The organism is Kitasatospora sp. NPDC058162 (assembly GCF_042884005.1).
Classification (GTDB): Bacteria; Actinomycetota; Actinomycetes; order Streptomycetales; family Streptomycetaceae; genus Kitasatospora.
Genome location: NZ_JBHVUS010000010.1, coordinates 109681 through 165943 on the forward strand (window position 1 = coordinate 109681; position 56263 = coordinate 165943).

55 protein-coding genes and 1 riboswitch (2 of these 56 running past the window's edge) are annotated in these 56263 nt (G+C 72.5%); of the genes, 10 read left to right on the forward strand and 45 right to left on the reverse strand.

The features are described from left to right. The 5 genes in view from carA to pyrR are tightly spaced (at most 4 nt apart) and all read right to left on the reverse strand, a layout consistent with a single transcriptional unit that may run on beyond the window. Positions 1-964 carry the 5' portion of a glutamine-hydrolyzing carbamoyl-phosphate synthase small subunit gene (gene carA, locus ACFVXG_RS21225; protein ID WP_375889935.1) on the reverse strand. 194 nt of this gene lie to the left of the window's left edge, so only the first 964 of its 1158 coding nucleotides appear in the window; the start codon lies at positions 962-964; its stop codon lies off the left edge, out of view. Beyond that, a complete protein-coding gene (locus ACFVXG_RS21230) occupies positions 961-1533 on the reverse strand; it encodes a hypothetical protein (RefSeq protein WP_350508641.1) in 573 nt (190 codons plus the stop codon). The genes carA and ACFVXG_RS21230 overlap by 4 nt, the downstream gene beginning before the upstream one ends. Continuing rightward, the gene (locus ACFVXG_RS21235; protein ID WP_387929640.1) at positions 1530-2834 is read right to left on the reverse strand and encodes a dihydroorotase; all 1305 of its coding nucleotides are present in this window, start codon (positions 2832-2834) and stop codon (positions 1530-1532) included. The genes ACFVXG_RS21230 and ACFVXG_RS21235 overlap by 4 nt, the downstream gene beginning before the upstream one ends. Further along, on the reverse strand, positions 2831-3817 hold the full coding sequence (locus tag ACFVXG_RS21240; RefSeq protein WP_350508642.1) for an aspartate carbamoyltransferase catalytic subunit: 987 nt from the start codon (positions 3815-3817) through the stop codon (positions 2831-2833). The genes ACFVXG_RS21235 and ACFVXG_RS21240 overlap by 4 nt, the downstream gene beginning before the upstream one ends. 4 nt (positions 3818-3821) lie before the next feature. Next, the gene (gene pyrR / locus ACFVXG_RS21245) at positions 3822-4445 is read right to left on the reverse strand and encodes a bifunctional pyr operon transcriptional regulator/uracil phosphoribosyltransferase PyrR (protein WP_387929642.1); all 624 of its coding nucleotides are present in this window, start codon (positions 4443-4445) and stop codon (positions 3822-3824) included. A 330-nt stretch (positions 4446-4775) separates the two neighbouring features. On the opposite strand from pyrR, the gene ACFVXG_RS21250 reads away from it, so the two are divergent. Further along, positions 4776-5279: a transcriptional regulator gene (locus ACFVXG_RS21250; RefSeq protein ID WP_030056198.1), complete on the forward strand. Its 504-nt coding sequence runs from the start codon at positions 4776-4778 to the stop codon at positions 5277-5279. 115 nt (positions 5280-5394) lie between these two features. Here the strand turns inward: ACFVXG_RS21250 and ACFVXG_RS21255 are convergent, their stop codons facing one another. The 9 genes from ACFVXG_RS21255 to rpmB form a co-directional block, all read right to left on the reverse strand. Continuing rightward, complete coding sequence (locus tag ACFVXG_RS21255; RefSeq protein ID WP_387929644.1) at positions 5395-6315, reverse strand: hypothetical protein; 921 nt, start codon at positions 6313-6315, stop codon at positions 5395-5397. A 163-nt stretch (positions 6316-6478) separates the two neighbouring features. After that, complete coding sequence (locus ACFVXG_RS21260; RefSeq protein ID WP_387929646.1) at positions 6479-7300, reverse strand: thioesterase family protein; 822 nt, start codon at positions 7298-7300, stop codon at positions 6479-6481. 147 nt (positions 7301-7447) lie between these two features. Then, positions 7448-7885, reverse strand: coding sequence for a transcription antitermination factor NusB (gene nusB / locus ACFVXG_RS21265; RefSeq protein WP_350508646.1), 438 nt, complete (start codon positions 7883-7885; stop codon positions 7448-7450). Between the two features lie 4 nt (positions 7886-7889). Beyond that, complete coding sequence (efp, locus tag ACFVXG_RS21270; RefSeq protein WP_387929648.1) at positions 7890-8453, reverse strand: elongation factor P; 564 nt, start codon at positions 8451-8453, stop codon at positions 7890-7892. A gap of 79 nt (positions 8454-8532) precedes the next feature. Then, a complete protein-coding gene (locus tag ACFVXG_RS21275; RefSeq protein ID WP_387929650.1) occupies positions 8533-9639 on the reverse strand; it encodes a M24 family metallopeptidase in 1107 nt (368 codons plus the stop codon). Positions 9640-9832: 193 nt separating this feature from the next. Beyond that, complete coding sequence (rpmF, locus tag ACFVXG_RS21280) at positions 9833-10006, reverse strand: 50S ribosomal protein L32 (RefSeq protein ID WP_387929652.1); 174 nt, start codon at positions 10004-10006, stop codon at positions 9833-9835. Between the two features lie 93 nt (positions 10007-10099). After that, complete coding sequence (locus ACFVXG_RS21285) at positions 10100-11266, reverse strand: CobW family GTP-binding protein (RefSeq protein WP_387929653.1); 1167 nt, start codon at positions 11264-11266, stop codon at positions 10100-10102. Positions 11267-11271: 5 nt separating this feature from the next. After that, positions 11272-11577: a 30S ribosomal protein S14 gene (gene rpsN, locus ACFVXG_RS21290; RefSeq protein ID WP_387929655.1), complete on the reverse strand. Its 306-nt coding sequence runs from the start codon at positions 11575-11577 to the stop codon at positions 11272-11274. Next, positions 11577-11813 (reverse strand): 50S ribosomal protein L28, encoded by a 237-nt coding sequence (gene rpmB, locus ACFVXG_RS21295; RefSeq protein ID WP_387929657.1) that lies wholly within the window; start codon positions 11811-11813, stop codon positions 11577-11579. The genes rpsN and rpmB overlap by 1 nt, the downstream gene beginning before the upstream one ends. Positions 11814-11946: 133 nt before the next feature. Between rpmB and rpmG the strand changes: the two genes are divergently transcribed. Next, complete coding sequence (gene rpmG, locus ACFVXG_RS21300) at positions 11947-12111, forward strand: 50S ribosomal protein L33 (protein ID WP_387929659.1); 165 nt, start codon at positions 11947-11949, stop codon at positions 12109-12111. Positions 12112-12136: 25 nt separating this feature from the next. Beyond that, complete coding sequence (locus ACFVXG_RS21305) at positions 12137-12385, forward strand: type B 50S ribosomal protein L31 (RefSeq protein ID WP_350508654.1); 249 nt, start codon at positions 12137-12139, stop codon at positions 12383-12385. Positions 12386-12453: 68 nt separating this feature from the next. Here the strand turns inward: ACFVXG_RS21305 and ACFVXG_RS21310 are convergent, their stop codons facing one another. Next, positions 12454-13026, reverse strand: coding sequence for a helix-turn-helix domain-containing protein (locus ACFVXG_RS21310; protein ID WP_387929662.1), 573 nt, complete (start codon positions 13024-13026; stop codon positions 12454-12456). 167 nt (positions 13027-13193) lie between these two features. On the opposite strand from ACFVXG_RS21310, the gene ACFVXG_RS21315 reads away from it, so the two are divergent. Next, positions 13194-14045, forward strand: coding sequence for an EamA family transporter (locus ACFVXG_RS21315; protein WP_387929664.1), 852 nt, complete (start codon positions 13194-13196; stop codon positions 14043-14045). A gap of 9 nt (positions 14046-14054) precedes the next feature. On the opposite strand, the gene ACFVXG_RS21320 is transcribed toward ACFVXG_RS21315, so the two are convergent. Continuing rightward, positions 14055-15173 (reverse strand): HoxN/HupN/NixA family nickel/cobalt transporter, encoded by a 1119-nt coding sequence (locus tag ACFVXG_RS21320; protein WP_387929666.1) that lies wholly within the window; start codon positions 15171-15173, stop codon positions 14055-14057. A gap of 31 nt (positions 15174-15204) precedes the next feature. Next, a riboswitch (cobalamin riboswitch) is annotated at positions 15205-15399 on the reverse strand. Between the two features lie 81 nt (positions 15400-15480). Between ACFVXG_RS21320 and ACFVXG_RS21325 the strand changes: the two genes are divergently transcribed. Both ACFVXG_RS21325 and ACFVXG_RS21330 read left to right on the forward strand, forming a co-directional pair. Next, positions 15481-15876 carry an ArsR/SmtB family transcription factor gene (locus ACFVXG_RS21325; RefSeq protein WP_387929667.1) on the forward strand — a complete coding sequence of 132 codons (396 nt, stop codon included), beginning with the start codon at positions 15481-15483 and terminating at the stop codon, positions 15874-15876. Between the two features lie 179 nt (positions 15877-16055). Continuing rightward, positions 16056-17618: a hypothetical protein gene (locus ACFVXG_RS21330; protein ID WP_387929844.1), complete on the forward strand. Its 1563-nt coding sequence runs from the start codon at positions 16056-16058 to the stop codon at positions 17616-17618. Here the strand turns inward: ACFVXG_RS21330 and ACFVXG_RS21335 are convergent. The 14 genes from ACFVXG_RS21335 to ACFVXG_RS21400 all read right to left on the reverse strand — a co-directional run bounded on the left by ACFVXG_RS21335 (position 17615) and on the right by ACFVXG_RS21400 (position 33631). Further along, the gene (locus tag ACFVXG_RS21335; protein WP_387929669.1) at positions 17615-19612 is read right to left on the reverse strand and encodes a regulator; all 1998 of its coding nucleotides are present in this window, start codon (positions 19610-19612) and stop codon (positions 17615-17617) included. The genes ACFVXG_RS21330 and ACFVXG_RS21335 overlap by 4 nt on opposite strands. Before the next feature lie 71 nt (positions 19613-19683). Next, positions 19684-20493: an Fpg/Nei family DNA glycosylase gene (locus ACFVXG_RS21340; protein WP_387929671.1), complete on the reverse strand. Its 810-nt coding sequence runs from the start codon at positions 20491-20493 to the stop codon at positions 19684-19686. A gap of 97 nt (positions 20494-20590) precedes the next feature. Next, positions 20591-21445 (reverse strand): AAA family ATPase, encoded by an 855-nt coding sequence (locus tag ACFVXG_RS21345; RefSeq protein WP_387929673.1) that lies wholly within the window; start codon positions 21443-21445, stop codon positions 20591-20593. Between the two features lie 413 nt (positions 21446-21858). Then, complete coding sequence (gene aroQ / locus ACFVXG_RS21350) at positions 21859-22287, reverse strand: type II 3-dehydroquinate dehydratase (RefSeq protein ID WP_387929846.1); 429 nt, start codon at positions 22285-22287, stop codon at positions 21859-21861. A gap of 8 nt (positions 22288-22295) precedes the next feature. Then, positions 22296-23387: a 3-dehydroquinate synthase gene (gene aroB, locus ACFVXG_RS21355; RefSeq protein ID WP_387929675.1), complete on the reverse strand. Its 1092-nt coding sequence runs from the start codon at positions 23385-23387 to the stop codon at positions 22296-22298. Continuing rightward, positions 23380-23901: a shikimate kinase gene (locus ACFVXG_RS21360; RefSeq protein ID WP_387929677.1), complete on the reverse strand. Its 522-nt coding sequence runs from the start codon at positions 23899-23901 to the stop codon at positions 23380-23382. The genes aroB and ACFVXG_RS21360 overlap by 8 nt, the downstream gene beginning before the upstream one ends. After that, positions 23898-25082: a chorismate synthase gene (gene aroC, locus ACFVXG_RS21365; RefSeq protein ID WP_375889974.1), complete on the reverse strand. Its 1185-nt coding sequence runs from the start codon at positions 25080-25082 to the stop codon at positions 23898-23900. Before aroC ends, ACFVXG_RS21360 begins: the two co-directional genes overlap by 4 nt. Before the next feature lie 187 nt (positions 25083-25269). Beyond that, positions 25270-26100, reverse strand: coding sequence for a shikimate dehydrogenase (locus tag ACFVXG_RS21370; protein ID WP_387929679.1), 831 nt, complete (start codon positions 26098-26100; stop codon positions 25270-25272). Between the two features lie 34 nt (positions 26101-26134). Then, complete coding sequence (gene mltG, locus ACFVXG_RS21375; RefSeq protein WP_387929681.1) at positions 26135-27979, reverse strand: endolytic transglycosylase MltG; 1845 nt, start codon at positions 27977-27979, stop codon at positions 26135-26137. 188 nt (positions 27980-28167) lie between these two features. Further along, a complete protein-coding gene (gene mltG / locus ACFVXG_RS21380) occupies positions 28168-29400 on the reverse strand; it encodes an endolytic transglycosylase MltG (protein ID WP_387929683.1) in 1233 nt (410 codons plus the stop codon). Between the two features lie 167 nt (positions 29401-29567). Continuing rightward, positions 29568-30047, reverse strand: coding sequence for a Holliday junction resolvase RuvX (gene ruvX, locus ACFVXG_RS21385; protein WP_387929685.1), 480 nt, complete (start codon positions 30045-30047; stop codon positions 29568-29570). Continuing rightward, on the reverse strand, positions 30047-32716 hold the full coding sequence (alaS, locus tag ACFVXG_RS21390) for an alanine--tRNA ligase (RefSeq protein WP_387929687.1): 2670 nt from the start codon (positions 32714-32716) through the stop codon (positions 30047-30049). Before alaS ends, ruvX begins: the two co-directional genes overlap by 1 nt. After that, the gene (locus ACFVXG_RS21395; RefSeq protein ID WP_387929689.1) at positions 32716-33147 is read right to left on the reverse strand and encodes a DUF6167 family protein; all 432 of its coding nucleotides are present in this window, start codon (positions 33145-33147) and stop codon (positions 32716-32718) included. The genes alaS and ACFVXG_RS21395 overlap by 1 nt, the downstream gene beginning before the upstream one ends. A gap of 4 nt (positions 33148-33151) precedes the next feature. Next, a complete protein-coding gene (locus ACFVXG_RS21400; protein ID WP_387929691.1) occupies positions 33152-33631 on the reverse strand; it encodes a DUF948 domain-containing protein in 480 nt (159 codons plus the stop codon). Between the two features lie 217 nt (positions 33632-33848). On the opposite strand from ACFVXG_RS21400, the gene ACFVXG_RS21405 reads away from it, so the two are divergent. Further along, positions 33849-36068 (forward strand): ATP-binding protein, encoded by a 2220-nt coding sequence (locus ACFVXG_RS21405; protein WP_387929693.1) that lies wholly within the window; start codon positions 33849-33851, stop codon positions 36066-36068. A 48-nt stretch (positions 36069-36116) separates the two neighbouring features. Further along, complete coding sequence (locus tag ACFVXG_RS21410) at positions 36117-36434, forward strand: tetratricopeptide repeat protein (RefSeq protein ID WP_387929695.1); 318 nt, start codon at positions 36117-36119, stop codon at positions 36432-36434. A gap of 115 nt (positions 36435-36549) precedes the next feature. On the opposite strand, the gene rpsD is transcribed toward ACFVXG_RS21410, so the two are convergent. The 8 genes from rpsD to ACFVXG_RS21450 all read right to left on the reverse strand — a co-directional run bounded on the left by rpsD (position 36550) and on the right by ACFVXG_RS21450 (position 44925). Next, positions 36550-37164 (reverse strand): 30S ribosomal protein S4, encoded by a 615-nt coding sequence (gene rpsD, locus ACFVXG_RS21415; RefSeq protein WP_030240707.1) that lies wholly within the window; start codon positions 37162-37164, stop codon positions 36550-36552. Positions 37165-37476: 312 nt separating this feature from the next. Next, complete coding sequence (locus ACFVXG_RS21420; protein WP_387929697.1) at positions 37477-38886, reverse strand: replication-associated recombination protein A; 1410 nt, start codon at positions 38884-38886, stop codon at positions 37477-37479. 38 nt (positions 38887-38924) lie between these two features. Then, positions 38925-39542, reverse strand: coding sequence for a hypothetical protein (locus ACFVXG_RS21425; RefSeq protein WP_387929699.1), 618 nt, complete (start codon positions 39540-39542; stop codon positions 38925-38927). Positions 39543-39611: 69 nt separating this feature from the next. After that, complete coding sequence (gene ppk2 / locus ACFVXG_RS21430; RefSeq protein WP_387929701.1) at positions 39612-40433, reverse strand: polyphosphate kinase 2; 822 nt, start codon at positions 40431-40433, stop codon at positions 39612-39614. 101 nt (positions 40434-40534) lie between these two features. Next, positions 40535-41059, reverse strand: coding sequence for a GNAT family N-acetyltransferase (locus tag ACFVXG_RS21435; protein ID WP_387929703.1), 525 nt, complete (start codon positions 41057-41059; stop codon positions 40535-40537). A 97-nt stretch (positions 41060-41156) separates the two neighbouring features. After that, a complete protein-coding gene (aspS, locus tag ACFVXG_RS21440) occupies positions 41157-42947 on the reverse strand; it encodes an aspartate--tRNA ligase (protein ID WP_387929705.1) in 1791 nt (596 codons plus the stop codon). Continuing rightward, a complete protein-coding gene (hisS, locus tag ACFVXG_RS21445; protein WP_387929707.1) occupies positions 42944-44206 on the reverse strand; it encodes a histidine--tRNA ligase in 1263 nt (420 codons plus the stop codon). Before hisS ends, aspS begins: the two co-directional genes overlap by 4 nt. An 11-nt stretch (positions 44207-44217) precedes the next feature. Further along, positions 44218-44925: an MBL fold metallo-hydrolase gene (locus ACFVXG_RS21450; RefSeq protein ID WP_387929709.1), complete on the reverse strand. Its 708-nt coding sequence runs from the start codon at positions 44923-44925 to the stop codon at positions 44218-44220. A 238-nt stretch (positions 44926-45163) separates the two neighbouring features. Between ACFVXG_RS21450 and ACFVXG_RS21455 the strand changes: the two genes are divergently transcribed. Beyond that, positions 45164-46009, forward strand: coding sequence for a peptidylprolyl isomerase (locus tag ACFVXG_RS21455; RefSeq protein WP_387929711.1), 846 nt, complete (start codon positions 45164-45166; stop codon positions 46007-46009). A gap of 263 nt (positions 46010-46272) precedes the next feature. Next, positions 46273-47502: a DUF349 domain-containing protein gene (locus ACFVXG_RS21460; RefSeq protein WP_387929712.1), complete on the forward strand. Its 1230-nt coding sequence runs from the start codon at positions 46273-46275 to the stop codon at positions 47500-47502. Positions 47503-47584: 82 nt separating this feature from the next. On the opposite strand, the gene ACFVXG_RS21465 is transcribed toward ACFVXG_RS21460, so the two are convergent. From ACFVXG_RS21465 to ruvA, 7 genes are all read right to left on the reverse strand, one after another. Continuing rightward, positions 47585-50020, reverse strand: coding sequence for a RelA/SpoT family protein (locus tag ACFVXG_RS21465; protein WP_387929713.1), 2436 nt, complete (start codon positions 50018-50020; stop codon positions 47585-47587). A 178-nt stretch (positions 50021-50198) separates the two neighbouring features. Then, complete coding sequence (locus ACFVXG_RS21470; protein WP_387929715.1) at positions 50199-50750, reverse strand: adenine phosphoribosyltransferase; 552 nt, start codon at positions 50748-50750, stop codon at positions 50199-50201. Positions 50751-50776: 26 nt separating this feature from the next. Next, the gene (gene secF / locus ACFVXG_RS21475; RefSeq protein ID WP_387929717.1) at positions 50777-51877 is read right to left on the reverse strand and encodes a protein translocase subunit SecF; all 1101 of its coding nucleotides are present in this window, start codon (positions 51875-51877) and stop codon (positions 50777-50779) included. 4 nt (positions 51878-51881) lie between these two features. Next, entirely contained in the window at positions 51882-53750 is a 1869-nt protein-coding gene (gene secD / locus ACFVXG_RS21480; protein WP_387929718.1) for a protein translocase subunit SecD, read from the reverse strand. A gap of 147 nt (positions 53751-53897) precedes the next feature. Further along, positions 53898-54317 carry a preprotein translocase subunit YajC gene (gene yajC / locus ACFVXG_RS21485; RefSeq protein WP_375890010.1) on the reverse strand — a complete coding sequence of 140 codons (420 nt, stop codon included), beginning with the start codon at positions 54315-54317 and terminating at the stop codon, positions 53898-53900. A 262-nt stretch (positions 54318-54579) separates the two neighbouring features. After that, positions 54580-55650, reverse strand: coding sequence for a Holliday junction branch migration DNA helicase RuvB (ruvB, locus tag ACFVXG_RS21490; RefSeq protein WP_387929720.1), 1071 nt, complete (start codon positions 55648-55650; stop codon positions 54580-54582). A gap of 64 nt (positions 55651-55714) precedes the next feature. Next, positions 55715-56263 carry the 3' portion of a Holliday junction branch migration protein RuvA gene (gene ruvA / locus ACFVXG_RS21495; RefSeq protein ID WP_350509816.1) on the reverse strand. It continues 63 nt past the right edge of the window, so 549 of the gene's 612 nt are visible here — the last part of the coding sequence; its start codon lies off the right edge, out of view; its stop codon occupies positions 55715-55717.

Here is a 56263-nt window from a genome sequence, read left to right on the forward strand (position 1 = left end):
TGTCCAGCGGCGCGTTCACGGCGAAGCCGTGGTTGTGGGCGGTCACCTCGACCTTGCCGGTGGTGCGGTCCTGCACCGGCTGGTTGATGCCGCGGTGGCCGTACTTGAGCTTGTAGGTGCCGAAGCCGAGGGCGCGGCCGAGGATCTGGTTGCCGAAGCAGATCCCGAAGAACGGGGTCGCCCGCTCCAGCACGCCCTGCGCGACGGCGACCTGGTGGTCGGCGGTGGCCGGGTCGCCCGGGCCGTTGGAGAAGAACACGCCGTCGGGGTTGACCGCGTAGACGTCCTCCAGCGTGGAGTTGGCCGGCAGCACGTGCACCTCGATGCCGCGCTCGGCCATCCGCTGCGGGGTCATCGCCTTGATGCCGAGGTCCAGCGCGGCGACGGTGAACTTCTTCTCACCGACGGCGGGCACGATGTACGGCTCGGTGGTGGCGACCTCGGCGCAGAGGTCGGCGCCCTTCATCTCGGGCGACTGCTGCACCCGGGCGAGCAGGGCGGCCGGGTCGGCCAGCGCCTCGCCGGAGAAGATGCCGCAGCGCATCGCGCCGCGCTCGCGCAGGTGGCGGGTCAGCGCGCGGGTGTCGATGCCGCTGATGCCGACGACGCCCTGGCGGGTCAGCTCCTCGTCCAGCGAGCGGCGGGAGCGCCAGTTGGACGCCACCCGGGCGGGGTCGCGGACGACGTAGCCGGCCACCCAGATCTGCTTGGACTCGTCGTCCTCGTCGTTCCAGCCGGTGTTGCCGATCTGCGGCGCGGTCATCACGACCACCTGGCGGTGGTACGACGGGTCGGTGAGGGTCTCCTGGTAACCGGACATGCCGGTGTTGAAGACCGCCTCGCCGAAGGTCTCGCCGGTGGCGCCGTAGGCCTGGCCGCGGAAGGTCCGGCCGTCCTCCAGGACGAGCACGGCGGGGATGCGCTCCCGCCGTTGGCGCTGCGTGGTGGGGGCAGGTGCGGTCATTGCGCGGCCTCTTCCGTCTTCTTCGTCTTCGTAGTACGTGTTGCGAGCTCGTTGATCGCCTCGACCCAGGCGGCGTGCTCATCGGGGTGGTCGGCCCGGAAGCCGGAGTCCAGCTCGGCGCCCTCGTGGGCCCAGGTGACGACGAGCAGTCCGGAGGGGACGACCTTTCCGGCGATCCCGGAGTCCGTCCGGGCACCGGTGAGGTGCTCGGCCGGGATCCAGAAGTCGACGTCGCCGGGGCGCTGCACCAGCAGGCCGTCCGCGCCGAGCGTGAGGTCGGCCCGGCTGCGGGTGCCCAGGCCGTGCGCGACGACCCGGTCGAGCCAGTTCCCGGCGGTGGTGGTGCCGTGGTACCGGCCGCTGGTCTCCAGGATGGTGCGTCCGGCGCGGGCCGGCACGGCGGGCAGCGGCGGGATCCCGGACTGCAGGGTGCGCCGCCAGTTCCAGCCCTGGCGCATCAGCCAGTAGACCAGGCCGATGATGATCAGCAGCCCGATCGACCAGCCGATGTAGCCCGGCCAGTCGGTGACCTTCGCCTGCTCCCTGGCGAGCGTGGCGTAGCCGGTCACACCAGCCCGCCCTGCTCGGCCAGCTCGCCGGCCAGCACGGTGGCGCGGCCGCGCAGGAAGGTGGCGTGCACCCGTCCGGGCAGGTCCATGCCCTTGTAAGGGGTGTTGCGGCTGCGGGTGGCGAAGGTCTCGGGGTTCACGGCACCACGGTACGCGGGATCGAACAGCACCAGGTTCGCGGGCTCACCCACCGAGATCGGCCGACCGTGGCCGGTGAGACGGCCGATCCGGGCCGGGCGGTGCGACATCCGGTCCGCGACGCCCTCCCAGTTCAGCAGGCCGGTGTCGACCATGGTCTGCTGGACGACCGACAGCGCGGTCTCCAGGCCGACCATGCCCATCGCGGCCACGGCCCACTCGCAGTCCTTGTCCTCGGCCGGGTGCGGCGCGTGGTCGGTGGCGACGGCGTCGATGGTGCCGTCGGCCAGCGCCTTGCGCAGCGCCTGGACGTCCTCGGCGGTGCGCAGCGGCGGGTTCACCTTGTACACCGGGTCGTAGGAGCGGACCAGCTCGTCGGTGAGCAGCAGGTGGTGCGGGGTGACCTCGGCGGTGACGTCCCAGCCCTTGGACTTGGCCCAGCGGACGATCTCGACCGAGCCGGCCGTGGAGAGGTGGCAGACGTGCAGCCGGGAGCCGACGTGCGCGGCGAGCAGCACGTCGCGGGCGATGATCGACTCCTCGGCGACGGCCGGCCAGCCGCCCAGCCCGAGCTCGCCGGAGACCTGGCCCTCGTTCATCTGGGCGCCCTCGGTCAGCCGCGGCTCCTGGGCGTGCTGGGCGACGACGCCGTCGAAGGCCTTGACGTACTCCAGGGCGCGGCGCATCAGCACCGCGTCGTCCACGCACTTGCCGTCGTCGGAGAAGACCCGGACGCCGGCCGCGGACTCGTGCATCGCGCCGAGCTCGGCGAGCTTCTTGCCCTCCAGGCCGACAGTGACGGCGCCGACCGGCTGCACGTCGCAGTAGCCGGCCTCCTGGCCGAGCCGCCAGACCTGCTCGACCACACCGGCGGTGTCGGCCACCGGGGTGGTGTTGGCCATCGCGTGCACGGCGGTGAAGCCGCCCATCGCGGCGGCCTGGGTGCCGGTGAGCACGGTCTCGGCGTCCTCGCGGCCGGGCTCGCGCAGGTGGGTGTGGAGGTCGACCAGGCCGGGCAGGGCGATCATGCCGGTGGCGTCGATCTCGATGTCCGCCTCGACCGCCAGGCCGGTGCCGATCGCCTGGACGACACCGTCGGCGAGGTGGAGGTCCTGCGGGGCGCCGCCCAGGATCTTGGCGTTGCGGATCAGGTAGCTGGTCACTGAGCGGTCTCCACGGAGTCGGTGCGGGGGGCGGCGGGGGCGTCTGCGAGGGTGGCGCCGCCGAGCAGCAGGTACAGGACGGCCATCCGGACGGAGACGCCGTTGGCGACCTGCTCGACCACGGTGCAGCGCGGCGAGTCGGCGACCTCGGCGGTGATCTCCATGCCGCGGACCATCGGGCCGGGGTGCATCACGATGGCGTGCCCGGGCAGCTGGGCCATCCGGATGCCGTTCATGCCGTAGCGGCGGCTGTACTCGCGCTCGGTCGGGAAGAACGCGGCGTTCATCCGCTCGCGCTGCACCCGCAGCATCATCAGCGCGTCGGTCTTGGGCAGCACGCTGTCGAGGTCGTAGCTGACCTCGCAGGGCCAGTTCTCGATGCCGATCGGCAGCAGGGTCGGCGGGGCGACGAAGGTCACCTGGGCGCCGAGGGTGGTCAGCAGGTGCACGTTGGAGCGGGCGACCCGGCTGTGCAGGATGTCGCCGACGATGGTGACCCGGCGGCCGGCCAGGTCGTTACCGAGGCCGGCGTTGAGGTGGCGGCGCATGGTGAAGGCGTCGAGCAGCGCCTGGGTGGGGTGCTCGTGGGTGCCGTCACCGGCGTTGATCACGCTGCCGTGCAGCCAGTCGGACTGGGCCAGCCGGGCCGGCGCGCCCGAGGCGTGGTGGCGGATGACGACCGCGTCGGCGCCCATCGCCTGGAGGGTCAGCGCGGTGTCCTTGAGGCTCTCGCCCTTGGAGACGGACGAGCCCTTGGCGGAGAAGTTGATGACGTCCGCGGACAGTCGCTTCTCCGCGGCCTCGAAGGAGGTCTTGGTGCGGGTGGAGTCCTCGAAGAAGAGGTTGACGACGGTGCGGCCGCGCAGCGTGGGGAGCTTCTTGACGGCCCGGCCGGAGAGCTGGGCGAGCTCCTCGGCGGTGTCCAGGATCAGCAGCGCGTCGTCGCGGCTGAGATCTGCGGCGGAGACGAGGTGGCGCTTCACGCGGCTACTCCGGGAGGTGCGGTTCGGTGGGCTGGGAGGCCAGGGCCTGCGAGCTGCGGGAGGCGTGGTCGCGGTCGCCGACCAGGACGGCGTCCACGCCGTCGGTGTCGGCCAGGCGGACCTGCACGGCCTCGCGCAGCGAGGTGGGGAGGTTCTTGCCCACGTAGTCGGCCCGGATCGGCAGCTCGCGGTGGCCGCGGTCGACCAGGACGGCGAGCTGGACGGCGCGCGGGCGGCCGATGTCGCTCAGCGCGTCGAGCGCGGCGCGGATGGTGCGGCCGGAGAACAGCACGTCGTCGACGAGGATGACGAGCTTGCCGTCGATGCCGCCGGGCGGGATCTCGGTGTGCTCCAGGGCGCGGGCGGGCTTCAGCCGCAGGTCGTCCCGGTACATGGTGATGTCCAGGGTGCCCAGCGGGATGTCGCGTCCGGTGATCTGGGCCAGCCGGTCGTGCAGGCGGCGGGCGAGGTGGACGCCCCTGGTGTGGATGCCGAGCAGCACGACGTCCTCCGCGCCCTTGGCGCGCTCGACGATCTCGTGCGCTATCCGGGTGACGACCCGGGCGATGTCCGTGCCGTCCAGCACCTGGTGCGGCGGTCGCGGCGTCTGTTCCTGGTGTGTGGTCATGCCGAAGCGGACCTCCTTCCCCGCCTCACTGGACGGGCCTTAAAGGATGTCTGGGATTCGCCCCCGCCGACCGGGCGCGGGCTTCGGGTCATCCTATCAGCGCGCCGGGAGGCAAACGGACCTCCATCATTCCGCTTCACCGGGTTCACGCAGCGGACGCGCCGAGGATGCGGGCCATTCGCACGACTGCCCCATTCGGCTTGACGCAACTACCTTACTCTACGTAACCTCACAGTGAGTTACGAGACAGGCGTCGAACCCACCGGTAACGACGCCGGCAACGCCCGTGACCCACCACTGAACGCGAAGCAATCTCGTCCGGGGAGATCAATGTCCAGCGACTACGCGAAGCAGCTCGGAGGCAAGCTCCGAGCGATCCGCACCCAGCAGGGGCTCTCCCTGCACGGTGTCGAGGAGAAGTCCCAGGGGCGCTGGAAGGCAGTCGTCGTCGGCTCGTACGAGCGCGGCGACCGTGCGGTCACCGTGCAGCGGCTGGCCGAACTCGCCGAGTTCTACGGCGTGCCGGTGCAGGAGCTCCTGCCCGGCGGCACCCCCGGCGGCGCGGCCGAGCCGCCGCCGCGCCTGGTCCTCGACCTGGAGAGACTGACCCAGGTCCCGTCGGAGAAGGCCGGACCGCTGCAGCGCTACGCTGCGACGATCCAGAGCCAGCGCGGCGACTACAACGGCAAGGTCCTCTCGATCCGCCAGGACGACCTGCGCACGCTGGCCGTGATCTACGACCAGTCGCCGTCGATCCTCACCGAGCAGCTGATCTCCTGGGGCGTGCTCAACCCCGACGCGCGCCGCGCGGTGCGCGAGGAGGACGCGAGCTGACGCTCGCCCGCACCCGGTTCCCCCCGCGGGGACCGAGCATTGGCAAGCAGAAACGTCACGGCGCGGTGCCCCGGACCCGGGGTGCCGCGCCTTGGCGTTCCCTACCGCCACCGGCTCAGCAGACCGTCCCCAGGCTGTAGCCCGGCTGCGCCGCGACCCCGTCCAGCCGGACCGGGCGGGCGGCCGGCGCCCAGTCCGGCCCGCCGCTCGACCAGGCCCAGGCGGCCGGCAGGTACTCCCCGCAGGAGGCCGCCGAGCCCTGCGAGCCGTGCAGCACCGCGACGGCCGGCAGCTCCAGCGCCAGCCCGGCGCACAGCACCGCGCAGACCAGCTCCAGGTCCTCGTCGTTGATCCGCACCACGCCGTCCTCCCACTGCAGGACCCGGGCCGCCGCGGCCAGCCGCCCGCCCGGCGCGTCCACCCGCAGGCGCAGCTCGTACACCCCGGCGCCCGCGCCGACCAGCATCCGGCGGAACACCTCGGCACCGCGCTGGTAGGCGGCCCGCACCCAGCGCGCGTGCTCCTCGTCGACCTCCTCGGCGCCCCCGTACAGCCCGCCGTCGAGCAGCAGGTCGGCATGGCAGAGCGTCAGCCCGTTCTCCCGGGCGCGGACCAGCCGCGGCACGAAGTCCCCCGCCAGTTCCTCGCCCTGATAGGGCAGCAGCTGGGTCTGCAGCGGCGGGTTGACCAGGTATCGGTCGCGGGCGGCGGGCTCGGCCGGGTCCAGGCCGTGCAGCAGGCAGAACTCCTCGAAGTCCTGCGGGTGGAACATCCGGGCCCGGACGGTCTCGAACCGCTCCAGCGCGTCGGCCAGCAGCTCGGCGGTGTCGGCCAGGTAGTGCTCGTAGTCGGGGGCGTCACAGACCCCCTGGGCGCGGGCCCGCGCGAAGTCCGCGGCGTTGGTGAGCACCCCGAGGACGAACGCCTGCTCGGCCCCCTCGACCCGCTGCGGCCGGTGCGGCGCCCGTAGCGCGGGGCGCAGGCCGCCGGCCGTGCAGTCGGAGTTGCGGCGGGCGCGGCCCTTGCGGCTGGTCATCGGTGGCTCCTTGCGTCGGCGGGCGGCTGTCGGGTGGTCACGGTCAGCGGCTGGGCTCGCCGCTGACCGTGTTACTCCCCAGTTCCGCGCGCCACACACGTACGGCGTGTCACAGGAATGTAACCACCGGTAATAGGCCGCACGGCGACCCCGCGCGAGGACCTCAGCGCGGCACCCGGGCCAGCTGGCGGGACTGGGCGACCAGGCGGCCGGCCTCGTCCCAGACCTCGGCGTCCTCCTCGAAGTAGCCGCCGGCCACGTTGCGGGTGGAGTGGACGACCCGCAGCCAGCCCGGGGCGGGCTTGGCCCGCAGGTGGACGGTCAGTTCGACGGTCGGCGCCCAGCCGGGCAGGCCGAGGTCGAAGGTGACCGGCGGCAGCGCGTCGGCGACCAGCAGGAGCAGCAGCGGGTCGGGGTCGCGGCCGTCGGCGAGCCGGAACCAGCCCTGGATCCGGCCGTTGCCGGAGGGCTGGCCGAGCGCCCAGCCGACGGTGGCCGGGTCGAGCCGCAGGTCGAAGCGCTCCAGCAGGGCGGCCTGCTCGATCAGCTGCCTGGGCGCGTGCTCGATGCCGATGCACTGGTCCGGCGGCGGCAGCTGCGGCGGGGTCGCGGTGGTGCGCACCTCGCCGTCGGCGGTGGCGAGGTCGCCGTGGCTGGCCACCACGCGCAGGCGTTCGACGCCGTCCTGGCTGAGCGAGGCGGTGCCGGTGGACAGCCCGCGGCCGGTGCGCAGCACCTCGGTGCGGACGGTGGCCGGGCCGGGGGTGGAGGCGGACAGGTAGTAACCACTGATCGACACCGGGTCGGGGTGCTGTCCGTGCTCCAGCGACAGCGCGTGTCCGGCCACGGCGAGCAGCAGCCCGCCGTTGACCCCGCCGCCGATCTGCCAGCCGGCGCCGAGCTCGGCCTCGTAGCGGCCGGCTTCCTCGGGGTGTCTGGTGAGGGCGATGCCCCGGTCGAACTCGCTGCGGGTCGCGGTGGTCATGGGTGTGGCCTGCCCTTCGGGTCGCCGGCGGGTTCACCAGCGAAGTTACTGACGAGTAGGTCCCACATTACGCCCCCCGGGTGAAACGCGAAACGGCCGTCGGACCCGAAATTCTCGGGTCCGACGGCCGTCGGCGGGCATCACCGGTTACCGGCGGATGCTCGGCTTCAGCTCCAGGAAGCGGGCGAGCATGCCGTTGACGAAGGCCGGGGAGTCGTCCGTGGAGAACTCCTTGGCGATCTCGACGGACTCGTCCAGGACGACCGCGTCCGGAACGCCGTCCTCCCAGATCAGCTCGTACGCGCCGAGCCGCAGGACGTTGCGGTCCACGATCGGCATCCGGTCGAGGGTCCAGCCCACCGCGTACTGCTCGATCAGGTCGTCGATGCGACGCGCGTGCTGGACGTACCCCTCGATGAGCTCCATGGTGTACTCGCCCACCTGCGGGGTGCCCTCGTCGGGCTTGGGCTCGCGGGCGCGGGCCACCCAGTCGGCGAGGACCTGCTGCGGGTCGACCCCGCGGTGGTCGGCCTCGAAGAGGATCTGGAAGGCCCGAGTGCGGGCCTTGCTACGTGCGGCCGACACGGACTTACTTCACCCGGCCGAGGTAGCTGCCGTCGCGGGTGTCGACCTTGACCTTCTCGCCGGTGACGACGAAGAGCGGGACCTGGATCTCGGCACCGGTCTCCAGGGTGGCCGGCTTGGTGCCACCGGTGGAGCGGTCGCCCTGGACGCCCGGCTCGGTGTGGGCGATGGTCAGCTCGACGGAGGTCGGGAGCTCGATGTAGAGCACCGCGCCGTCGTTCTGCGCGACCAGGGCCTCGAAGCCCTCCAGCAGGTAGTTGGCGGCGTCACCGACGACGGCCGGCTCGATGGTGAGCTGGTCGTAGGTGTCCATGTCCATGAACACGAAGTTCTCGCCGTCCTTGTACGAGAACTGCATGCCGCGCTTGTCGACGTTGGCGGTCTCGACCTTGGTGCCGGCGTTGAAGGTCTTGTCGACGACCTTGCCCGTCAGGACCTCCTTGAGCTTCGTACGCACGAAGGCCGGGCCCTTGCCGGGCTTGACGTGCTGGAACTCGACGACGGACCAGAGCTTGCCGCCCTCCAGCTTGAGGACCATGCCGTTCTTGAGATCGTTCGTGGAAGCCACGGGCGCACTAACTCCTGGATATAGCTGTCAAGGAACCAAGGGTTCGCGTCCTGTCGCCGACGGCCTTCCGGGGCCGCCGTCACAGGGCGAGGAGCTCCTTGGTGGTAATGGTGAGCAGCTCGGGCCCGCCCTCTTCGATGGGGCGAACGACGAGCGTGTCCTCGATCCGGACCCCGCCCTTGCCCGGGAGGTGGACCCCTGGGCCGACGGTGACCGGCACGCGGCTGTCCAGTTTACCCATGTCCGACGGACCGAGGCGCGGCGCCTCCCTGATCTCCAGCCCGATGCCGTGGCCCACCGGGTGCGGAGAGGCCTCGGTGTGGCCCGCCGCCTCCAGGACCTGCCGGGCGACCCGGTCGGGTACGCACTGCTCCACGCCCGGGCCGAGCGCCTCCCGGCCGGCCCGCTGGGCCCGGAAGACCAACCGGTGCAGCTCGACCTGCCAGGGCGCCGGGGCGGCGCCGATCACGAAGGTCCGGGCGGTCGAGACGCCGTAGCCGCGGTACTGGGCGCCCATCACCACGGTGAGGAAGTCGCCCTCCTCCACCCGGCGGTCGGTCGGCTGGTGGGCGGCCTGGCCGGAGTGGCTGCCGGTGCCGACCGACACCGGGAAGGCCGCCCGGTCGGCGCCGTGGTCGATCATCCGGCGCTCCAGCTCCATCGCCAGGTGCCGCTCGGTCCGGCCGACCAGGATCGACTCCAGCAGCTCGCCCAGCGCCTGGTCGGCGATCTCGGCGGCGATCCGCAGGTCGGCGATCTCGTGCTCGTCCTTGACCACCCGCAGCCGCTCCACCACCTGGCCGAGGTCCGCCAGCCGGGCCCCCTCCACCAGTCCCGCGACCGCGCGGTGCCGGGTGACGGTCAGGTCGTGCTCCTCCACCGCCAGGTCCCGCACCCCCAGCCGACCCGCGGCGGCCGCGGCCGCCAGCGCGGTGTCCGCCCCGGCCGACACCGGCACCTGGGTGACGTCCGGGGCGATCAGGTGCTCCCCCGCGTCGTCCGGCGGCAGGTCGTCGGGCAGCGACAGCAGCGCCCGTTCCCCGGTCAGCAGCAAGGTCGCCCCGCAGGGCGCGCAGCCCGTCAGATACCGCACGTTCGCCGCCCGGGTGATCAGCGCCGCATCGGCCCCGGCCGCACTGCAGTGCTCCCTCACCCGCTCCCGCCGACCCGCGTACGCATCCGCCATGCGTCGAGCCTACGAACCCCCGGCCCGAACCGCCCGCCGAGCACCCCCGACGGACGCGCCGACACCCCACTGCGCCCCCCGCGCTCCTCCCCCAGCAACACCGGGCACCGCCCCGGACCACCCCTCACCGGGCGGGGCCCACACCCCGCCCGGCGGCAACCGACCGACACCCGGGCCCCACGCCCGCTCCCTGCTAGGGGGTTTCCGGTTCGAGCAGGCCCCGGCGGTAGGCCGGGACGAGGTTCTTCGGGACGAGCAGCTCCCGCCCGTTCAGGGTGATCGGTACGAGCTTCGGGGCGGTCGCCTTCCACTGGGCGCGGCGGTGCCGGGTGTTGCTGCGGGAGGTCTTGCGCTTGGGGACTGCCATCGGGGGCTCCTAACGGGTGGTGCCGGAGGCGTACGGGAGGAGGGCCGTCTCGCGGGCGTTCTCGATCGCCCGGGCCCATCGCACGGGGTCCGGTCAGTGGACGGGGTCGAGGAGGTCCTGGAAGGCGTCCGGGAGGGCCTTCCAGCCGGGTTCACCGGCGGCCAGTTCGGCGTCGGTGAGCAGGCAGGAGTCGAGCAGTCCGGTGAGGCCGTCGACGTCCAGGCCCTCCGCGGTGAAGCTGAGCTGCTGCACCCGGTCGCCGTGCAGCGGGTGCCAGTCGAGGGCGGCGGCGGCGCGTCGGGCTGGCGGGTAGAGCTCCCAGGCCGCGTCGGGCAGGGAGGTGAGCCACGGCCCGCACTCCTCGACCGCGAGGTTGGCCCCGGCCGCGTCCCAGGCGAGCATCAGGTCGGGCCGGTTGGCGAGCCAGAACCGGCCGCGGCTGCGCTGGGCGGCCGGGACGAGCAGTTCGAGGGCCCGGTGCAGCCGTTCCGGGTGCAGGGGGCGGCGGCGTTCCCAGACCAGGGTGGTCACCCCGGCCTCGTCGCTCTCCTGGGGGAGCAGCGCGATCGCCGGGTTGACGCGGTCGCGGGCGGCGGCCACGTCGAAGCCGCCGAGGGCGGCCCGGGTGAGCGCGCCGGTGCCGAGCCGCACCACCCGGGCCGTCGGGTGGAGCTGGCGCAGCAGGGCGAGCCCCGGCGCGTGCGCCGTGGCGCGCGGCACGGCGAGGGTGGTGGCGTACTCGACCTGGTGGGCGAGCGCCTCGGCGCGGGTGCGCTCGTCCCGGTCGGCGGTGTGCTCGCCGTGCTCCACCAGCTCGTCGGGGACGGAGAGTTCGCCGATCAGCCGGTCCGGGTCGACGGCGGTGACCACGCCCGCGAGCTCGATCGCGCTCGCCATGGGCCGGCCGTCCACCTCGGCCCCGGCGAGCACCTCGACGGCGGGGTGCGGGTCGCTGCCGCCCCAGAGTTCCACCACCGCGAGCCCGTACCGGCCCTCGTCGGCGAGGGCCAGCAGCCGGGGCAGCAGATCCTCGCGCAGGGCGCAGCAGGCGCAGTCGTTCACCAGCGGGACCGAGTCAGTGTCGAACGCTCCGCCCGCGTCGCGCAGTTCGCGGTGGACGAGGCCCTGCGAGGCGTCCCGCAGGTCGTGCCGCAGCACCACGGCGTCCACCGCGCCCGCCGTCAACTCTTCGACGGCGGAGCGCCGTTCGTCCTGGTGCAGCCCGGCGACCACGACCACCGGGAGCCTGGTCCCGTCCATGCCGCTCACCAGCTCGCCTTGCGGACGCCCGGCAGGTGTCCGGCGTGGGCGTGGACGCGCAGGTTGACCCGGGAGAGGCCGAAGGCGCGCAGGTAGCCGCGGGGCCGGCCGTCGACGGCGTCGCGGTTGCGGACCCTGGTGGCGCTCGCGTCGCGGGGCTGGCGGGCGAGTTCGGCCTGGGCGGCGGCGCGCTCGGCGGGGGCGGTGCCGGGGTGGGCGACGATCCGCTTGAGTTCGGCCCGGCGCCCGGCGTAGCGGGCGACGACGACGCGGCGCTGCTCGTTCTTGGCGATCTTGCTCTGCTTGGCCATCAGACCTTCCCCCCTCGGGCGCGGATGCGGGCGACGGCGGCCTCGACGCCGATGGTGTCGACGGTCTTGATTCCCTTGGCGCTCAGCACGAGCCGGACGTAGCGGCCCTCGCTGGGCAGCCAGTAGCGCTTGCGCTGGATGTTGGGGTCGAAGCGGCGCGGGGTGCGGCGGTGCGAGTGCGAGATCGCGTTGCCGAAGCCGGGCCGGCGGCCGGTGAGCTGGCAGTGGGCGGACATGGGTGCTCCCTGGCGTCCGGGAATGGGCAGGACGGAGGTCACGTTACACCAGATGAAAATGACATCCATTTCGGTGTACGGTTTCGACCCAGCCCCGCGAACCCCGCACCCCGAGGCCCCAGGAGGACGCCCGATGGCCCGCAGCGAACTGCGCCCCGTGATCAAACTCCGCTCCACCGCCGGCACCGGCTACACCTACGTGACCCGCAAGAACCGCCGGAACGACCCGGACCGGATGGTCCTGCGCAAGTACGACCCGGCCATGGGCCGGCACGTCGACTTCCGCGAAGAGCGCTGACACCCGACCCAGGAGGAGCCCCGCCATGAAGCCCGGAATCCACCCCGCCTACCGCCCGGTCGTCTTCCGCGACAAGGTCGGCGACCTCGCCTTCCTGACCCGGTCGACCGCCACCAGCGACCGCACGGTCGAGTGGGAGGACGGCAACACCTACCCGGTGATCGACGTCGAGATCTCCTCGGCGAGCCACCCCTTCTACACCGGCCAGTCCCGGGTGCTCGACACCGCCGGCCGGGTCGAGCAGTTCCGCCGCCGGTACGGCGACCGGCACTGACCACATGCCGAGAGCGGCGCCCCCCTTCTCCAGGGGGCGCCGCTCTCGGCATGTGTGCGCAGGGGGCCTCAGCGCGGCGGCGGCACCGACACCACCATGGTCAGCCGCAGCTCCCGCTCCCCCGCGTTGCGGTAGGCGTGGGCGAAGGAGGCGTCGAAGGAGACCGTGCTGCCGGCCGGCACCGCGTGCTCGCGCTCGCCGTGCACCAGGGTCAGCTCGCCCTCGACGACCCGGAGGATCTCCACCGTCCCGGCCGGGTGCGGCTCGGAGGCGTACTCCTCACCGGGCGCCATCCGCCAGTCCCACAGCTCCAGCGGCCCGGGCGCCTCGATCCCGTGCAGCAGGGTGCCGGTCCCGCCGTCCGGCCCGTTCCAGAGCGGGACGGCCTGGTCGCCGGGCACGATCCGGACGTCCGGGCCCTCCTCGTAGTCGAGCAGGGTGGCGATCGAGACGCCGAGGGCGTCGCCCAGCCGGACCACGGTGGCCACGCTGGGGTTGGTGCGGCCCTGCTCGATCTGGACGATCATGCCGCGGCTCACCCCGGAGCGGGCGGCGAGGGCGTCCAGGGTGTGGCCGCGCCCGGCGCGCAGCCGCTTGAGGTTCCGGGCGAGGGCCCGGGAGACCAGGTCGGGGTCCGGCACGCGGGCAGTCCTCCGGTGTCTCACCGTACGAGAAGTACAGAATATTGTTCGGCCGAGTTCAGTTCAGTGCACTACGCTGCCGTTCCGGCAACAAGTCCATCCGACTGTACTTCGGAGTGCATTGTGCTGTCCTCACCCCCACCGTCCCCGCTCCCCGGGTCGCTCCGGTGACCGCCCTGCTCGCCCTCGCCGCCAGCCTGCTGACCGGCCTCGCCGACTTCGGCGGCGGCCTCCTCACCCGCCGACTGCCCGCACTCGCCGTCGTGGTCGTCTCCCAGGCCGCGGCCGCCGCCGTGCTGCTGCTCGCGGTCCTGGCCACCGGCGGCTGGACCGACGCCTCCCCCGCGCTCTGGTACGCCGTCGCCGCCGGGGTGATCGGCCCGTTCGCGATGCTCGCCTTCTACCGGGCGCTCGCCCTCGGCCCGATGGGCGTGGTGTCCCCGCTGGCCACCGTCGGCGTCGCGGTGCCGGTCGGCGTCGGGCTCGCGCTCGGCGAGCGGCCCGGCCCGGCGCAGTTGGCCGGGATCGCGGTGGCGGTGGCCGGCGTGGTGCTGGCCGGCGGCCCCGAGCGCGGCGGACCGGCCGCCGCCCGCACCGCCCTGCTGCTCACCCTGGCCGCCGCCTTCGGCTTCGGCGCCAACATGTCCCTGCTCGCCCAGGCCTCGGCCGGCGGCGGGCTGCTGCTGGTGCTCTGCGTCCAGCGGCTCGTCAACATCGTGGTTGGCGGCGCCGCGCTGCTGTGGTCGCTGCGCGGCGCCGACACCACCGGACTGCTGCCCGGGCTGCGCTCCCGACTGCCGCTGCTCACCGGCATCGGACTGCTCGACGTGGCCGGCAACGCCGCGTACGCGATGGCCTCGCACGGCGGCTCGGCGGCGGTGGCCGCCGTGCTCGCCTCGCTCTACCCGGTGGTCACCGCGCTGCTGGCGCGCGGGGTGCTGAAGGAGCGGCTGCGCCCGGTCCAGGTGGTCGGCGCCGGGCTCGCCGTGGCGGGCACGCTGCTGCTCGCGGCAGCGTGACCCCCTTCGCTACTGCTTCGCGGGCGTCCAGCGCTTCTCGACGCCCGCCAGCTTCCAGTACGCGATGGCGATCGCCCACACCACCACGAACAGCCCGGCGATCGCGTAGCCCACGTTGTCCAGCGAGATGTCCGCGATGAACCCGGTCACCGGGTCGGTCAGGTCGAGCTTCTCGTGCAGCACGCCGACCAGCTCGATGGTGCCGATGATGAAGGCCACCGCGATCGACAGCCCGGTGATGGTCAGGTTGTAGTACACCTTGCGCACCGGGTTGGAGAAGGCCCACTGGTACGCGAAGTTCATGAACGTCCCGTCCAGGGTGTCGAACAGGCTCATCCCGGCCGCGAACAGCAGCGGCAGGCAGATGATCGCGTACCAGGGCAGCCCGGCCGCCGCGCCCGAACCGGCCATCACCATCAGGGTGACCTCGGTCGCGGTGTCAAAGCCCAGGCCCAGCACCATGCCGACCGGGAACATCTGCCCGGGCCGGGTGATCGAGCGGGTCGCCCGGTTGAGGATCCGGGCCATGAAGCCGCGGGAGTTGAGGTGCTCCTCCAGCTCCGCCTCGTCGAACCGCCCGGCCCGCATCGAGCGGAACACCTTGAGGATGCCGAGCAGCGCCGCCAGGTTGAGCGCGCCGATCAGGTAGAGGAAGGCGCCGGAAGCCGTGGTGCCGACCACCCCGAGCCACTTGTGGGTGGCCGAGTCGTCGTCCATCAGCGTGTTCGCCAGTTGGGCGCCGCCCGCCACCAGGGCGGCCATGATGACCACCATCGAGGAGTGGCCGAGGGCGAACCAGAAGCCGACCGAGACCGGCCGCTTGCCGTCCGCCATCAGCTTGCGGGTGGTGTTGTCGATCACCGCGATGTGGTCGGCGTCAAAGGCGTGCCGCATGCCGAGGGTGTAGGCGGTGATGCCCAGGCCCACCCCGAAGACCTGGGTGCCGACGGCGTAGTTGTGGGGCGCCACCAGGAAGAAGAGGGTCCCGAAGGCCACCACGTGCATGGCCAGGATCACCCCCATCAGCCCGGCGGTACGGACGGTGTCCTCGCGCTTCCACCGGAAGGTGGGCAGTACGGAGGGGGCGGCGCCGGCCTCGGCGGGCGCGGCGGTTTCGGGCAGGGTCATCTTCGGATCACGCTCCAGCACCTCGTGGAATGACTTCGTGAGATGCCGTGGCCGGTCTCCTGGCTTACGGGGCTTCCGGACCCGCCTTCCCAAGCGCACGAAGCGCCCAGTGGCACGTGGGTCCGGACTTCTCTCCCCCGATCACAGTGGCGAGGGCCGCTCCGGAACAGGACCCGTTGAGGGTCCGTCACCGGTATTCCCGAGCACCACGGCGGGGAACACCGTAGGGGCAGGACACCACCCTCGCAAGGTTGCGCACCTGTGCAGGTGTCCAGGATCACAGGTCGTGAGCTGCCAGAATGTCCGCATGCATCTCGTACCGGCCGACCGCGCGGGCCACCGCACCATCGACGGACACCGGGTCTGCGAGGCCATCGCCGCCATCGGGGACACCGCCCACGTCCGCTCCTGGGCCGAGCGGTTCTCCCTGCTCTCCGACCCCGGACGGCTCGCCCTGCTGCTCGCCCTGCACCGGGCCGGCCCGCTCGCCGTCAGCGACCTGGCCGTCGCCACCGGCATGCGCGACCCCGCCGTCTCCCAGGCCCTGCGACTGCTCCGCACGGCCGGCACGGTCACCGGGGACAAGGACGGACGCGTGGTGCGCTACCGGCTCGTGGACGACGCCATGCGCCCCCTCCTCGACGAGTGCGCCGCCGCCGAACACGAAGAGCCCCACGAGGAGCCGACCGCGGCGGCGGGCTGACCGACACTCGGCAAACCACGCCGCGGGCGCAGCCGGATGAGTACGATCTTCGTGTGCTGATCCGCCTCCGGCCCCGGCCTTGGCCCGACGACTCACGCTGGGATTCCCGTCCGGTCACGGCGCGCGTCCTCGCTGTCACTCGCACGCTCACCTCGGCCACCCGGGTCCTCGACGTGCTCATGCTGTTGCGCGGTCAGGACGGCATCCGGTTCTACATCACCGTCAACCCCGGCTCGCAGTTCGCCTCCGGGCTCGACGACTACCTCCGCACCCTGCCCGGCAACATCACCGTGCTGCCGTGGGAGGAAGCCGTCCGGCGCGAGTTCAACCTCGCCGTCGCCTGCGCGGTCCACGCCTCCATGCACCGCCTGCACGCACCGCTCGTCGTCCTCCCCCACGGCGCCGGCTACAACCGCCTGGTCACCGAGTCCACCGGTGACAAAGCGAGCGCCGCCGGTCTGTCCCGGCGGGAACTCACCCACCGGCGGCGGGTGTTCCCCAGTGTCATCGGAGTCAGCCACTCCGAGCAGTTCGACCGGCTCGCGCAATGGTGTCCCGAGGCCCTCCCCCGCGCTCGCGAGGTCGGCGATCTCTGTCACGACCGGATGCGGCACAGCGAGGACTCCCGGGACCGCTACCGCGAGATGCTCGGCGCCGTCGACGGGCGGCGTCTGGTCGTGGTCAACTCCACCTGGAGCGAACATTCGTTATTCGCCCAGGCCTTCGACCTCCCGCTCCAGCTCGTCGCCCAGCTCCCGGCCGACGAGTACACCGTGGCGGTGATCCTGCACCCCAACATCTGGGAAAAGCACGACCCGGAGGCGATCCTCGCCCCCGCCACCCGCTCCGGGCTGCGGCTCATCCCCCCGCACCAGGGCTGGCAGGCCACCGTCGTCGCCGCCGACTGCCTGATCGGCGACCACGGCTCGGTCTCCTTCTACGGTGCGGCCCTGCGCCACCCGACCGTGCTGGTCACCACCGGCGCTGCCGAACTCGACCCGCAGTCCCCCACCTACACCTTCGGTCAGGCCGCGCCCGTGCTCGATCCCCACGGCGACCTGCTGGCCCAGATCGAACGGGCCATGGCGAAACACGATCCGACCGCACTGCAGTCGATCACCGACCGCTCGCTCGGCCAACGCGGCCTGTCCAGCGAGGTCCTGACCAGCCTGCTGTACGACTTCCTGCCGACCGTCGTCCGGCCGGCCAAGGCCCCGGCCCTGCGGCCCTACCCGGATCCCGTCTCCCTGCCCACCGAAGTGCCGACGGCCTACGACGTCGAGGGCGAATGCCGGGGCACCGAAGTCAGCCTCCGCCGATTCCCGATCATCGACCCTGAGCACCACCTCTCCCGCGGCTTCCATGTCGCGAGCATCGAGGAACCCGTCCGAGAGCTGAAGTTCACGGCGGAAGTCCTGGCCCGCACCACGATCCGCGCCGAACGACCCGCCGAACGCTGGCTCGCCGAAACCTCCATGGACTGGCCGGGCGCCGGCGTGCTCGTGGCCGCTCTCGGCCAGGCCCGCCACCTGCTCCGGTTGCCCGACGGCCTGCTCCTGGAGGCGCACGCCGAGGAATCCTGGGGCACCACCAAGCCGCTCCTGGACCCGCTCCTCCTGGGCTCCGCACTCGTCCTGTGGCTCTCCGACGGCGGCGAACCGGCCCGATTGCCGGACTCCGGCCTCACCATCCGCACCGGCACCCACCTGACCCGGGTCGCCTTCACGGCACGGCCGGCCTAGGACTCCGGCTCTCCGAGCCAAGCCCGGCTGCGTGCCGCGAGCGTCGCGTCTCCGAGTTCCCCCGCAAGCGAGACCAGCAGTCGGTGCGCCTCCCGCTCCTTGGCGAGGTGGCCAAGTTCCGCCGCACGTCGCACGCACTCCTCCGCGCAACGGACGGCCGCCTCCGTGTCGCCCAGGTCGCGGTACGCACGAGCCCGCACCAACGGCAGCCGCATCAGCATCGGCTCGTCGTCGGTGCGCTCCGCGATCACCACCGCCTCGTCCAGCACACCGATCGCCTCGGCCGCACGCCCGGCCGCGATCAGCGCCTGGGCGATGTTGTAGCTCTGCACGACCACACCGTGCGGGTCACCCTCGTTCGCCGCCCTGGCCAGGGTGAACAGCTCCACCGCACGCTCCGGACGCCCGTCGGCCAGGCAGAGCAGACCGTCGGTCTCGTACAGCACTCCGCTCAGCCGCGGCTCGTCGACCAGCGGCAGCAGCTCCGACGCCATCGCCACCTGCTCGGCGGCGAGCGGGAACTCCTTCAACTCGTAATGGGCCCTGGCGAGTTGGTTGCGCATTCGAATCACCGCGTCCGGGCGGTTGTCCCACTGCGCCGACTCCACTCCGAGCCGGTGCGTCCCGATCCAGTCGCCGTAGTTCTTGTCACTGTGGTAGAGGGCCCAGAGCGACTCGCACAGCCGCCACACCTCGCCGTGCCAGCCCTGCTCCGCCGCCGCCCGGACCGTCTCGCGCAGGTTGGCCCGCTCGGCCCGGAGCCAGCCGAGCGCGCTCTTCTTGTCAGCGAACCCCGGCAGCCCCGCACCGGACTGCTCCTGCAGCCGGAACCGCTCCCCGAGCACCAGGGCGTCCGCCAGCGCGGCGCGGCCACGGAAGTATCCGACGATCCGGGCCAACAGCTCGAGGCGTTCGGGCAGCTCACGGGCGCACCCGTGCGCGTGCAACCGGACCAGGTCATGAGCGCGGTAGCGCCGTCCCGGGCCGTCGTCGACGACGTCGTCCAGAAGGTGCGCGGAGCGCAGCTCACGCAGCCCGTCCGGTGCCCGATCGATCCCGCTCGCCTCGGCCAACTCGGCTGATACGAACGGCCCCGGGTTGACACCCACCAGGTGGTAGAGCGCCTCGGCGTGCGGGGACAGTCGCCGGACGACTGGGTCGAGCATCCTGTCGATCCCGCCCTCCTCGTTGTCCAGCGACACCAACCGGCGTGCCGGATCCGAGAGTTCGGCCAGAGCCTGATCGATCTCCAGCTCGCCGTCCAGCAGTTGGTAGCCCACCGCGTTCAGGGCCAGCGGCAGGCCGTCACAGAACCCGACCAGCTCGGCCACCTCTTGGTCGGTCCCCCGGCCCGGACCCAGCCAGCAGCGCACCAACTTCACGCCGGCCGCTGAACTGAGCGGATCGAGCTGGAGCACCTCGGCACCGTCCAGGCTCAGTCCCGGCAGCCGTCGGCGGCCCGCGACGACCACCAGACCGCCGGCCGGCAGCAGCCCTCTGACCTCGGCCGCGTGCTCGACGTTGTCCAGGAACACGAGCACCCGCCGCACAGCCGTGATCGTCCGGAACCGCGCCACCCGCTCCGACATGCTGCCGGGGACGTCCGCCACCCCGAACTCCCGGAGGAAACCGGCCAGGACCTCGCTGAGGTCGACTCCGCCGAGATGACGGTACGCCGCGAGATCGGCGTAGAGGTCCCCACCGGGGAAGAGGTCGCCGTACTGCGACACGAAATGGGCGATCAGCTCCGTCTTCCCGACCCCACCGAGCCCGGTGAACGCCACGATCCGGGGCTTGCGCTCCTCGACCCGGCCGATCGCCGCCACAAGGGCAGCGAGCTCGCGCTCCCGGTTGACGAAGGTCGGGCGGGCAGGACGCACCTGATGCGGAATCCGATCCTTGGGCCCCACGTTCACCGTGACGTTCCCGCCCTGGATCACATCGCCGTGCACCGTCGTACCCGACAAGCTGTTGGACACCTCGTAGCCGTCCACCCGTCCGCTCCCTCCGACCGGCCCGGGCCCCAGCCTACGGCGTCGGGCGGTCCGTGGTGCCTGAATCCGCCTCAGGCCGCCTGGCAGGTCGGGCACCAGAACAGGTTGCGGGCCGCGTGCTCCTCCGTCCGCACGTCCGTGCCGCAGACCAGGCAGGGCATCGCGGCGCGGCGGTAGACGTACACCTCGCCGCCGTGGTCGTCCACCCGGGGCGGACGGCCCATCGCCTCGGGGGTGTGCTCGGGGCGGACGGTGTCGATCCGGCCGGCGGCGACGCCCTCGTGCATCAGGGCGACCAGGTCGGCCCAGATCGCGTCCCACTCGCGGCGGGTGAGGTCGCGGCCGGCCCGGTGCGGGTCGATGTGGTGGCGGAACAGCACCTCGGCGCGGTACACGTTGCCGACCCCGGCCAGCACCTTCTGGTCCATCAGCAGCGCGGCGACGGTCGTGCGGCTGCCCGATATCCGGCGCCAGGCGGCCTCCGGGTCGGCGTCGGCGCGCAGCGGGTCGGGGCCGAGGCGGGCGGCGACGGCGGCCTTCTCGGCCTCGGTGACCAGCGCGCAGGTGTTGGGACCGCGCAGGTCGGCGTAGCCGTCGTCGTTGGCCAGCCGCAGCCGGACCAGCCCGACGGGCTCGGGCGCGGGGCCGGTGCCGAAGGTGAAGCCGCCGTAGAGGCCGAGGTGGATGTGCACCCAGCCGCCCTCCTCGAAGCCGAGGAAGAGGTGCTTGCCGGTGGCCTCCGCGCCGGTGAGCAGCTGCCCGTCGAGCGCCTTGGCCTCGTCGGCGAAGCGGCCCTGCGGGCTGGAGACCTGCACCGGGCGGCCGCCGAAGGCCGTCCGGTTCTGGCCGGCGAGGCGGTGGATGATGTGGCCTTCCGGCACGGGCGTCAGCTCCCCGGGTGGTTCTGGCGGGACCGGTCCATCATCGCAGCCGCCCCCGACAGGGTCGCGGCGCCCCTGGCCAGTGGGGTTGGCCTGGTCAGCGGACCGGCATGCCCATCAGCCGGGCCAGGATGACGCGGTCCAGCTCGGCGGCCGTACCGGCGACGTCCAGGTAGGAGTTGTCGATGATCGGCAGCCCGGAGTTGTACCAGCCCGCCATCCGCCCGTGGATGCGCGCGACCTCCTCGTCGCCGAGCCGCCTGGTCCCGCCGCGGCGGGCGTTGCGGCGCAGCACCGAGTCCAGGCTGGGCAGCAGCACCACCGGGATCATGCCCGGGCCGATGTGCCGCTTCCAGCCGCCGAGGCCGATCGCCGGGCGGTCGGGGAAGACGGCGTCGTCGATGATGCAGGAGATGCCGTTGGCCAGGTAGTTGCGGCAGGCGAAGCCGCAGGTGCGGCGGGCCAGCCGGTACTGGGCCTCGGAGGCGTTGTTCCAGCCGGCCTGCGGGTTGGCGAAGCCGGCCTGGACCCACTCGCGGACGTCGTCCAGGCTGATGTGCGCGGTCGGGGTGCCCCGGCGCTCGGCCCAGTACCGGGCGACGGTGGTCTTGCCCGCTCCGGCCGGGCCGATCAGCAGGACGGCGATGGGACCGGCGGGCGCGTGCCGCTGCGACGGGTGGGCGGGGAGCTGGACGGGCGTGCCGGCGGGCAGCACGAAGTGCCCGGTCCCCCCGGCCGGGACGGGGGCGCTGGGCGCGGGCGGCGGCGCGGCCTGCACGGGTGCGGGGGCCGGGGCCGGGGCGGGTGCCGCAGCAGGAGCCGGAGCCGGGGCGACGACGGTGCCCGGAGCCGGCCGGGGCGCGACCGGCGGCGCGGCGACCGGAACCGGCGCCGCGACAGGAACCGCAACGGGAACAGGAACAGGAACAGCCGCCGGAGCCGGAGCCGGCATCGGAGCGGCCGGAACAGCCGCCGGAGCCGGAGCGACCGGCGGCGGCGGAACCGGCGCCCCCGCCTGGGACACTCCCGCGCCGCCCCCCGGCGGCACCGGCGGAGCAGCGGGACGCGGCGGGACCTGCCCGCCTCCGGCGTACTGCGTCACGGCACCCTCCCGACACCTCTCAGCGGGGACATTACACGGCGGCCCGGCAGCGGGCACAGTCCGCCGCCGGGGCCTCGACCGCCCCCGGCTCCCCCGGTCACGGCCGGTTTCAGCTCAGGTCGACCCGCGGTCGACTCGCGTCAACTCAGGTCAACCGTCGGCCAACCCCCGCCCATCCCACGGTCAACTCACGCCGACTCAGGTCGGTTCCCGTCACAGGTGATCAGCCACCGCCGCCGAAGCCTGCGCGCGCCCGTCCCGGCTCAGCGCGCCGCGAGCTGCTCCGCCAGCGCCCGCAGCGCCAGCTCGTACGACCCGATCCCGAAGCCCGCGATGGTGCCGGAGGCCACCGCCGCGATCACCGAGGTGTGCCGGAAGGTCTCCCGCGCGTACGGGTTCGAGATGTGCACCTCGATCAGCGGCGCGGTGCGCTGCGCCGCGGCGTCCCGCATCGCGTACGAGTAGTGGGTGAAGGCGCCCGGGTTGATCACCACGGGCACCTGCCCCTCGGCCGCCTCGTGCAGCCACTCGACCATCTGCTGCTCGGAGTTGGTCTCGTGCACCTCGACCTCGAAGCCGAACTCCTTGCCCAGCGCCGTGCAGCGCTCGACCAGTCCGGCGTACGAGGTGGCGCCGTAGACGTCCGGCTCCCGGCTGCCCAGCCGGCCGAGGTTGGGGCCGTTGAGCACCATCACCCGGGTCACGCCGAGACCTCCGCGTAGGCGGCGACCAGCAGGGACGGGTCGGGGCCCTCCAGGACGGAGGTCTTGCCGAGGCCGTCCAGGACGATGAAGCGGATCAGGTCGCCGCGCGACTTCTTGTCGATCTTCATCGCGTCCAGCAGCTTCGGCCAGGCGTCCGCCCGGTAGCTCAGCGGCAGGCCGACCGAGGCCAGTACGGTGCGGTGGCGGTCCGCCGTCGCGTCGTCCAACCGGCCCGCCAGGCGGCCGAGTTCGGCGGCGAAGATCATGCCGATGGAGATCGCCGCGCCGTGCCGCCACTTGTAGCGCTCGTTGCGCTCGATGGCGTGGCCGAGGGTGTGGCCGTAGTTGAGGATCTCGCGCCGGCCGGACTCCTTGAGGTCCCCGGAGACCACGTCGGCCTTGACCTGGATGGCCCGGCGGATCAGCTCGACGGTGTGCGGGCCGGCCGGCGTCCTGGCGCCCTCCGGGTCCGCCTCGATCAGGTCGAGGATGGCCGGGTCGGCGATGAAGCCGCACTTGATGACCTCGGCGAGGCCGGAGACGTAGTCGTGCTTGGGCACGGTCTCCAGGGTCCCGAGGTCGGCCAGCACGCCCACCGGCGGGTGGAAGGCGCCGACCATGTTCTTGCCCTCGGCGATGTTGATGCCGGTCTTGCCGCCGACGGCCGCGTCGACCATGCCGAGCAGCGTGGTGGGCATGGAGATCCAGCGCACGCCGCGCAGCCAGGTGGCCGCGACGAAGCCGGCCAGGTCGGTGGTGGCACCGCCGCCGAGCCCGACGACGACGTCGCTGCGGGTGAAGCCGGTCTGCCCGAGCACCGACCAGCAGTACGCGGCGACCTCGGCGCTCTTCGCCTCCTCGGCGTTCGGCACCTGCAGCCCGATCGCCTCGTACCCTTCGCCGGCCAGGTCCTCGCGGATGGCGTCGGCGGTGGCGGCCAGCGCCTCCGGGTGGATGATCGCGACCCGCTTGGCCCGCGTCCCGATCAGCGGCGCGAGCTCGCCGAGCAGCTGGTGCCCGATCAGCACGTCGTACGGGTCGTGGCCGGCGCTGCCGCCGACGTGAATCCTGACGGTGGTGTCAGTCATGGGGGGTCTTCAGCTCCAGTGCTTCCAGTACGGCGTCCGCGACCTGCTCGGGGGTGCGGTCGGCGGTGTCGACGACGGCGGTGGCCACCTCGAGGTAGAGGGGGCGGCGAGCGTCCATCAGCTCGCGCCAGCGGGCCCGCGGGTTGACGGCCAGCAGCGGGCGCGGGGCGTCCAGGCCGACCCGCTTGACCGCGTCGCCCAGCGGGACTTCCAGGAAGACCACCGGCAGCTCGCGCAGCAGCGCGCGGGTGGCCTCGGCCATCACCGCTCCGCCGCCGAGCGCCAGCACCCCGTCGTGTCCCTCGGCGGCCGCGCGCACGGCGCGGACCTCCAGCTCGCGGAAGTGCGGCTCGCCCTCGTCGATGAAGATCTCCGGGATGGGCTTGCCGGCCAGCGCCTCGATGTCGGCGTCGGTGTCCCGGAAGCCGACGCCCAGGCGCTCGGCCAGGGCCCGCCCGACGGTGGACTTGCCACTGCCGGGCGGGCCGACCAGCACGATGACGGGAGAAGTCATCGGATGATCAGGTTGTCGAGGTAGCCCTGCACATTGCGCCGGGTCTCGGACACGTTGTCGCCGCCGAACTTCTCGTTCACGGCGTCCGCCAGCACCAGCGCGACCATCGCCTCGGCGACGATGCCGGCGGCTGGCACCGCGCAGACGTCCGAGCGCTGGTGGTGCGCCTTGGCCGGCTCACCGGTACGCACGTCCAGGGTCTGCAGCGCCCGCGGCACGGTGGCGATCGGCTTCATCGCGGCGCGCACCCGCAGCACCTCGCCGGTGGACAGGCCGCCCTCGGTGCCGCCGGAGCGGCCGGAGGTGCGCTTGACGCCCTCGGGGGTCGGGACGATCTCGTCGTGCGCCTGCGACCCCGGGACCCGGGCCAGGTCGAAGCCGTCGCCGACCTCGACGCCCTTGATCGCCTGGATGCCCATCAGCGCAGCGGCCAGCCGGGCGTCCAGGCGGCGGTCCCAGTGCACGTGCGAGCCGAGGCCCACCGGCACGCCGTACGCGAGCACCTCGACCACGCCGCCGAGGGTGTCACCGTCCTTGTGGGCCTGGTCGATCTCGGCGACCATCGCCTTCGAGGCGTCCGCGTCCAGGCAGCGCACCGGGTCGGCGTCCAGCCGGGCCTCGTCCGAGGGCAGCGGCAGCACGCCGGCCGGCGCCTTGGCGGCGGCCAGCTCGACCACGTGGCTGACGATCTCGATCCCGGCCACCTCGCGCAGGTACGCGCGGGCGACGGCGCCCAGCGCGACCCGGGCGGCCGTCTCCCGGGCGCTGGCGCGCTCCAGGATCGGCCGGGCCTCCTCGATCGAGTACTTCTGCATGCCGGCCAGGTCGGCGTGGCCGGGCCGGGGGCGGGTCAGCGCCTCGTTGCGGGCCAGGCCCGCCAGCACCTCGGGGTCGACCGGGTCGGCCGACATGACCTGCTCCCACTTCGGCCACTCGGTGTTGCCGACCATGATCGCGACCGGGCTGCCCATGGTCAGACCGTGCCGGACCCCGCCGAGGAAGGTCACCTCGTCCTGTTCGAACTTCATCCGCGCCCCGCGGCCGTAACCGAGCCGGCGGCGCGCCAGCGCGTCGGCCACCACGTCGGTGGTGACCGGTACACCGGCGGGCAGGCCTTCCAGCGTCGCGACGAGTGCGGGACCGTGCGACTCCCCCGCCGTGAGCCAGCGCAACGTACCCAACGGAGCTCCTTCATCAGCGGGCCGGCCCACGGCACCGCCGCGGCCCGCCCGAGCGTGCCTTCTCTCCGAATCCTTTCATGACCCAGCGGCACCCGGCGGCACCGTCCGGGTGACGGACGGCAACCGGTCACTCCACGAAACGCTCCGGAGCCGGGCTCCGGGCTCAGCTCCGCGCTCAGCTCCGCGCTCAGCGCCCGGCCAGCGCCTTCTCCCCAGCCTCGCGCATCGCCGCCAGCGGCCCGGGCGTGTGCCCGGTGAAGGCCTCGCTCTGCAGCACCGCCTGGTGGACCAGCAGGTCCAGCCCACCGAGGACGGTCGCCCCGCGCGCGGCGCAGGCGGCGGCCAGCGCCGTCGGCCACGGGTGGTACAGCACGTCGAACAGCGCGCCCGGGGCCGCGGGCAGCCCCTCGGCGAAACCGTCGGTCGCCCCGACCGGGGTGGTGGAGACGGTCAGCGGCCGCTCCAGCGCCTCGGCGCCGCGCTCCCAGTCGGCCGTCCGCACCGCGACACCGAGCCGCTCGCCCAGCTCGGCCATCTCCCGGGCCCGCTCGGCGCTGCGCACGTAGACCGTCACCTCGCCGGTGCAGACCTGGGCCAGCGCCGCCAGCGCCGAGGAGGCGGTCGCCCCGGCGCCCAGCACCGCGGCGGCGGACACCTCGGCGATGCCGCGCTCGCGCAGCGCGTTGACCAGCCCGGGGACGTCGGTGTTGTCCCCGGTGCGTCGCCCGTCGGCGGTGAACACCACGGTGTTCACCGCGTCCACCACGCGGGCCGTCGCGCTGACCTCGTCCAGCAGCGGGATGACGGCCCGCTTCAACGGCATGGTCAGCGACAGCCCGGCCCACTCGGCCTCGTCCAGCCCGGCGAGGAAGCCGGGCAGGCCGTCCTCGTCGACCTCGAAGCGGTCGTAGCGCCAGCCGTCCAGCCCGAGCGCCGCGAAGGCGGCCCGGTGCAGGTCGGGCGAGAGCGAGTGGGCGATCGGCGAGCCGAGGACGGCCGCCCGGTGCTTGCTGGTCAACGCTGCATCTCCGTGAACTGCGGTGCGGTGGCGGCTACTTGGTGGTGCAGTGCAGGCCGACCTTGTCGAAGCCCTGACCCGCCGCCTTGCAGTACGCCTCGACGTTGGCCGCGTGCTCCTTGTCCGTCTCGGCGAACAGGGTGTTGGTCGGGGACATCGCGATGAAGTACAGCCACTTGCCGTCCGCCGGGTTGAGCACCGCGTTGATCGCCTCGTCGCCGGGGTTGGAGATCGGCGTCGGCGGCAGGCCCGGGTTGATGTAGGTGTTGTACTTGTTGGACCCGTCGTTGATGTCCTTCGACGAGAGTTCCTTGCGGCCCAGCGAGTACTGCAGCGTGGTGTCCATGCCGAGCGTGTGGCGCACGGCGTCGCTCGCCAGACGGTTCTGGATGGTCCTGGCCATCTTGGCGAAGTCGCCCGGGTTGTTGCCCTCGCGCTGCAGGATGCTCGCCTCGGTGATCACCTCGTAGGCGTTCTTGAGGCCCGCCTTGGAGGCCTGGCCGTCCAGGTTGGCGTACTTGTCGACGGCGGTCTTCACCATCTGCTTGAGCAGGTCCTCGGGCTTCATGCCGTCGGCGATGTTGTAGCGGGTCGGCCAGAGGAAGCCCTCGATGTTGCCGTTCGCGTACGCCGGCAGCCCGAGGTCGTTGACCTGCGCCTTGGCGACGCCCGCCGTGGTGCCCTTCTGCAGCTTCAGCTTGTCGTCGATCTTGGCGAAGATCTCGGAGGAGTTCTTGCCCTCCGGGAACACGATCGCCGCGCCGCCCGCCTGGTCCAGCAGCTCCTTGAGCGCGGCCGCGGCCGGCATCTCCTTCTTCAAGGTGTAGAAGCCGTACTGGATCGTGGCGCACTTGGGCTCGGCGTCACAGGCCTTGGTGAAGGCGTCGACGCTCTTGACCACGCCCGCGGTCTTCAACGCGGAGCCGATCTGCCCGCCGACCGCGCCCTGCTTGACCTCGATCTGGACGGAGCCGGTGCCCTCGCCGGTGAAGTCCGGCGGCGGGCCGAAGTGGCTCTGGTAGAAGCCGTAGCCCCACCAGCCGGCGCCGCCGAGCAGCCCGAGCAGCACCACCGCGACCACCAGGCAGGCGCCGCCGTTGCGACGGCCCGCCTTCTTGCCGCTCTCCTTGCGCTTCTTCTTCGCCTCGCGGGAGTCGTCCTGCTCCCCGAGGAAGCCGCTCTGCTCGGACTCGGCCTCGGCGTGCTCGTCGAGGTAGAGCTCCTCGCCGTGCTGCGCGTCCGCGTGCCGGCCGTCCCACTCCTCGGCCTCGGGCTCGTGCGCGCCGCCGACCGGGGCGGCGCCGGACTCCAGCGCGGCGGCCTCGGCCTCCCAGTCGATCCCGTCCGGGCCGGGGCCGGCCGGCTCGGGCGCCGGGGCCGGGCGGGCGGCCCGCTGCTGGACCTGCTGGGGAACGGGCTGCTGCATGCCGGGCTGCTGCTGGGGCATCCCCTGCTGCGGCACGCCCTGTTGCGGCATCGGCATCTGCTGCTGGCCGTACCCCTGCTGCGGCATGCCCTGCTGCATCTGCTGCTGCGGGTAGGCCTGCCCCTGCTGGCCCATGCCCTGCTGCTGGTAGGCCTGGTCATAGCCCTGCTGCGGCATCTGCTGCTGCGGGTATCCCTGGTCGAAGCCCTGCTGCTGGTACCCCTGCGGCCCCGTCATCTGCTGGGGGTAGCCGTTCTGCGGCATCTGCTGCTGCACGTACCCCTGCTGCTGCCCGTCCCCGTACGGCTGCTGGCCGTGCTGGTCCGGCTGCGGGTACTGCTGCTGCCACTGGCCGTCCTGCTGGCCGGGGACCGGCTGCTGGCCGCCGTACCCGGGATCACCGGGGTGCCACGGCTCGCCCTGGGGGCCGTAGCCCCGACCCAGATCGGTCATTGATCCCCTTAACCGACGGTGACGACCGGAGGATCGGACCGGCCGTCCGGGACGACGCAGTCCCGGCTGATTCTCGAACCGGCGTGCTAGCGCAGCGCCTGGGAGGAGACGTTACCGTACCGCAGCCGCACCCCCGCCCGGGCGGACGCACTGTCAGTGAGCGACCTCACGCTCGGCGCACGGGCCCGTCACGGTGCGGTGGCGCCCGGCGTCGAGGGCGCGGCGGCGGACGGATCGGAGGAGGCCGGGGCGCTCGGTTTGGCCGCCCGGACGGCGTTGAACTCCGCGACGTTCTTCTGTTGCACGTCGAAGCTGTCGGTGAAGCGGGTGTCCCCCGGCTTCACGGTGACGAAGTACACCCAGTCCCCCGGCGTCGGGTCCAGCGCCGCCATGATCGCCTGCCGGCCCGGGTTGGAGATCGGGGACGGCGGCAGCCCCGGGTGGAGGTAGGTGTTGTACGGGGAGTCCAGCCTGGTGTCGGTGACCGTGGTGTTCAGGGTCGAGCGGCCGAGGGCGTAGTTGATGGTGGAGTCCAGCTGCAGCGGCATCCCCTTGGCCAGCCGGTTGTAGATGACCCGGGCCACCTTGCCCATGTCCTCGGTGTTGTCGGCCTCGCCCTGGACCATGCTGGCGACGGTGACCAGCCCGTACAGGCTCTGCCCGAGGTTCTGCGCGACCACGTTGGCGTCGTCCCGGCTGAACTCCTTGCCGGCCCGCTCGACCATCTGCTTCAAGAGGTCCAGTGCGGTGGTCCCGTCGGTGACGGCGTAGGTCGCGGGGAACAGGTAGCCCTCCGGGCTGCCCTTGGCGAAGTCCGGCAGCCCGAGTTCGGCGCCCTGGTCCTGGGCGGCCTTCTGGGTCGTGCCCGCGGGGAGGTTCAGCTTCTTGTCGATCGCCGCGAAGATCTGGTAGCCGCGCCAACCCTCGGGAATGGTCAGGCCGTTGGCGTTGGCCGGGTCGATCAGTACGGACAGCGCCGCGGCGGCCGACATCTTCTGCTTCAGGGTGTAGGTGCCGGGCTGGATCCGCCCGGCGGCGGCCGCGCTGCCCTTCGCCGCCCGGGTGAAGGCGAGCGAGCTGGCCACCACCCCGTTGCGGACCAGCGCGGAGGCGATCTGGGACAGGCCCGCGCCCTCCGGCACCGAGACCTGGACGCTCCCGTTGCCCTGCCCCGCGTAGTCGGCGGCCGCCGGGGGTTTGCGCTGCTGCTGGAACCAGGTGTAGCCGGTGAGCCCGATCCCGCCGAAGACCGCGATCAGGGCGAGGGCGGTGAGCCCGCAGGCCAGTCCGTTACGCCGTCGGTGCGGATCCGGCGCATCGGAGCGCGGCCGGGGCGCACCCGGGGGACGGCCCTCCGGCTCCAGCACCGGCGCACCCAGGTGTCCCGGAGTGAGCCCCGGGTGGAAGTCCTGGTCGGTCATGGCTCGCGGCCCCCTCGGCGGTCCCGAATCGCTGAGAATCGCTCCGGGCCGAAGAAACGATCCAGAACAATCCGGATCGGTCCGAAACAGACACGGAAACGAACGAAAGAGGGGTCCGTGCGGACGCGTCCGCACGGACCCCTCTTCGGGACGTTAGATCAGACCGGTCAGCCGACCGCCTCGACGCTCTCACCGGGCGGGCGTCCGCTCACCCGTTCGGACTCAAGGGCGGTCTGCAGGATCACCACCGCGGCGGCCTGGTCGACCACCGAGCGGCCCTTCTTCGCCTTGACCCCCGAGGCGCGCAGCCCCTGGGTCGCGGTGACGGTGGTCATCCGCTCGTCCACCAGCCGCACCGGCACCGGGTAGAGCCGGTTGGCCAGCCGCGTGGCGTACGCCCGGACCTTCTCCGCCGCCGGGCCCTCCTTGCCGCTGAGCGAACGCGGCAGCCCGACGACCACCTCGATCGCGTCGTACTCCTCGACGATCGCGGCGATCCTGGCCTGCGACTTCACCCCGGCCGGGACGGTCTCCACCGGCGTGGCGAGCACCCCGTCGGGGTCGCAGGACGCGACCCCGATCCGGGCGTCACCGACGTCGACGGCGATCCGCCGCCCACGGCGGAAGGGCCTCTGCTCCTGCTCCATCAGCTGGCGCGCTCCGCGACCAGGCCGCGCACCGCGGCGATGGCCTCGCCGACCGCGGCCGGGTTGGAGCCGCCGCCCTGGGCGACGTCGTCCTTGCCGCCACCGCCGCCGCCGAGGGTCTTGGCGGCGGTGCGGACCAGCTCGCCGGCCTTGATGCCGCGGCCGCGGGCGTCCTCGTTGGTGGCGATCACGGTCAGCGGGCGGTCGTTGGCCACGGTGAACGCGGCGACCACGGCCGGGCGGGCGCCCAGGCGGCCGCGCACGTCCAGGACCAGCTTGCGCAGCTCGTCCGCGCCCACACCGTCGGCGACCTGCGCGGCGACCACGGCGATGCCGTGCACGTCCTCGGCCGAGTCGGCCAGGCCCGCCGCGGCGACCAGCACCTTCTCGGCGCGGAAGCGCTCGATCTCCTTCTCCGCGTCCTTGAGCTTGGTGAGCATGCCCGAGATCTTCTCCGGCAGCTCCTCCGGGCGGCCCTTGACCAACTCGGTCAGCTGGGCCACCACGGTATGCTCGCGGGCCAGGAACTTGTAGGCGTCGACGCCGACCAGCGCCTCGACGCGGCGCACGCCGGAGCCGATCGAGGACTCGCCGAGCAGCTTCACCAGGCCCAGCTGGGCGGTGTTGCCGACGTGGGTACCGCCGCACAGCTCCTTGGAGAAGTCGCCGATGGAGACGACCCGCACCTCGTCGCCGTACTTCTCGCCGAACATCGCGATGGCGCCGGCCTTGCGGGCCTGGTCCATCGTCATGACCTCGGCGGTGACCTCCAGCTCGCGGCCCAGCACGTCGTTGATCTTCTGCTCGACGTCCACCAGCACACTGCCCGGAACGGCGGCGGGCGAGCCGAAGTCGAAGCGGAAGCGGCCCGGGGCGTTCTCGGAGCCGGCCTGGGCGGCCGTCGGGCCGAGCGCGTCGCGCAGCGCCTGGTGGGTCAGGTGGGTGGCCGAGTGGGCGCGGGCGATCGCCCGGCGGCGGTCGATGTCGATCGTGGCGTACGCCGAGGCGCCGAGCACGACCTCGCCGAACAGCACGCCGCCCGAGTGGACGATGACGCCCGGGACGGGCTGCTGCACGTCGCGGATCTCGACGACCGCGCCGGACTCCAGCCGGATCCGGCCGTGGTCGGCGAGCTGGCCGCCGCCCTCGGCGTAGAACGGCGTGCGGTCGAGGATCAGCTCGACCTCGTCGCCCTCGGAGGCGGCCGGCGACGGGACGCCGTCCACCAGCAGGCCGACGACGGTGGCCTCGCCCTCGGTCAGGCTGTAGCCGGTGAAGACGCTCGCGCCGGACTTGTCGGCGACCTCGCGGTACGCGGCGACGTCGGCGTGGCCCATCTTCTTGGCCTTGGCGTCCGCCTTGGCGCGGTCCCGCTGCTCCTGCATCAGACGGCGGAAGCCGGCCTCGTCGACCTGGAGGCCCTGCTCCTCGGCCATCTCCAGGGTGAGGTCGATCGGGAAGCCGTAGGTGTCGTGCAGCTTGAACGCCTGGTCGCCGGAGAGCACCACGCCGCCGGACTGCTTGGTCTCGGTGACCGCGACGTCCAGCAGGTTGGTGCCGGCCTTCAGGGTCTGCAGGAAGGCCGCCTCCTCGCCGACGACGACCGTCTCGATGCGCTTGCGGTCGCTCTCCAGGTCGGGGTACTGCGGCGCCATCGCCTTGATCGCGACGTCGATGAGCTCCTTGGCCACCGGCTCGGTGGCACCCAGCAGGCGCATGTTGCGGATCGCGCGGCGCAGGATGCGGCGCAGCACGTAGCCGCGGCCCTCGTTGCCGGGGGTGACGCCGTCGCCGACCAGCATCAGCGCGGTGCGGATGTGGTCGGTGACCACGCGCAGCGAGACGTCCGACTTGTGGTCGGCGCCGTAGGTGTGGCCGGTGAGCTCGGCGGCGCGGTCCAGGATCATCCGGCTGGTGTCGATCTCGAAGAGGTTGTCGACGTCCTGCAGGATCGCGGCGAGGCGCTCCAGGCCGAGACCGGTGTCGATGTTCTTGCTCGGCAGGTCGCCGAGGATCTCGAAGCCGTCCTTGCCGTCGCCGTGGCCGCGCTCGTACTGCATGAAGACCAGGTTCCAGATCTCCAGGTAGCGCTCGCCGTTGACGGCCGGGCCGCCCTCCTCGCCGTACGCGGGGCCGCGGTCGTAGTTGATCTCCGAGCACGGGCCGCACGGGCCGGGGACGCCCATCGACCAGAAGTTGTCCTTCATGCCCAGGCGCTGGATGCGCTCCGAGGGCACGCCGATGACGTCACGCCAGATCTGCTCGGCCTCGTCGTCGTCCTTGTAGACGGTGATCCAGAGCTTCTCCTTCTCCAGGCCGTAGCCACCGTCCGCGACGGGAGTGGTGAGCAGCTCCCAGGCGAACTTGATGGCTCCTTCCTTGAAGTAGTCGCCGAAGGAGAAGTTGCCGCACATCTGGAAGAAGGAGCCGTGCCGGGTGGTCTTCCCGACCTCCTCGATGTCCAGGGTGCGCACGCACTTCTGGACGCTGGTGGCGCGCGAGAACTGCGGCTTGACCTCGCCCAGGAAGTAGGGCTTGAACGGCACCATGCCGGCGTTGACCAGCAGCAGGGTGGGGTCGTCGGCGACCAGGGACGCCGACGGAACGACGGTGTGGCCGCGCTCCTCGAAGAAGCGCAGCCAGCGGCGGCGGATCTCAGCCGACTCCATTAGTGGTCCTTCCGGTTCGTTCCGCCCCGCGGCAGGGCTCGGCGGGGCGTCTCTTCAATGGTCTGTGGGGTGGTACGGGCACTTCTGGCGGGAGGCAGGGCGGCGGCCGGGCGACCGGGCGCCGCCGAGATAGCTCGGTACTGCGGCTCCCCGCGCAGGACCCGGCGGGTGCTGCGCGTGACGGCACTGCGGGGCTCCGCCACGGCGGTGCCGTGCAGTCCGAGGTCGTCCTTGAGCTGCTCCTCGCGCTCGGCCATGCCGGAGCGCACGTCCTGGGCGAACTGCTTGGCGAGGTCGCCCAGGTGCAGCGCACCGCGCGCGGCGGTGCCGGAGAGGCTGTCGGGGGTGAGCCGCTGCACGGCGTCGTTGGCCTTGTTCATGGCCCACACCGCGGCGCCGGCGCCGACGGCCATCCAGAAGATCCGTGCCATGCCGTCAGCTCCTCACCGCTCGCCGGACCCGGGAGAACAGGCCGCCCCGGGGCGCGGTCGCGGCGCGCACCTCGGCCCGGACCAGTCGCGCGAGCTCGTCGCGCTCGCCGGGCTGCAGCGGGCCGGTCGGCAGGGTCCCCTGCTGCTTGGCGACGGCCTTGCGGACGCCGTAGCTGAAGGCGGCGACCTTCACCAGCGGTCCGCCCAGCGTGGCGGCCACGGTGGAGGAGAGCGCGTTGGCGTTGGCGGCGGCGTCCTGCACGTTGGCGGTGATCTCGTCCACCCGCTCCAGCTGCTCGTTGGCGCTGCGCACCGCGGCGCCCGCGTCGGCCAGCAGCGGGACGGCCTGCTCGGTGACCGCGGAGACCAGGACGGTGGCCTCCTTCAGCACCCGGGAGAGGCGGACCAGCACCACGGCGAGCAGGGTGACCAGGACCGCCCAGAACACGGCGACGAGCAATCCGGCCAGCTCTCCCACGGACACTTCTGCGCGCTCCTCGCCTTGCCGGTTACCAACCGAACCCTATCGCGCCCGGCCTGCGTTTCCGGACCGGGTCACGGCCGTGGCCTCGCCCGGGTGTGCGAACCGTGCGCGTAACCTACCGGCCGGTCACCTCGTTCTGCCAGGCGGGCCGTCGCCCGTACGGCCCGACGCACGTCCGGACCGGCGCGGTCCGGGCCGGAGCAACGGGGAGCAGCGCTTGGCCGGCGACTGGACAGCACAGCCCGCGGCGCGGCCGCGCGAGCCGGAACCGGGCCGGCTGCCGGCCGAGGTGACGGGCTTCGTCGGGCGGCAGCGGGAACTGACCGATCTGGCGGGCCTGCTCGCCAGCGCCCGGCTGGTGACGGTGACCGGGCCCGGCGGGGTGGGCAAGAGCCGGCTCGCGCTGCGGGCGGCGGCCCGGGCGGCCGGGGCCTTCCCGGACGGCACCTGGCTGGTGGACGTGGCCCCGGTGCAGGACCCGCTGCTGCTCGGCCACGCCGTGCTGGAGGCGCTGCGGCTGACCGACGGCACCGCCCGGCCGCCGCTGGACGTGCTGGGCGAGCACCTGGCCGGGCTGCGCCTGCTGCTGGTGCTGGACGGCTGCGAGCACCTGGTGGAGGCCTGCGCCGAGCTGACCGACGCGCTGCTGCGCGCGCTGCCCGGCCTGCGGGTGCTGGCCACCAGCCGCGCCGCGCTGCGGGCCTCGGGCGAGCACCTGCTGACGCTGGCGCCGCTGCCGGTCGACCCGCCGCCGGACCGGCGGACGGGTCCGGGCCCGCTGCCGGACGCGGTGCGGCTGTTCGCCGACCGGGCCAGGGCCGTGCTGCCGTCCTTCGAGGTGACCGAGGCGAACGCGGAGGCCGTCGGCCTGCTCTGCCGCCGGCTGGACGGCATCCCGCTGGCGGTGGAGCTGGCCGCCGGCCGGCTGCGGGCGCTGTCGGTGGAGCAGATCACCGCCCGGCTGGACGACCGCTTCCGGCTGCTCACCGGCGGCTCCCGGACGGCCCTGCCGAGGCACCAGACGCTGCGGACCACGATCGGCTGGAGCCATGAGCTGTGCACTGTGCAGGAACGTTTACTCTGGGCCCGCCTGTCGATCTTCGCCGGCAGCTTCGACCTGGAGGCCGCCGAGTACGTCTGCGCCGGCGAGGGCATCGAGCCCGAGGACGTGCTCGACCTGCTGGACGAACTCGTCGCCAAGTCCGTGGTGCTGCGCGAGGAGAGCGCCTTCGGCGTCCGCTTCCGCCTGCTGGACACCCTGCGCGAGTACGGCGGCCACTGGCTGCGCGCCGCCGGCCGGGAGCAGCGGCTGCTGCGCCGCCACCGGGACTGGTACCTGGGCGTGGCCACCTGGGGCGAGGTGGAGTGGTTCGGCCCCCGGCAGGCCGAGACCGCCGAGCGCACCCGGCTCGCCCACACCAACCTGCGCGCCGCGCTGGAGTTCTGCCTCGCCGAACCCGGCGAGGAGCAGATCGCGCTGCTGCTGGCCGGCACCCTCTGGTTCTACTGGGTCGGCTGCGGCCACCTCGGCGAGGGCCGGCACTGGCTGGACCGCGCGCTCGCCCTGGACCGAGAACCCACCGAGGCCCGGGCCAAGGCCCTGTGGGTGACCGGCTACATGGCCACCCTCCAGGGCGACCTCGGCACCGCCCGCCCCGCGCTGGAGGAGTGCCGCCGCCAGGCCCTGGACACCGGCGACGACCGGGCCCTCGCCTACGCCGTCCACCGCCAGGGCTGCGTCGCCCTGATCGGCGACGACCCGGAGCGCGCCGCCGAGCTGTTCGAGGAGGCGCTCTGGCACTACCGGACCATCGGCGAGCTGAACAGCAACGTGGTGATGGCCATGATCGAGCTGGGCCTCGCCTACCTGTTCCAGGCCGACCCGGACAGCGCCGAGCTCTGGTTCGGCCAGGCCCGCGAGGTGTGCGAGGAGCACGGCGAGCAGTGGGCGTACGCGTACGTGCTGTACACGTCGGCGTACTCGCACTACCTGGACGGCGCCGTCCAGCCGGCCCGCGCGCTGGCCCGCGAGTGCGTCCGGCTGAACCACCGCTTCCACGACCTGCTCGGCATCGTGCTGGGGATCGACCTGCTGGCGCTGCTGGCGACCGAGCCGCCCGGGCCGGGCGAGCCGGCCGACCTGTGCGAGGCCCGGGTGCTGCAGGGCGCCGCGCACCGGATCTGGCGCGCGGTCGGCAACCCCTTCCTGGGCTCGCGCTCCTTCTTCGGCCCGCACCAGGAGTGCGCCGAACGGGCCCGGGCCGGGCTCACCGAGCAGGAGTACGAGGACTGCTACCTGGCCGGCGGCCGGCTGGACCTGGACGCCGCGGTGTGCCGGGCGCTCGGCGACGGGGGCGCGGCGGACGGCCCGGGGCACCGCCCCGGTCCCTGCCCGGCGCCGCCCGCACCGGCACCGTCGCCGGTGCGGAATAGCTGAAGCTTGCCGATTGCTTGAGGAGGCAAGGATCCACCCGGAAGGAGCACCATGGCCGTCCACGACGAGTACCGCCTCGCGAACTTCTACTTCGAGTCCAAGGCGTACAGCGACGCCGCCCGCATGCTGGAGGGCGTGCTGGCCGAGGAGCCGGCCAACCTCTCCGTCCGGCTGCTGCTGGCCCGCAGCTACTTCCACTCCGCCCAGCTCGGCCGCGCCGAGGCCGAACTGCGCCGGATCCTCGACCTGGACCCGGCCGAGGACTACGCCCGGCTGATGCTCGGCCGCACCCTGGAGCGCCAGGGCCGCGCCGAGGAGGCCCGCCCGCACCTGCGGCTGGCCGCCGCGATGGCGGGCGGGGAGCTGTAACCGGAGGGCCGACCGGCACCGGACCGACCGGCACCGGAAAAGGGGCGAGCCCCCGCCGCCTCGAAAGGCGACGGGGGCTCGCTCGTGGTTCCGCGAAGTGCGAACCGAGCGTGGGTCAGCGCGAGTAGTACTCGACGACCAGCTGCTCGTCACAGATCACCGGGACCTCCTTGCGCTGCGGCGCACGGTCCAGGCGGAAGGCCAGGGCCTTCAGGTTGACCTCGAGGTACTTCGGGGTCTGGCCCTCACCCGCGTAGCCACCCTCACGGGCGACCTGGAAGGGGACCTTCTCCTTGGAGCGCTCGCGGACGGTGACCACGAAGCCCGGCTTCATCTGGAACGACGGCTTGTTGACCTTGCCGCCGTTGACCTCGATGTGGCCGTGGACGACCATCTGGCGGGCCTGGTAGATGGTGCGGGCGATGCCCGAACGCAGGACCAGGGAGTCCAGACGGGTCTCCAGGTCGGCGACGAGCGCCTCACCGGTCTTGCCCTCGGCCTTCTTCGCGCGGTCGAACGCGCGCGCCATCTGCTTCTCGCTCAGGTCGTACTGGGCGCGCAGACGCTGCTTCTCGAGCAGACGGACCTTGTAGTCCGAGTTCTGCTTGCGACCACGGCCGTGCTGGCCGGGCGGGTACGGGCGGGCCTCGAAGTACTTGACGGACTTCGGGGTCAGCGGCACGCCGAGCGCACGCGCGATCTTGACCTTGGGACGCTTCTGGTTCGCCATGAACCAAACCTTCCTTGCTTACGAATACGGCTTTCACCAGGTGTTGACGGAGGTCGCATGTCGCGACCCGGAGATAACCCCGACGCCTGCGCGAAGGGATCAGCCGCTCTCCGGAGCCGGGCACATGAAGTGCTGGTCACACGAAGGGCCCGGAAAACCGGGCCGTCCGCGACACCGAAACGGTGCGCGACGCTCCTGGTGCGGGCCTCCCGGAGGAGGCCTACGGCCACTGCCCCGCTGGTGCGGCCGGTCGGTGGGGTCTCCCCCGCCGCCGTCCCGGGACATGGCACTCCGACTGAGTATACCGGTGGATCACTCGCCCTTCTCCACGGGCTTCTGCTCCTCCTTGTCCGCCCGCTTCTCGGCGCTCCGGCGCTCCCCCCGCAGCCGCCCGCGCGTCCACTCCACGGTGTCCGCGTACCGCACCTCGCCGCCGCGCCGGTTCGGCTGGTAGTACTCCCGGCCGTGCACCGAGTCCGGCGCGTACTGCTGGGCGGCGATGCCCTCCGGCAGGTCGTGCGGGTACTGGTAGCCCCTGCCGTGCCCGAGCTTGCCCGCGCCGCCGTAGTGGGCGTCCCGCAGGTGCGGCGGGACGGCCCCCGCCAGCCCCTGCCGGACGTCCGCCAGCGCCGCGTCGATCGCCAGGTAGGCCGAGTTGGACTTCGGCGCCAGGGCCAGCGCGATCGCCGCCTGGGAGAGGATGATCCGAGCCTCCGGGAAGCCGATCAGCGCCACCGCCTGGGCCGCCGCCACCGCCGTCTGCAGCGCCGTCGGGTCGGCCAGGCCGACGTCCTCGCTGGCCGAGATCATCAGCCGCCGGGCGATGAACCGCGGGTCCTCCCCCGCCTCGATCATCCGGGCCAGGTAGTGCAGGGTGGCGTCCACGTCGCTGCCGCGGATCGACTTGATCAGCGCGCTGGCCACGTCGTAGTGCTGGTCGCCGTCCTTGTCGTAGCGCACCGCCGCCTGGTTCACGGCCGTCTCGGTGGTGGCCAGCGAGATGCTCTCCTCGCCCTTCTCCAGCGCCGCCCCGGCCGCCGCCTCCAGCGTGGTGAGCGCTCGCCGGGCGTCCCCGCCGGCCAGCCGCACCAGGTGGTCCTCGGCCTCCTCGGTCAGCTCCAGCGCGCCCTCCAGGCCGCGCTCGTCGGCCACCGCCCGGCGCAGCAGGGCCCGGACGTCCTCGTCGGTCAGCGACTCCAGGGTGAGCAGCAGCGAGCGGGACAGCAGCGGGGAGATCACCGAGAAGTACGGGTTCTCGGTGGTCGCCGCGATCAGGGTGACCCAGCGGTTCTCCACGGCGGGCAGCAGCGAGTCCTGCTGGGCCTTGGAGAAGCGGTGGATCTCGTCCAGGAACAGCACCGTCTCCCGGCCGGACATGCCGACCGCCCGCCGGGCGCCGTCGATCACCGCCCGGACCTCCTTGACCCCGGCGGTGATCGCGGACAGCTCGACGAAGCGGCCCTCCACGGCCTGGCTGATCACGTGCGCCAGGGTGGTCTTGCCGGTGCCGGGCGGGCCCCAGAGGATCACCGAACTGGTGGCGGCCGGCCCCCGGGAGCCGGACACCAGCCGGCGCAGCGGCGAGCCGGGCTTCAGCAGCTGCCGCTGCCCGGCCACCTCGTCCAGGGTGCGCGGGCGCATCCGTACGGCCAGCGGGGCCCGGCCGGGCTCCCTGGTCTGGAGTTCCTCGGCGGCGGCGGTGAAGAGGTCCGGTTCGTCCACACCGGAAGCCTAGTTGAGCCCGCCGACACCAGGACCGGCTACGCCTGCGGGGTCCGGCGGTCCAGCAGGACCACCTCGAACTCCTCCAGCGACCGCAGCGTGCCTCCCAACGCGGCCAGCGCGTGCGCCCTGGAGTCCGCTGTCGGCCCGCGCGCGGCGTCGAAGCTCGCCCGGTCCGCGTAGATCGAGCCCACGGAGAGCCGGCCGGTCGCGCGGTCGGCCAGCATCGCGCCGGTCACGAAGCCGGGCTTCTTCTCCAGCACCGGCAGCACCTGGTCCTGGAAGATCTCGGCCGCCGCGTCCACCTTGGCCGGATCGATGTCGGACCTCGACAGCCGGAACATCGCGCCGGGTCCGGCGACACCGGGCGGCGCCGTCGCCACGGCCTCCCAGACGTCGGTGGTCACGGTGCCGGCCAGCGGCGCCAGCAGCTCACGGCGGCGGGTGCCCAGCGCCGCGTCGCTGTCACGCTCGGCCTGGGCGGACTCCCACCACGAGCCCATCGTGATCTTGCCGACGGTCCGGTCGGCGAACAGCCCGTAGCCGCGGTAGCCCGGCTGTCCGGAGAGCAGGTCGACGGCCTCGGTGGCCAGGCCCTCCAGGGTCGGGCCGATCCGGTCCGGATCACCGGTCGCGTAGACGGTACGGACGAACATGAGCGCCTCCTGTGGACGCCCGGGCGCCACGCGGGGCCGTTCGGTAGCAGCGCCCGGCCGGGGCCCCGTCTACTCCAGTCTGGCAGCGTGGTCCGGAACGTACTTCTGCAGGTCGCGCGGGGGCCGCTGGTAGCCGCGCGGGGCCGGGCGGGGCGGCAGCTCGATCCGCGGCGGGGCGACCTCGTGGTACGGCACGGAGGAGAGCAGGTGGGCGATCATGTTGATCCGGGCCCGCCGCTTGTCGTCGCTCTCCACCACGTGCCAGGGCGACTGGGGGATGTCGGTGTAGACGAACATCTCGTCCTTGGCCCGCGAGTAGTCCTCCCAGTGCGCGATCGACTCCACGTCCATCGGGGAGAGCTTCCAGCGCTTCATCGGGTCCTCCAGCCGGTCCCGGAACCGCCGCTCCTGCTCGGTGTCGCTGACCGAGAACCAGTACTTGCGCAGCAGGATGCCCGCCTCGGTCAGCATCTGTTCGAAGGTCGGGCACTGGTGCAGGAACTGCCAGTACTCCTCGTCGCTGCAGAAGCCCATCACCCGCTCGACCCCGGCCCGGTTGTACCAGCTGCGGTCGAACAGGACGATCTCCCCGGCCGCCGGGAGGTGTTCGACGTACCGCTGGAAGTACCACTGGGTCTTCTGCCGCTCGGTCGGGGTGGGCAGCGCCGCGACCCGGGCGATGCGCGGGTTCAGGTACTCCGTCACCCGCTTGATCGCGCCGCCCTTGCCGGCCGCGTCCCGCCCCTCGAAGACCACCACCAGGCGGGCGCCCTCGACCCGCACCCACTCCTGGAGCTTCACCAACTCCTGCTGCAGCCGCAGCAGTTCCCGCTCGTACGGCTTCTTCGCCAGCCGTTCCGGCTTCGCGGTCCGCTGCTGCTGCTCGGCCACTCCTGGGTCCTCCGTCCGACTGCCGCTGATGACCCTTCACCGTAGGCGCAGAACGGCGGCCCCGCAGGTCGGACGCGAGCAGCGGGTGGACAGGGCGTGCCCTACACCTCGACGAAGGGCTCCGGATAGCGGCACAGCCCGCGCGGGCCGCCGTCGTACGCGGGCAGCGGCAGCACCTGGAAGTAGGCCTCCGGCACCTCGAACGGGCCGGACACCTCGTGCCGCCCGGCCGGGATGAAGCCGAACCGTCCGTAGTACCCGGGGTCGCCGAGCACGACCACCAGCTTCTCCCCCGCCTCCTCGGCGGCCGACAGCGCCGCCCGGACGACGAGCTCCCCGACGCCCCGGCGCTGCCATTCCGGTGCCACCGCGACCGGTGCGAGCGCCAGCGCGTCGCCGTCCCCGTCGCCGTCACCGCCGCCGACCCGCAGCCGGGTCAGCAGGGCGTGCCCGATCACCAGCCCGGTGTCGTCCACCGCGACCACCGACAGCCCGGGCAGCCAGGCCGGGTCGCGGCGCAGCGCGTCCACCAGGTCCGCCTCGTCCGGCCCGGGGAACGCGGCCATGTGCACGCGTCTGGTCGCCGGGGCGTCCTGCGGACATTCGACTCTCGTGGTGACCCGCATCAGTCAACCCTCCCTGTGTCACACGACGTTGTGGACCGGCCCCGGACGGTGGGTGGACCGTCCGGGGCCGTTGCAGGTTAGCGCGTATGACGAGGTGTCAGCTCTTGGGCTGTGCCTCGGACTTGGCGTCCTCGCGGACCTTCGGCTGGGCGTCCACGCCGGCCTCGCGGCGCTGCGCCGGGGTGATCGGCGTCGGGGCACCGGTCAGCGGGTCGCCGCCGGTGGACGTCTTCGGGAAGGCGATGACGTCGCGGATGGTGTCGTAGCCGCCGAGCAGCGTGACGATCCGGTCGAGGCCGAAGGCGACACCGCCGTGCGGCGGCGGGCCGTAGTTGAAGGCGTCCAGCAGGAAGCCGAACTGCGAGGCCGCCTCCTCCTCGGAGAGGCCGATCGCGTCGAACGCCCGCTTCTGCACGTCCCGCTGGTGGATACGGATCGAACCGCCGCCCAGCTCCGAGCCGTTGAGGACCAGGTCGTAGGCGTTGGACAGGGCCGAGCCCGGGTCGGTGTCGAAGCTGGCCAGCGACTCCGCGGTCGGGGCGGTGAACGGGTGGTGCACCGCGTGCCAGCCCTGGAACTGGCCCTTGTCGTCCTCGATCGGCTCGAACATCGGGAAGTCGACGACCCAGAGGAAGGCCCACTGGGACTCGTCGATCAGCTCGCAGCGGCGGCCGATCTCCAGACGGGCGGCGCCGAGCAGCTCCTGCGAGGGGCGCTCCTTGCCGGCCGCGAAGAAGACCGCGTCGCCGTTCTTGGCGCCGGCCGCGGCGGCGAGGCCGGCCAGGTGCTCCGCGGAGAGGTTCTTGGCGACCGGGCCGCGCAGCTCGCCGGTCTCGGCGTCGATCAGCACGTAGGCCAGGCCCTTGGCGCCGCGCGCCTTGGCCCAGTCCTGCCAGGCGTCCAGCTGCTTGCGCGGCTGCGAGGCGCCGCCCGGCATGACCACGGCGCCGACGTACGGGGCCTGGAAGACGCGGAACTCGGTGCCCTTGAAGTACTCGGTGAGGTCGGTGAGTTCCTGGCCGAAGCGGACGTCCGGCTTGTCCGAGCCGTAGCGGCCCATGGCGTCCGCGTAGGTCATCCGCGGCAGCGGGTTGGGGATCTCGTAGCCGTGGACCTCGCGCCAGATGGAGCCGACGATCTTCTCGCCGAGGGCCAGGATGTCCTCCTGGTCGACGAAGGAGGCCTCGATGTCCAGCTGGGTGAACTCCGGCTGGCGGTCGGCGCGGAAGTCCTCGTCGCGGAAGCAGCGGGCGATCTGGTAGTAGCGCTCCATGCCGGCCACCATCAGCAGCTGCTTGAACAGCTGGGGCGACTGCGGCAGGGCGTACCAGTGGCCGGGCTGCAGGCGGACCGGGACGAGGAAGTCGCGGGCGCCCTCGGGGGTGGAGCGGGTGAGGTACGGGGTCTCGATGTCGAGGAAGTCGTTCTCCTCCATCACCCGGCGGATGATGTTGTTGACCTTCGAGCGCAGCCGCAGGCCCTTGGCCGGGCCCTCGCGGCGCAGGTCCAGGTAGCGGTAGCGCAGCCGGACCTCCTCGTTGACCGTGCCCGGCTCGTACTCGGCGACCGGGAACGGCAGCGGGGCGGCCTCGGAGAGGACCTCGATGTCGCTCACGACGACCTCGACCGCGCCGGTCGGGATGTCCGGGTTCTCGTTCCCCTCGGGGCGGACCCGGACGTCACCGACGACCTTGACGCAGTACTCGGCGCGCAGGCCGTGCACCGAGTCGAGGTCGCGCACCACGATCTGCACGGTGCCGGAGGCGTCGCGCAGGTCGATGAAGGCGACGCCGCCGTGGTCGCGGCGGCGGGCGACCCAGCCGGCCAGGGTGACGGTGGTGTCTGCGTGCTCCGGGCGGAGCGTGCCCGCGTCGTGCGTGCGGATCACAGCTGCTTCTCCTTCAGGGTGGTGACGAGTGCGTCGAGGGCGACGGGGGTCTGCTCGCCGGTGCTCATGTCCTTGAGCTGGACGACGCCCTCGGCGAGGTCCCGGTCACCGGCGATCAGGGCGAAGCGGGCGCCGGACCGGTCGGCGGACTTCATGGCGTTCTTGATGCTCTTGACGCCGAAGGCGAGGTCGGTGGCGACGCCGGCCCGGCGCAGCTCGATCACCTTGGCGAACAGCAGGTTCTTGGCCTCCTCGCCGAGCGCGACGGCGTAGACGGAGGTCGCGGGCGGCAGGTCGAGGACGACGCCCTCGGCCTCCAGCGCCAGGTACGTGCGGTCCACGCCGAGCGCCCAGCCGACGGACGGCAGCGCCGGGCCGCCGATCATCTCGGACAGGCCGTCGTAGCGGCCGCCGCCGCCGATCGCGGACTGGGCGCCGAGGCCGTTGTGCACGAACTCGAAGGTGGTGCGGGTGTAGTAGTCCAGGCCGCGGACCAGCTTCGGGTCGTCGACGAAGGCGACGCCGGCGGCGGTGAGCAGCTCGCGCACCTTCTCGTCGTACGCCTTGCACTCCTCGCACAGGAAGTCGCGCAGCATCGGGGCGCCGACCAGCTGCTCCTGCACCGACTCGCGCTTGTCGTCCAGCACGCGCAGCGGGTTGATCTCGGCGCGGCGGCGGGTCTCCTCGTCCAGGTCCAGGCCGGAGAGGAACTCGATCAGGGCGGCCCGGTAGACCGGGCGGCACTGCTTGTCGCCGAGGCTGTTGAGCAGCAGCGAGTAGTCGCTCAGGCCCAGCGCGCGGAAGGCGTCGTCGGCCAGGATGATCAGCTCGGCGTCCAGCGCCGGGTCCTCGGCGCCGATGGCCTCCGCGCCGACCTGGGAGAACTGGCGGTAGCGGCCCTTCTGGGCGCGCTCGTAGCGGTAGTACGAGCCGGAGTACCAGAGCTTGACCGGCAGGTTGCCCTGCTTGTGCAGGTTGGCCTGGAGCGCGGCGCGCAGCACCGAGGCGGTGCCCTCGGGGCGCAGCGCGAGCTCGTCGCCGCCCTTGGTGGTGAGGGTGTACATCTCCTTGGAGACGATGTCGGTGGACTCGCCGACGCCGCGGGAGAACAGCTTCACGTCCTCGAAGACCGGGGTCTCGACGTAGCCGTAACCGGCCCGGCGGGCGGGCGCGGCGATGCGCTCGCGGATCGCCAGGAAGGTCGCGGAGCTGGGGGGCAGCAGGTCGTAGGTGCCCTTGGGGGCGGTGAAGGTGCTCAACTTCTCTTCCGTCACATTCCTCGTCGCGGGAAGGCCGGGGCGCCCGGCGCCCCCGCTGCCTCTCGGAGGTAGGGGTTGGTGGCGCGCTCGCGGCCGATGGTGGTCTGACCGCCGTGGCCGGAGAGGACCACGGTGGAGTCGTCGAGGGGCAGGCACACCCGGGCCAGCGAGCGCATGATCGCTTCGCCGTCCCCGCCCGGGAGGTCGGTACGCCCGATGGAGCCGGCGAACAGCAGGTCGCCCGAGAACAGCACCGGGGGGAGGTCCTCGGCACCGGGCGTCCGGAAGGTCACCGACCCCCCGGTATGGCCCGGGGCGTGGTCCACGGTGAGCCGCAGGCCGGCCAGTTCCAGCACGCTGCCGTCGGTGAGTTCGCGCACGTCGTCGGGCTCGCCGACGGTGAGCTCGCCCATCAGCTGGGTGCCCAGGGAGCGGCCGAGCGCCTTCTCCGGGTCGGACATCATGTACCGGTCCTCGGGGTGGATCCAGGCCGGGACGCCGCGGGCGCCGCAGACCGGGACCACCGAGGCGACGTGGTCGATGTGGCCGTGGGTGAGCAGGACGGCGACGGGCTTGAGCCGGTGCTCACGGATGAGCTCCTCGACGCCCTGCGCGGCCTGGTGCCCGGGATCGACGATGACGCACTCCTCGCCCGCCGCCGGCGCGACCAGGTAGCAGTTGGTGCCCCAGGCTCCAGCGGGGAATCCGGCGATGAACACGCGCGTCCTTCGGGTGTGTGCGGCGGTGAGCTGCGATGGCTACCAGTAGTGATGACGTAAGGGAAGCCTACCGGCGGTCCGGGCCCGGTTGCGAACCAGATAGGCGATGGCGGGCCGGGGCCATGACAGGTTCACCGCGTCCTTACGGGCCCGGTCCCTACACTTGGCCGCCGATGGGTGCGATGATCCGCTCCGTAACCCATCCACTTTTCCCGCACATGCTCAGGAGACACGGCCGGTGGTCAGCAGCGAACAGCGGCGGCGGCAGCTCGCCCGCGAGAAGTACGAGCGCCAGATGCAGCGCCGCGCCGAGGCGGCGTCCGCCCGCAAGCGCCGCAACACGATCCTGGGCGCCGCGCTCGCCGTGGTGGTGCTGGCCGGCGGCGGCGGACTGTTCGCCGGCGGCGCGTTCAGCTCCGACGACAAGGACAAGAGCAGCTCGGCCGCCTCCACCCCGCAGGCCGCGCCGAGCCAGGGCGACCCGACCAAGGCCGACCCGGCCGCCGCCCCGACCCGCAAGCCGGTCGAGGGCTGCGCCGCCCCGGCGCCGGGCTCGCCCAACGGCAAGCAGTTCAAGGCCGAGCCGGCCATGTCGGTCGACGCCGGTGCCGCGTACACCATGGCGCTGGACACCAACTGCGGCAAGGTCACCGTCGCGCTGGACGCGGCCAAGGCCCCGCACACCGTGAACTCGTTCAACTTCCTGGCCGGCGAGCAGTACTTCGACCACACCAAGTGCCACCGGCTCACCACCGACGGCATCTTCGTGCTCCAGTGCGGTGACCCGACCGCCAAGGGATCGGGCGGCCCCGGCTACCAGTTCGCGGACGAGAACCTGACCGGTGCGACCTACCCGGCGGGCACCGTGGCGATGGCCAACGCCGGCCCGGGCACCAACGGCAGCCAGTTCTTCCTGGTCTACAAGGACACCCAGCTGCCGCCGAACTACACCCCCTTCGGCAAGATCACCGGCGGCCTGGACGTGGTCCAGAAGATCGCCGCCGCGGGCACCCTGGAGGGCGCCGGCGACGGCCACCCGATGGCCGACGTCACCCTCAACTCGGTTACGGTGTCGAAGGGTTGACCGGCCCCGGGGTCGGGCGGCGGGCGGCGGACGCGCCTCCCGCCCGGCCCCGGACCGAAATCGCCCGGCCCGGATGCGGACAGCACCGGTCCTGGTCGCCTATGTTGGCGTTGTATAGGGTGCCCGGACCCGCCTAGCCGTCACCCTCGGCAGCAAGGCACGGCGGACGGGGACGGCGGACTCATCGGTCCGCCGCACATCAACTGTGGACGACGATCGCGCGCCGCCCCGGCGCGGGCGCGACGTCATGTGGAGGACGCGCTATGAGCAGCGACCCGTGGGGCCGTGTGGACGAGCAGGGCACGGTGTACGTCAGGACGGCGGACGGCGAACGCGTCGTGGGTTCCTGGCAGGCCGGCTCGCCCGAGGAGGCCCTCGCCTACTTCGAGCGCAAGTACCAGGGCATCGAGGTGGAGATCGGCCTGCTGGAGAAGCGGGTGCGCACCACCGACCTGGCCGCCAAGGACGCCCAGACCGCGCTGGAGCACCTCCGCGCTCAGGTGACCGAGGGGCACGCGGTGGGCGACCTGGACGCGCTGGCCAAGCGGCTGGACACGCTCACCGGTGAGATCGAGAGCCGGCGGGAGGAGCGCAAGGCGGCCCGCGCCAAGGCCCAGGACGAGACCCGCACCGCCAAGGAGGCGCTGGTCTCCGAGGCCGAGCAGCTCGCCGAGTCCACCCAGTGGCGGGAGGCCGGGGACCGGCTGCGCGCCCTGGTGGACACCTGGAAGGGCCTGCCGCGGCTGGACCGCAAGAGCGACGACGAGCTGTGGCACCGCTTCTCGCACGCCCGCTCGGTCTTCTCCAAGCACCGCAAGGCGCACTTCGCCACCCTGGACGCCGAGCGCGAGCAGGCCCGGCAGACCAAGGAGGCGCTGGTCTCCGAGGCCGAGGCGCTGTCCTCGTCCACCGACTGGGGCACCACGGCGGCCACCTACCGCGACCTGATGGCGCGCTGGAAGTCCGCCGGCCGGGCGCAGCGGGACGTCGAGGACGAGCTGTGGGCGCGGTTCCGCGGCGCGCAGGACGTCTTCTTCCAGGCCCGTTCCGCGGTGTTCAGCGAGCGGGACGCCGAGCAGGTGGAGAACCAGAAGCTCAAGGAGGCGCTGGCCACCGAGGCCGAGGCGATCCTGCCGATCACCGACCTCAAGGCCGCCAAGGCCGCGCTGCGCGAGGTCAACGAGCGCTGGGAGGCCATCGGCCACGTGCCGCGCGACATCCGTCCGAAGCTGGACGGCCGGCTGAACGCGGTCGAGCGGGCGATCCGCGAGGCCGAGGACGCCGAGTGGAAGCGCTCCAACCCGGAGGCCAAGGCCCGCGCGGCCGGCATGGTGGGCCTGTTCGAGGCGAAGGCCGACAAGCTCCGGGCCGACCTGGACAAGGCCCGCTCGGCGGGCAACGCCGGCAAGGTCGCCAAGCTGGAGGCCGAGCTCTCCGGTGTGGAGACCCTGCTGGAGCAGGCGCACAAGAGCCAGGAGGAGTTCAGCGGCTGATAGCGGCCCGCTGAGGCCACTGGCCCGCTGCACGAGGAAGGCCCCCGGGGAGCTCCCCGGGGGCCTTCCTCGTGCGCTGCGGCTACTTGCGGGCGGAGGTGACCCGGTAGACGTCGTACACGCCCTCGACGCCGCGGACCGCCTTGAGCACGTGGCCCAGGTGCTTCGGGTCGCCCATCTCGAAGGTGAAGCGGCTCATCGCCACCCGGTCCCGGGAGGTCTGGACCGCCGCCGACAGGATGTTGACGTGCTGGTCGGAGAGCACCCGGGTGACGTCCGAGAGCAGCCGGGAGCGGTCCAGCGCCTCGACCTGGATGGCCACCAGGAAGACCGAGGACTGGGTGGCCGCCCACTCGACGTCGATCATCCGCTCGGGCTGCTGGCTCAGCGCCTCGACGTTGACGCAGTCGGCGCGGTGCACCGAGACGCCGTTGCCGCGGGTGACGAAGCCGACGATCGGGTCGCCCGGCACCGGGGTGCAGCAGCGGGACAGCTTGACCCAGACGTCCTCGACGCCCTTGACGATCACGCCCGGGTCGCCCTTGGCCCGGCGGCGCACGGCCCGCCGGTTGTCGTGGGTCGGGGTGGCCGTCTCGGCCAGGTCCTCGGTGGCACCCTCCTCGCCGCCGAGCGCCTGGACCAGCTTCTGGACGATGTTCTGCGCGGCGACGTGCCCCTCGCCGATGGCGGCGTAGAGCGAGGAGATGTCGGGGTAGCGCATCTCGTGGGCCAGGGTGACCAGCGAGTCCCCGGTCAGGATCCGCTGGATCGGCAGGCCCTGCTTGCGCATCGCCCGGACGATCGCCTCCTTGCCGTGCTCGATCGCCTCCTCGCGGCGCTCCTTGGAGAACCAGGCGCGGATCTTGTTGCGGGCGCGCGGGGACTTGACGAAGCCGAGCCAGTCCCGGGAGGGGCCGGCGTTCTCCGCCTTGGAGGTGAACACCTCGACGGCGTCGCCGTTCTCCAGGGTCGACTCCAACGGCACCAGGCGGCCGTTGACCCGGGCCCCTATGGTCCGGTAGCCGACCTCGGTGTGCACCGCGAAGGCGAAGTCGACCGGGGTAGACCCGGCCGGCAGGGCTATCACGTCGCCCTTGGGGGTGAAGACGAAGACCTCGTTGCTGGCCAGGTCGAAGCGCAGCGACTCCAGGAACTCGCCCGGGTCGGCGGTCTCCTTCTGCCAGTCCAGCAGCTGCCGCAGCCAGGCCATCTCGTTGACGGCGCCGGCCTTGTCGTCCTTGCGGACCTGGGTCGGGGTGTCGGTGCGGATCTTGGAGGCCCCGGCGACGGCGCGCTGCTTGTACTTCCAGTGCGCGGCGATGCCGTACTCGGCCCGCCGGTGCATGTCGAAGGTGCGGATCTGGAGTTCGACGGGCTTGCCGCCGGGCCCGATCACCGTGGTGTGCAGCGACTGGTACATGTTGAACTTGGGCATCGCGATGTAGTCCTTGAACCGCCCCGGCACCGGGTTCCACCGCGCGTGGATGGTGCCCAGCGCCGCGTAGCAGTCGCGGACGGTGTCGACCAGGACCCGGATGCCCACCAGGTCGTAGATCTCGGCGAAGTCCCGGCCCCGGACGATCATCTTCTGGTAGACCGAGTAGTAGTGCTTCGGCCGGCCGGTGACGGAGGCGGTGATCCGGGCGCCGCGCAGGTCCGCCTGGACCTGGTCGATGACGGTCGCCAGGTACTCGTCCCGCTTGGGGGCGCGCTCGGCGACCAGCCGGACGATCTCGTCGTACATCTTGGGGTAGAGGATCGCGAAGGCGAGGTCCTCCAGCTCCCACTTGATGGTGTTCATGCCCAGCCGGTGCGCCAGCGGGGCGTAGATCTCCAGCGTCTCGCGGGCCTTCTTCTCCTGCTTCTCCCGCTTGAGGTAGCGCATCGTGCGCATGTTGTGCAGGCGGTCGGCGAGCTTGATCACCAGGACCCTGGGGTCCTTGGCCATCGCCACGACCATCTTGCGGACGGTCTCGGCCTGCGCGGCCTCGCCGAACTTGACCCGGTCCAGCTTGGTGACGCCGTCGACCAGCAGGGCCACCGAGTCGCCGAAGTCCTTGCGCAGGGTCTCCAGGCCGTAGTCGGTGTCCTCGACGGTGTCGTGCAGCAGCCCGGCCATCAGGGTCGCGGCGTCCATGCCGAGTTCGGCCAGGATGGTCGCGACCGCCAGCGGGTGGGTGATGTACGGGTCGCCGCTCTTGCGCTTCTGCCCTCGGTGCCACTTCTCGGCGACGGCGTAGGCGCGCTCGATGTCGCGCAGCAGCACCGGGTCGGCCTTGGGGTCGTTCGCCCGGATCGAGCGGAACAGCGGCTCCAGGACGGGGTTGAGCACGCTGGAGCGCTGACCGCCGAGGCGGGCCAGCCTGGCGCGCATGCCGCCGCCGGTGCCGGAGCCGCGGCCGAGCGGGGCCAGCTGGCGCGAGGAGGCCGGTGTGGGGCGTGCCGGGGTGGCCCCCGAGGGCGTGGGGCGGTTCTCGGGGGCGGCCGCTGCGGCCGTGGGCACAACCTCGTCGGGCAAGGACACTCCTCGGGGGCACCGGGGCCGACCCCTGCCGAGGCCCGTGCGGTCCGGACGCAACCGGGAGGGGATGAATCTTCATGGTACCGAGCCGGGCGGCCCGGTGTTCATCCGGCCGGGCCCGGAAACGGAAGGACGGCGGTCGGATGATCCGACCGCCGTCCTTCCGTCATGCCCTTCAGACCGTGACCAGCGTCTCCAGCGGAGCGCCGTCCAGGTGCCCGGCCAGCCGCTCGCGGCCGTCCAGGAAGCCCAGCTCCATCAGCACCACCACGCCCGCCAGCTCGGCGCCGGCCTCCTTCACGAGGTCCAGCGAGGCGCCGATGGTGCCACCGGTGGCCAGCACGTCGTCCACCACCAGCACCCGCTCACCGGGCGCGAAGGCGTCGCACTGGACCTCCAGCGTCGCCGAGCCGTACTCCAGCTCGTACGAGCGCCGGAACACCTCGCCGGGCAGCTTGCCGGCCTTGCGGATCGGCACGAAGCCCAGTCCGGCCGCGAAGGCCGCCGGAGCCGCCAGCACGAAGCCGCGCGCCTCCAGGCCCACCACCTTGGTCGCCCCGAGCGCCAGCGCCCGGTCCGCCAGCGCCCTGGTGAGGGCGCCGAAGGCCTCGGCGTCGGCGAGCAGCGGCGCGATGTCCTTGAACAGCACACCCGGCTTCGGGTAGTCCGGGACGTCCCGGATCCGGCTGTCCAGCAGCTCGGCCAGTGCGGTGTCGGCGGTGGTCATGGTGGTGTTCGTCCTCAGGATCGGGTTCAGCGCTTGGTCGACGGACGGCCCTTGGCACGCGTGGTACCGGCCGACCGACCGCGCTGACCGACCATACCCGCAGTCTGGTCGTCCTCCGCGCCCTCGTCCGTCGCCACCGCGTCGCCGGACTCCGCCTTGGCGGCCGCGGCGGCCCGGTGCTGCAGGACGCGCTTGCGCAGCGCCTTCATCTCCGGCTGCTCCTCCTTGAGCTGCGCCAGCAGCGGGGTGGCGACGCAGATCGAGGAGTAGGCACCGGCCGCGAGGCCGATGAACAGCGCGAGCGAGATGTCGTTCAGGGTGCCGGCGCCCAGCAGGCCGCCACCGATGAACAGCAGCGCGGCGACCGGCAGCAGCGCCACCACGGTGGTGTTGAGCGAACGCACCAGGGTCTGGTTGAGGCCCGCGTTCGCCGCCTCGCTGTAGGTGAGCTTGTTCTGCTTGGTGATCCCCTTCGCGTTCTCCTTCACGGTGTCGAAGACGACGACCGTGTCGTAGAGCGAGTACCCGAGGATCGTCAGGAAGCCGATCACCGTACCGGGGGTGACCTCGAAGCCCACCAGGGCGTAGACGCCGATGGTGATCAGGAGGTCGTGGATCAGGGCGACCAGGGCGGCCACCGCCATCCGCCACTCGAAGGCGATCGCCAGGTAGACCGTCACCAGGACCATGAAGACGATCAGGCCGGTGAGCGCCTTGTCGGAGATCTGCTTGCCCCAGCTGGGGCCGATCACCTGGGCCTCGACGGTGTCCAGCGGCACGCCGAGCTTCTGCGAGAGCTGGCTGCGGATCTCGTCCGAGCTCTTCGTCTCGTCGGTGCTGACCTGGATGCGGATCTTGTTGCTGTCCGTCGACTGCACCAGCGGGTGCGAGGAGACGATCCCGTCAGCGGTGTCCTGCGCCTGCGAGATCGTCAGGCCCGGCTTGGTCACGGTGTAGACCGAGCCGCCCTTGAACTCGATGCCCAGGTGCAGACCCATCGCCAGGCCGATCGCCGCGACCAGCACGATGACGCCGGAGATGGAGTACCAGAGCTTGCGGCGCCCGACGAAGTCGAAGCTGACCTCGCCCTGGTAGAGCCGGTGACCCAGATTGGAGAAGCGCGACACGGTGTCAGGCCTCCTTCACGGCGGCAGAGGAGGAGCTACGGCGACGGGTGCTGCGCAGCGGCGGGCGGGCGCCCAGCCGCTTCGGGTCCAGACCGGACAACGGGTGGCCGTCGGAGAAGAACTTCCGGCGGGCCAGCAGCGTGATCAGCGGCTTGGTGAAGAGGAAGATCACCACGACGTCCAGCGCGGTGGTCAGACCGAGGGTGAACGCGAAGCCCTGGACCTTGCCGACCGAGACCACGTAGAGCACCGCGGCACAGAGGAAGGAGACGAAGTCCGAGACCAGGATGGTGCGCCGGGCGCGCGGCCAGGCCCGCTGGACGGCCGGGCGCAGCAGGGCGCCCTCGCGGACCTCGTCGCGGATGCGCTCGAAGTACACGATGAAGGAGTCCGCGGTGATACCGATCGCGACGATCGCACCGCAGACCGCCGGCAGGTTCAGCGCGAAGCCGATCCCGCCGCCGAGCAGGCTCATGATCGAGTAGGTCAGGGCCGCCGAGACGAGCAGACCGGCGATCGAGACCAGGCCGAGGCCGCGGTAGTAGACCAGCGAGTAGGCGACCACCAGCAGCATGCCGATCGCGCCGGCGATGAGGCCGGCCTTGAGCTGGTCGCTGCCGAGCGCCGGGGAGACGGTGGTGATGTCGCCCTTCTGGAACTCGAGCGGCAGGGCGCCGTAGCTCAGCACGTTGGAGAGGTCCTGCGCCTCGGGCTGGCTGAACTGGCCGGTGATCACGGCGCTGCCGCCGGGGATCGCGTTCTTGACCTCGGGGTGCGAGACGACCTGGTTGTCCAGCACGATCGCGAACTGGTTGTTCGGCGGGGCCTGGGTGGCCAGCGCGCCGGTGACCTTGGTGAAGGCGTCGGTGCCGGTGCCGTTGAACTGGATCTGGACCTGCCAGCCACCACCGGACTGGAGGTCGAGGGAGGGCTGGGCCTTGGAGATGTCCGAGCCCTTCACCGCGACCGGGCCGAGCACCAGCTTCTCGTAGTAACCGCCCTTCACGGGCTTCTGCGAGCAGAGGACGACGGCCTTGTCGTCGGCGCCGGTCTGGGCCGTACGGGCCTCCGGCTTGGTGCAGTCGAGGGCGGCGAACGCGGCGGACAGCTCCGGCGGCACGGTGCCCTGGGTCATCGCCGCGGTCAGGTCGGCGGCGCTCGGCTGGGTGGCCTGGGCGCTCGGCGCGCCGGAGGCGGCCGGGGCGGCCGAGCCGGTGGCGGGGGCGGACGGGGCGGTGGTCACGCCCGTGGCGGCGGCGCTCGGGGTGGAGCCGTCGGCGGCCAGCGCCTCACCGACGGAGCGGCCCTGCTTGGTGGCGCTCGCGCTGCCGGAGGGGGTGGGCGCGTGGCTCGCGGAGGAGCTCGCACCGGCCGAGGGGGTGGCACCGGCCGAGGGGGTCGCGCTGCCCGACGGGGCGGCACTCGGGCTACCGGTGGCGCCGGCCGACGGGGTGCCGGTGGGCGCGGGCGGGGTGAAGCCGCTCGGCGCGACCGCCAGGACCGGACGGAAGAACAGCTTGGCGGTGGTACCGACCTGCTCCGCCGCGTTCTGCTTGTCGCCGCCCTTGGGGATGTTCACGATGATCGTGTCCGAGCCCTGGGTCTGGACCTCCGCCTCGGAGACACCCATCCCGTTGACGCGGCGCTCGATGATCCCGACGGCGATGTCCATGCTCGTCTTGTTGATCGCCTTGGGATCCGTCGACTTCGCGGTCAGCGTGATGCTGGTGCCGCCTGCGAGGTCGATACCGAGCCGGGGCTTGGTGTTGCCCGTCCCGAACATGAGGGCGACCAGTCCGACGGTGACGACCAGGATGAGGGCCAGCGCCCGCCCTGGGTAGCCGTCGCGCGGGCGCGACTTGGGTGTTGCCACCTTGCTCGTTTCTCCCTGTCCATGCCACTTAGCCGACCGGACCCCCGTCCGGCTCGTGGCGGGACGGGGGCATGGCGGGTCTGCGGCCCTGAGGTCCTGTGGGCTCGCGGCACTGTGCCGCGCGGCCGGGCGGGTTACCCGGCCGTACTACTTGCTCGCGGGAGCCCCGCCCTCGACATCCCCCTTGACATCGCCCTTCTCGGCGCTGTCCTTGGTGAGCGTCAGCGGCTTGTCCTCGACCGGCGCGGCGTCGGTGTCCTCGGCCTCCGGCTCGGACAGCTCGTCGTCGGCGGGGCGACCGTTGATGATCGCGTCGTACTCCTGGGGGTCCAGGACGGCCGCGATGGCGCTCTTGGTGAAGTGGGTGACCACGCCGGGAGCGATCTCCAGCTCGACGGTCTCGTCATTGACCGCCTTCACCTGGGCGTACAGGCCGCCGATGGTGCGCACTCCCGCCCCGGGCTCCAGCGAGGTCTGCATGCTCTGCTGCTGCTGCTGGCGCTTCTTCTGCGACCGGAACATGAGCACGATCGCGATGATCGGGAGGAGAAGGATGATGAGGTTCACTGCAGCCAGGGTCCTTTACGGGCCGCCGGCCGGCGGCCTGTGTGGTATGGGTCGGCCCGTCAGGTGAGAGGGGCGGTCCGGCGGAGTCTAGGCGACCCCGAACTGATCGGACAACGCCAAGCATCGCATCCTGCCGCCGAAAGTGGCGACCCTCCGCCTGCACAGTTTCCCCGGACATCTGCCCCGCATCCTCCCCGGGCCAGGTCACCGGGGAAGGAGGCGGGAACCGACGACCACCTCTCACCCGTTCGGCCGGGAGCGGTCAACTTCCGTCCGGCGGGAACAGCTCCGGCTGGGGCGGCACGCTGCCGCGCGTGGTCTGGAGCGGCGGGACGAGGCCCAGGTGCTGCCACGCGGCGGCGGTCGCGATCCGACCGCGCGGGGTGCGGGCGAGCAGGCCCTCCCGGACCAGGAACGGCTCGGCCACCTCCTCGACCGTCTCGGCCTCCTCCCCCACCGCGACGGCGAGGGTCGACAAACCGACCGGTCCGCCGCCGAACAGCCGCAGCAGCGCGTCCAGCACCGCGCGGTCCAAGCGGTCCAGGCCGCGGGCGTCCACCTCGTAGACGTCCAGCGCCTGGGCGGCGATCCCGGCGGTGACCACGCCGTCGTGCCGGACCTGGGCGTAGTCGCGGACCCGGCGCAGCAGCCGGTTGGCGATGCGCGGGGTGCCGCGCGAGCGCCCGGCGATCTCGGCCGCGCCGGCCGGGTCTATCTCCACGTCCAGCAGCGCCGCCGAGCGGTGCACCACCCGCTTCAGCTCGGACGGGGCGTAGAACTCCATGTGCCCGGTGAAGCCGAAGCGGTCGCGCAGCGGCGGCGGCAGCAGGCCGGCCCGGGTGGTGGCGCCGACCAGGGTGAAGGGCGGCAGCTCCAGCGGGATGGCGGTGGCGCCCGGGCCCTTGCCGACGATCACGTCGACCCGGTAGTCCTCCATCGCCATGTAGAGCATCTCCTCGGCCGGCCGGGACATCCGGTGGATCTCGTCGAGGAAGAGCACCTCGCCCTCGGTGAGCGAGGAGAGGATCGCCGCGAGGTCCCCCGCGTGCTGGATGGCCGGGCCGGAGGTGATCCGGATCGGGGCGCCCAGCTCGGCGGCGATGATCATGGACAGGGTGGTCTTGCCCAGCCCGGGCGGCCCGCTCAGCAGCACGTGGTCGGGCGCGCTGCCGCGCTGGCGGGCCGCCTGGAGCACCAGGGACAACTGCTCGCGCACCCGCTCCTGGCCGATGAACTCGTCCAGCAGCTTGGGGCGCAGCGCGGCCTCGACCGCCTGGTCCTCGCCGTCGGCGGCGGCCGTGACCAGCCGGTCGGCGGGTTCCGAGTCGTACATCCTCGCGGGCTCCAGAGTCTCCGGTATCGACGGTATCGACAAACGGACAGGTCGTCAGATGGATTCAGCGGGCGCGGTTGAGGCCGCGCAGGGCCAGCCGCAGCAGGGCGCCGACATCGGGCGTCTGCTGGGCCTCCGCCTCCGGCGTGACGGCGGCGACCGCGTCGTCCGCCTCGCGCGGGGCGTAGCCGAGGCCGGTCAGCGCCGAGTGCAGCTGCTCGCTCCACGGCGCCGGGCCGCTGGCGATCGGCTTCTGCGCGGGCACCGCGCCGTGCGGGGCACCCAGCTTGTCCTTGTACTCCAGCAGCAGCTTGGCCGCCTTCGCCTTGCCGATGCCCGGCACCGCGACCAGCGCCTTCTCGTCCCCGCCCGCCACCGCGGCGCGCAGCGCGTCGGGGCTGTGCACGCCGAGGATCGCCTGCGCCAGCTTGGGGCCCACGCCCGGCGCGGCCTGCAGGATCTCGAACACGGCCCGCTCGTCGTCGTCGGCGAAGCCGAACAGGGTCAGCGAGTCCTCCCGGACCACCAGCGAGGTCGCCAGCCGGACCGGCTCACCCAGCCGCAGCCCGGCCAGGGTGTTCGGGGTGCACTGGACGGCCATGCCGACCCCACC

Bases quoted from the DNA above. Each gene is read 5' to 3' on its own strand.
- pyrR (WP_387929642.1), bottom strand. From the start codon at position 4,445: ATGACCACACACCAGGAACAGACGCCGCGACCGCCGCACCAGGTGCTG.
- ACFVXG_RS21250 (WP_030056198.1), top strand. From the start codon at position 4,776: ATGTCCAGCGACTACGCGAAGCAGCTCGGAGGCAAGCTCCGAGCGATC.
- ACFVXG_RS21255 (WP_387929644.1), bottom strand. From the start codon at position 6,315: ATGACCAGCCGCAAGGGCCGCGCCCGCCGCAACTCCGACTGCACGGCC.
- ACFVXG_RS21260 (WP_387929646.1), bottom strand. From the start codon at position 7,300: ATGACCACCGCGACCCGCAGCGAGTTCGACCGGGGCATCGCCCTCACC.
- ACFVXG_RS21275 (WP_387929650.1), bottom strand. From the start codon at position 9,639: ATGGCGGATGCGTACGCGGGTCGGCGGGAGCGGGTGAGGGAGCACTGC.
- rpmF (WP_387929652.1), bottom strand. From the start codon at position 10,006: ATGGCAGTCCCCAAGCGCAAGACCTCCCGCAGCAACACCCGGCACCGC.
- ACFVXG_RS21285 (WP_387929653.1), bottom strand. From the start codon at position 11,266: ATGGACGGGACCAGGCTCCCGGTGGTCGTGGTCGCCGGGCTGCACCAG.
- rpsN (WP_387929655.1), bottom strand. From the start codon at position 11,577: ATGGCCAAGCAGAGCAAGATCGCCAAGAACGAGCAGCGCCGCGTCGTC.
- rpmB (WP_387929657.1), bottom strand. From the start codon at position 11,813: ATGTCCGCCCACTGCCAGCTCACCGGCCGCCGGCCCGGCTTCGGCAAC.
- rpmG (WP_387929659.1), top strand. From the start codon at position 11,947: ATGGCCCGCAGCGAACTGCGCCCCGTGATCAAACTCCGCTCCACCGCC.
- ACFVXG_RS21305 (WP_350508654.1), top strand. From the start codon at position 12,137: ATGAAGCCCGGAATCCACCCCGCCTACCGCCCGGTCGTCTTCCGCGAC.
- ACFVXG_RS21320 (WP_387929666.1), bottom strand. From the start codon at position 15,173: ATGACCCTGCCCGAAACCGCCGCGCCCGCCGAGGCCGGCGCCGCCCCC.
- ACFVXG_RS21325 (WP_387929667.1), top strand. From the start codon at position 15,481: ATGCATCTCGTACCGGCCGACCGCGCGGGCCACCGCACCATCGACGGA.
- ACFVXG_RS21330 (WP_387929844.1), top strand. From the start codon at position 16,056: ATGCTGTTGCGCGGTCAGGACGGCATCCGGTTCTACATCACCGTCAAC.
- ACFVXG_RS21345 (WP_387929673.1), bottom strand. From the start codon at position 21,445: ATGCCGGCTCCGGCTCCGGCGGCTGTTCCTGTTCCTGTTCCCGTTGCG.
- aroQ (WP_387929846.1), bottom strand. From the start codon at position 22,287: ATGGTGCTCAACGGCCCCAACCTCGGCCGGCTGGGCAGCCGGGAGCCG.
- aroB (WP_387929675.1), bottom strand. From the start codon at position 23,387: ATGACTGACACCACCGTCAGGATTCACGTCGGCGGCAGCGCCGGCCAC.
- ACFVXG_RS21360 (WP_387929677.1), bottom strand. From the start codon at position 23,901: ATGACTTCTCCCGTCATCGTGCTGGTCGGCCCGCCCGGCAGTGGCAAG.
- mltG (WP_387929681.1), bottom strand. From the start codon at position 27,979: ATGACCGATCTGGGTCGGGGCTACGGCCCCCAGGGCGAGCCGTGGCAC.
- mltG (WP_387929683.1), bottom strand. From the start codon at position 29,400: ATGACCGACCAGGACTTCCACCCGGGGCTCACTCCGGGACACCTGGGT.
- ruvX (WP_387929685.1), bottom strand. From the start codon at position 30,047: ATGGAGCAGGAGCAGAGGCCCTTCCGCCGTGGGCGGCGGATCGCCGTC.
- alaS (WP_387929687.1), bottom strand. From the start codon at position 32,716: ATGGAGTCGGCTGAGATCCGCCGCCGCTGGCTGCGCTTCTTCGAGGAG.
- ACFVXG_RS21395 (WP_387929689.1), bottom strand. From the start codon at position 33,147: ATGGCACGGATCTTCTGGATGGCCGTCGGCGCCGGCGCCGCGGTGTGG.
- ACFVXG_RS21410 (WP_387929695.1), top strand. From the start codon at position 36,117: ATGGCCGTCCACGACGAGTACCGCCTCGCGAACTTCTACTTCGAGTCC.
- rpsD (WP_030240707.1), bottom strand. From the start codon at position 37,164: ATGGCGAACCAGAAGCGTCCCAAGGTCAAGATCGCGCGTGCGCTCGGC.
- ACFVXG_RS21425 (WP_387929699.1), bottom strand. From the start codon at position 39,542: ATGTTCGTCCGTACCGTCTACGCGACCGGTGATCCGGACCGGATCGGC.
- ACFVXG_RS21435 (WP_387929703.1), bottom strand. From the start codon at position 41,059: ATGCGGGTCACCACGAGAGTCGAATGTCCGCAGGACGCCCCGGCGACC.
- ACFVXG_RS21460 (WP_387929712.1), top strand. From the start codon at position 46,273: ATGAGCAGCGACCCGTGGGGCCGTGTGGACGAGCAGGGCACGGTGTAC.
- ACFVXG_RS21470 (WP_387929715.1), bottom strand. From the start codon at position 50,750: ATGACCACCGCCGACACCGCACTGGCCGAGCTGCTGGACAGCCGGATC.
- ruvB (WP_387929720.1), bottom strand. From the start codon at position 55,650: ATGTACGACTCGGAACCCGCCGACCGGCTGGTCACGGCCGCCGCCGAC.